At 67.5% G+C, this 57,671-nt stretch carries 41 protein-coding genes (2 of these 41 running past the window's edge); 18 read left to right on the forward strand and 23 right to left on the reverse strand.

Annotation, left to right across the window (positions count from 1 at the left end; all coding sequences use genetic code 11):
- Both IPK85_23900 and IPK85_23905 read left to right on the forward strand, forming a co-directional pair.
- Positions 1-1,366, forward strand: the 3' portion of a protein-coding gene (locus IPK85_23900; GenBank protein ID MBK8250412.1) for a DUF839 domain-containing protein. It extends 77 nt beyond the left edge of the window; only the last 1,366 of its 1,443 coding nucleotides appear in the window; its start codon lies off the left edge, out of view; its stop codon occupies positions 1,364-1,366.
- A 37-nt stretch (positions 1,367-1,403) separates the two neighbouring features.
- Positions 1,404-2,198 (forward strand): carbon-nitrogen hydrolase family protein, encoded by a 795-nt coding sequence (locus IPK85_23905; GenBank protein ID MBK8250413.1) that lies wholly within the window; start codon positions 1,404-1,406, stop codon positions 2,196-2,198.
- 49 nt (positions 2,199-2,247) lie between these two features.
- Here the strand turns inward: IPK85_23905 and IPK85_23910 are convergent, their stop codons facing one another.
- A complete protein-coding gene (locus IPK85_23910; protein ID MBK8250414.1) occupies positions 2,248-5,295 on the reverse strand; it encodes a hypothetical protein in 3,048 nt (1,015 codons plus the stop codon).
- A gap of 223 nt (positions 5,296-5,518) precedes the next feature.
- Between IPK85_23910 and IPK85_23915 the strand changes: the two genes are divergently transcribed.
- Complete coding sequence (locus IPK85_23915; GenBank protein ID MBK8250415.1) at positions 5,519-5,914, forward strand: VOC family protein; 396 nt, start codon at positions 5,519-5,521, stop codon at positions 5,912-5,914.
- Complete coding sequence (locus tag IPK85_23920) at positions 5,911-6,375, forward strand: MarR family transcriptional regulator (GenBank protein ID MBK8250416.1); 465 nt, start codon at positions 5,911-5,913, stop codon at positions 6,373-6,375. The genes IPK85_23915 and IPK85_23920 overlap by 4 nt, the downstream gene beginning before the upstream one ends.
- On the opposite strand, the gene IPK85_23925 is transcribed toward IPK85_23920, so the two are convergent.
- Positions 6,372-6,941 carry a hypothetical protein gene (locus IPK85_23925; GenBank protein MBK8250417.1) on the reverse strand — a complete coding sequence of 190 codons (570 nt, stop codon included), beginning with the start codon at positions 6,939-6,941 and terminating at the stop codon, positions 6,372-6,374. The genes IPK85_23920 and IPK85_23925 overlap by 4 nt on opposite strands.
- 125 nt (positions 6,942-7,066) lie before the next feature.
- Here IPK85_23925 and IPK85_23930 point away from each other — a divergent pair, with 125 nt between their 5' ends.
- Together IPK85_23930 and IPK85_23935 are read left to right on the forward strand one after the other, a co-directional pair.
- The gene (locus IPK85_23930; GenBank protein ID MBK8250418.1) at positions 7,067-7,588 is read left to right on the forward strand and encodes a sigma-70 family RNA polymerase sigma factor; all 522 of its coding nucleotides are present in this window, start codon (positions 7,067-7,069) and stop codon (positions 7,586-7,588) included.
- On the forward strand, positions 7,585-8,205 hold the full coding sequence (locus tag IPK85_23935) for a hypothetical protein (protein ID MBK8250419.1): 621 nt from the start codon (positions 7,585-7,587) through the stop codon (positions 8,203-8,205). Before IPK85_23930 ends, IPK85_23935 begins: the two co-directional genes overlap by 4 nt.
- Here the strand turns inward: IPK85_23935 and IPK85_23940 are convergent.
- Both IPK85_23940 and IPK85_23945 read right to left on the reverse strand, forming a co-directional pair.
- Entirely contained in the window at positions 8,202-10,895 is a 2,694-nt protein-coding gene (locus IPK85_23940) for a CHAT domain-containing protein (protein MBK8250420.1), read from the reverse strand. The two genes, IPK85_23935 and IPK85_23940, sit on opposite strands and share 4 nt — an antisense overlap.
- Positions 10,896-10,925: 30 nt before the next feature.
- Entirely contained in the window at positions 10,926-13,952 is a 3,027-nt protein-coding gene (locus IPK85_23945; protein MBK8250421.1) for a hypothetical protein, read from the reverse strand.
- A gap of 98 nt (positions 13,953-14,050) precedes the next feature.
- Here IPK85_23945 and IPK85_23950 point away from each other — a divergent pair, with 98 nt between their 5' ends.
- Positions 14,051-15,241 (forward strand): cytochrome P450, encoded by a 1,191-nt coding sequence (locus IPK85_23950; protein MBK8250422.1) that lies wholly within the window; start codon positions 14,051-14,053, stop codon positions 15,239-15,241.
- Here the strand turns inward: IPK85_23950 and IPK85_23955 are convergent.
- Together IPK85_23955 and IPK85_23960 are read right to left on the reverse strand one after the other, a co-directional pair.
- Positions 15,230-17,932: an ABC transporter permease gene (locus IPK85_23955; protein MBK8250423.1), complete on the reverse strand. Its 2,703-nt coding sequence runs from the start codon at positions 17,930-17,932 to the stop codon at positions 15,230-15,232. The genes IPK85_23950 and IPK85_23955 overlap by 12 nt on opposite strands.
- Positions 17,929-18,264, reverse strand: a complete 336-nt coding sequence (locus tag IPK85_23960) for a PadR family transcriptional regulator (GenBank protein MBK8250424.1) — start codon at positions 18,262-18,264, stop codon at positions 17,929-17,931. Before IPK85_23960 ends, IPK85_23955 begins: the two co-directional genes overlap by 4 nt.
- Positions 18,265-18,626: 362 nt before the next feature.
- Between IPK85_23960 and IPK85_23965 the strand changes: the two genes are divergently transcribed.
- Both IPK85_23965 and IPK85_23970 read left to right on the forward strand, forming a co-directional pair.
- Positions 18,627-18,992, forward strand: a complete 366-nt coding sequence (locus IPK85_23965) for a YciI family protein (protein MBK8250425.1) — start codon at positions 18,627-18,629, stop codon at positions 18,990-18,992.
- Positions 18,993-19,082: 90 nt separating this feature from the next.
- Positions 19,083-20,312, forward strand: coding sequence for an RNA polymerase sigma factor (locus IPK85_23970; GenBank protein ID MBK8250426.1), 1,230 nt, complete (start codon positions 19,083-19,085; stop codon positions 20,310-20,312).
- Between the two features lie 114 nt (positions 20,313-20,426).
- Here IPK85_23970 and IPK85_23975 read toward each other — a convergent pair whose 3' ends face one another.
- Together IPK85_23975 and IPK85_23980 are read right to left on the reverse strand one after the other, a co-directional pair.
- Positions 20,427-21,791 carry a hypothetical protein gene (locus tag IPK85_23975; protein MBK8250427.1) on the reverse strand — a complete coding sequence of 455 codons (1,365 nt, stop codon included), beginning with the start codon at positions 21,789-21,791 and terminating at the stop codon, positions 20,427-20,429.
- A gap of 21 nt (positions 21,792-21,812) precedes the next feature.
- Entirely contained in the window at positions 21,813-24,929 is a 3,117-nt protein-coding gene (locus tag IPK85_23980; protein ID MBK8250428.1) for a SusC/RagA family TonB-linked outer membrane protein, read from the reverse strand.
- Positions 24,930-25,128: 199 nt separating this feature from the next.
- Between IPK85_23980 and IPK85_23985 the strand changes: the two genes are divergently transcribed.
- From IPK85_23985 to IPK85_24000, 4 genes are all read left to right on the forward strand, one after another.
- Entirely contained in the window at positions 25,129-26,094 is a 966-nt protein-coding gene (locus IPK85_23985; GenBank protein ID MBK8250429.1) for a pyridoxal-phosphate dependent enzyme, read from the forward strand.
- Positions 26,087-27,559 carry a diguanylate cyclase gene (locus IPK85_23990; protein ID MBK8250430.1) on the forward strand — a complete coding sequence of 491 codons (1,473 nt, stop codon included), beginning with the start codon at positions 26,087-26,089 and terminating at the stop codon, positions 27,557-27,559. Before IPK85_23985 ends, IPK85_23990 begins: the two co-directional genes overlap by 8 nt.
- A 66-nt stretch (positions 27,560-27,625) precedes the next feature.
- Positions 27,626-29,269, forward strand: a complete 1,644-nt coding sequence (locus tag IPK85_23995) for a M1 family metallopeptidase (protein ID MBK8250431.1) — start codon at positions 27,626-27,628, stop codon at positions 29,267-29,269.
- 163 nt (positions 29,270-29,432) lie between these two features.
- Positions 29,433-30,581, forward strand: coding sequence for a saccharopine dehydrogenase NADP-binding domain-containing protein (locus IPK85_24000; protein MBK8250432.1), 1,149 nt, complete (start codon positions 29,433-29,435; stop codon positions 30,579-30,581).
- Positions 30,582-30,688: 107 nt separating this feature from the next.
- On the opposite strand, the gene IPK85_24005 is transcribed toward IPK85_24000, so the two are convergent.
- The 3 genes from IPK85_24005 to IPK85_24015 form a co-directional block, all read right to left on the reverse strand.
- Positions 30,689-32,119 (reverse strand): S8 family serine peptidase, encoded by a 1,431-nt coding sequence (locus IPK85_24005; protein ID MBK8250433.1) that lies wholly within the window; start codon positions 32,117-32,119, stop codon positions 30,689-30,691.
- A gap of 255 nt (positions 32,120-32,374) precedes the next feature.
- Complete coding sequence (gene dacB, locus IPK85_24010; GenBank protein MBK8250434.1) at positions 32,375-33,973, reverse strand: D-alanyl-D-alanine carboxypeptidase/D-alanyl-D-alanine-endopeptidase; 1,599 nt, start codon at positions 33,971-33,973, stop codon at positions 32,375-32,377.
- A gap of 35 nt (positions 33,974-34,008) precedes the next feature.
- The gene (locus IPK85_24015; GenBank protein MBK8250435.1) at positions 34,009-35,148 is read right to left on the reverse strand and encodes a DUF5009 domain-containing protein; all 1,140 of its coding nucleotides are present in this window, start codon (positions 35,146-35,148) and stop codon (positions 34,009-34,011) included.
- Positions 35,149-35,321: 173 nt separating this feature from the next.
- Here IPK85_24015 and IPK85_24020 point away from each other — a divergent pair, with 173 nt between their 5' ends.
- Positions 35,322-38,351: a SusC/RagA family TonB-linked outer membrane protein gene (locus tag IPK85_24020; protein ID MBK8250436.1), complete on the forward strand. Its 3,030-nt coding sequence runs from the start codon at positions 35,322-35,324 to the stop codon at positions 38,349-38,351.
- 20 nt (positions 38,352-38,371) lie between these two features.
- The gene (locus IPK85_24025; GenBank protein ID MBK8250437.1) at positions 38,372-39,703 is read left to right on the forward strand and encodes a hypothetical protein; all 1,332 of its coding nucleotides are present in this window, start codon (positions 38,372-38,374) and stop codon (positions 39,701-39,703) included.
- 241 nt (positions 39,704-39,944) lie between these two features.
- Here the strand turns inward: IPK85_24025 and IPK85_24030 are convergent, their stop codons facing one another.
- Together IPK85_24030 and IPK85_24035 are read right to left on the reverse strand one after the other, a co-directional pair.
- Positions 39,945-40,736: a hypothetical protein gene (locus tag IPK85_24030; protein MBK8250438.1), complete on the reverse strand. Its 792-nt coding sequence runs from the start codon at positions 40,734-40,736 to the stop codon at positions 39,945-39,947.
- Positions 40,726-42,843, reverse strand: coding sequence for a PAS domain S-box protein (locus IPK85_24035; GenBank protein ID MBK8250439.1), 2,118 nt, complete (start codon positions 42,841-42,843; stop codon positions 40,726-40,728). The genes IPK85_24030 and IPK85_24035 overlap by 11 nt, the downstream gene beginning before the upstream one ends.
- Positions 42,844-43,202: 359 nt before the next feature.
- Between IPK85_24035 and IPK85_24040 the strand changes: the two genes are divergently transcribed.
- Positions 43,203-44,225, forward strand: coding sequence for a hypothetical protein (locus IPK85_24040; protein MBK8250440.1), 1,023 nt, complete (start codon positions 43,203-43,205; stop codon positions 44,223-44,225).
- Positions 44,226-44,319: 94 nt separating this feature from the next.
- On the opposite strand, the gene IPK85_24045 is transcribed toward IPK85_24040, so the two are convergent.
- The 8 genes from IPK85_24045 to IPK85_24080 all read right to left on the reverse strand — a co-directional run bounded on the left by IPK85_24045 (position 44,320) and on the right by IPK85_24080 (position 53,145).
- Positions 44,320-45,729 carry a DEAD/DEAH box helicase gene (locus tag IPK85_24045; GenBank protein MBK8250441.1) on the reverse strand — a complete coding sequence of 470 codons (1,410 nt, stop codon included), beginning with the start codon at positions 45,727-45,729 and terminating at the stop codon, positions 44,320-44,322.
- Positions 45,730-45,884: 155 nt separating this feature from the next.
- Positions 45,885-46,295, reverse strand: coding sequence for a RidA family protein (locus IPK85_24050; protein MBK8250442.1), 411 nt, complete (start codon positions 46,293-46,295; stop codon positions 45,885-45,887).
- Positions 46,296-46,457: 162 nt separating this feature from the next.
- Positions 46,458-46,766, reverse strand: a complete 309-nt coding sequence (locus tag IPK85_24055) for a cytochrome C oxidase subunit IV family protein (GenBank protein MBK8250443.1) — start codon at positions 46,764-46,766, stop codon at positions 46,458-46,460.
- An 8-nt stretch (positions 46,767-46,774) separates the two neighbouring features.
- Positions 46,775-47,542, reverse strand: coding sequence for a cytochrome c oxidase subunit 3 (locus IPK85_24060; protein MBK8250444.1), 768 nt, complete (start codon positions 47,540-47,542; stop codon positions 46,775-46,777).
- Entirely contained in the window at positions 47,543-49,462 is a 1,920-nt protein-coding gene (gene ctaD / locus IPK85_24065) for a cytochrome c oxidase subunit I (GenBank protein MBK8250445.1), read from the reverse strand.
- Positions 49,463-49,534: 72 nt separating this feature from the next.
- On the reverse strand, positions 49,535-50,794 hold the full coding sequence (gene coxB, locus IPK85_24070; protein MBK8250446.1) for a cytochrome c oxidase subunit II: 1,260 nt from the start codon (positions 50,792-50,794) through the stop codon (positions 49,535-49,537).
- A gap of 255 nt (positions 50,795-51,049) precedes the next feature.
- Positions 51,050-51,433, reverse strand: a complete 384-nt coding sequence (locus tag IPK85_24075; GenBank protein ID MBK8250447.1) for a hypothetical protein — start codon at positions 51,431-51,433, stop codon at positions 51,050-51,052.
- Entirely contained in the window at positions 51,430-53,145 is a 1,716-nt protein-coding gene (locus tag IPK85_24080; GenBank protein ID MBK8250448.1) for an aspartate ammonia-lyase, read from the reverse strand. The genes IPK85_24075 and IPK85_24080 overlap by 4 nt, the downstream gene beginning before the upstream one ends.
- A gap of 415 nt (positions 53,146-53,560) precedes the next feature.
- Between IPK85_24080 and IPK85_24085 the strand changes: the two genes are divergently transcribed.
- Both IPK85_24085 and IPK85_24090 read left to right on the forward strand, forming a co-directional pair.
- Positions 53,561-53,890: a PadR family transcriptional regulator gene (locus tag IPK85_24085; protein MBK8250449.1), complete on the forward strand. Its 330-nt coding sequence runs from the start codon at positions 53,561-53,563 to the stop codon at positions 53,888-53,890.
- A 20-nt stretch (positions 53,891-53,910) separates the two neighbouring features.
- On the forward strand, positions 53,911-56,583 hold the full coding sequence (locus IPK85_24090; GenBank protein ID MBK8250450.1) for an ABC transporter permease: 2,673 nt from the start codon (positions 53,911-53,913) through the stop codon (positions 56,581-56,583).
- 10 nt (positions 56,584-56,593) lie between these two features.
- Here IPK85_24090 and IPK85_24095 read toward each other — a convergent pair whose 3' ends face one another.
- Together IPK85_24095 and IPK85_24100 are read right to left on the reverse strand one after the other, a co-directional pair.
- Positions 56,594-56,962 carry a hypothetical protein gene (locus IPK85_24095; GenBank protein MBK8250451.1) on the reverse strand — a complete coding sequence of 123 codons (369 nt, stop codon included), beginning with the start codon at positions 56,960-56,962 and terminating at the stop codon, positions 56,594-56,596.
- Between the two features lie 119 nt (positions 56,963-57,081).
- A protein-coding gene (locus IPK85_24100) for a S9 family peptidase (GenBank protein MBK8250452.1) crosses the window boundary here: on the reverse strand, positions 57,082-57,671 show its end. It continues 1,471 nt past the right edge of the window; only the last 590 of its 2,061 coding nucleotides appear in the window; the start codon falls outside the window, past its right edge — the gene reads right to left on this strand; its stop codon occupies positions 57,082-57,084.

Here is a 57,671-nt window from a genome sequence, read left to right on the forward strand (position 1 = left end):
CCTGGCCGGGTTGGCTCGGTGGAGCTGGGCCGCGCCCGATGACCGGCGCCGCGCTCTGGATGACTGGAAGGCCTACGGGTATGGACCGCTGGTCCGGAGTCCCGATTGCCCGGAATTCGAGATCCCCGAGCGGTTCAAGGTCGTGCGCATCTCGCAGGCACTTCGGCCGGCTACCGGTCACCCCGACCTGACCGTGCCGAACGCGTTTGACGGCATGGCGGCCTTTCCCCTGGAGAATGGCAACGTCCGGCTGATTCGGAACCATGAGATGACTGACGCCGCCGCTGACGGACGGGCAATCGGATCCCCCGCTTACGATCCGCGCGCGAGTGGAGGAACCAGTTCGCTCGAACTCCGCATGTCGGGAGGCGGCATGAACCGGACCGTGGAAGTCGTCGATGAGTTCATCAGCCTGGCTGGGACGCGGGTCAACTGCGCTGGGGGGCCGACCCCCTGGGGGAGCTGGCTCAGCGCGGAGGAGAACTGCAACGGGATATCCCAGGGCTTCGCACGGCCCCATGGCTACGTATTTGAGGTACCCGCGGAGGCGCGCGCGACGGTATCGCCCGTCGCGCTCACGGCGATGGGGCGCTTCGTTCACGAGGCCGTAGCCGTCGACCCCCGCACGGGGATGGTGTACGAGACGGAGGACGCCTGGTACGACCCGGAGAATCCCGCCAGGCCTGGGGCTGGCTTCTACCGCTTCATCCCGAAGCGGCGGGACCACCTCGCCGAAGGGGGACGGTTGCAGATCCTGGCCATCGACGGGCGGCCAGGGTTCGTGACGGCGCGCGACCTGTTGCCCGGAACGACGCTCTCCGCGCACTGGATCGACATCGAAGCGCCCGATCCCGCGGCCGCTGAGAGTGACCCCGCGGCGGTTTTCCGCGAGGGACTGGCCAAGGGGGCGGCGGTGTTCGCGCGCCTCGAGGGGGCCTGGGCCGGCGACGGCGGCATCTACATCGTCTCGACGAACGGCGGCAACGCGAAGGCAGGTCAGGTGTTCTTTTACGAACCCGTGGACGCCGCGAAGGGTCGTCTTACGCTCGTGTTTGAATCACCCTCAGCGGCGGTGTTGGATGCGCCGGACAACATTGTTCGCACCCCGCGGGGGGGGCTCGTGATCTGTGAGGACGGCTCCGACGACCAATTCGTGCGAGGGCTGGACCGATCGGGACGCATCCTCGACCTCGTGCGGCACCCCGTGGTGGAAGGGCGCCCTGGCCCCCGGGAGTTTGCCGGCGCCTGCTTCAGCCCGGACGGCGAGGTGCTCTTCTTCAACGTGCAGGGCTCGGCGACCGTGACGGGGACCAACGCCAGCGTCACCTACGCCATGTGGGGGCCGTGGGCGGACGGGCCGTTGTGAGTTCACGGCGGTAGTTTGTGCGGTAACCCGCCCGCCGATGCGCATCGCCCTCGCCTCTCCCCCGATTCCGTCGTCGATTGCCGACGGCCTCGATCACGTCCGCGCGTACACGGCGGACGCGGCCAGGCGCGGGGCGGCGATCGTCTGCTTTCCCGAGGCGTACCTGCCGGGGCTGCGCGGCCAGGATTTCGATGTGCCCGATTGGTCCGCGGCGGACGAGGAACGGGCGACGATCGCGGTGCGTGCCATCGCGCGAGCGTCACGAATCGCGATGATCGTCGGGGTCGAGCATGTGACGCCCGCTGGAAGCCAGATCGCGTCGCTGGTGGTGGATGCGCACGGGGCGGTGCTTGGCCTGCAGACCAAGAACCAGCTCGACCCCAGCGAGGACGCCCCCTACATACCCGGAGATACGCGACGGGTGTTTGAGTTCGAGGGGCTGCGCTTCGGGATCGCGATCTGCCACGAAGGGTGGCGGTATCCGGAAACGGTGCGGTGGGCGGCGGCGCGGGGCGCGCACATCGTCTTTCATCCGCAGTTGACCGGGAGCGATCGCACGGGGCCGCGACTGACCACGTGGGGCGACGTGGCGAATCCGTATTACGAAAAGGCCATGCTGATGCGCAGCCGCGAGAACACCATTTGGTTTGCCAGCGTCAACTACGGCGTGCGGTTTCAGGAGTCGGCCACGACGGTCATCAACCCGCTGGGAGAGTTGCACGCCCACCTGCCGTACGGTGAGCCCGGGGTGTTGATCGTTGACATCGATCGGTCGGCCGCCACCGGACTGCTCGCGCGTCGTTATGCGCCGGAGCGCTATCGCGAGGGCTGAGCTGGCGGCACCGGGCTCGGTGCCGCCAGGCCCCGTGTGGTTTGCCCTCCTACCGTGTAGCGAGCGCGCGTTGCAGCTCAACCAGCAGGGCCTTGGCGTCGGCGAGCACCTTGCGGTGCGTCCCCGTCGGTGCCTGGAGCCCACCGTGACGTGCCCCGTTGCCATTCCATGCGCCCGGCAGGGCCGCGAGCGCGGCGATCGGGCCGCGCGGACGCCCGAAACCACCACCGCCCCCGCGAGGGCCGCCGGCCGCGGGCGCCAATCCCAGCCGTTGCACGAGTGGGGCATAACGAGCGGAGTCCGCCGCCGTGGCGCTGCCCAGCTTCGCGCGGAACTTCGCGATGCCGTCAGTCAACTTCGCCTGCACATCCTGCGCCTCAAGCAGGAAGGCCTCACGCGCCTGGTGTTCCGCGACCGTAATCATGGACGTCGGATCACCGCGCACCGTGAAGGTCTGGCGGCTCTTCGCCCCATCGACATCCATCGTCACCGTGTAGGTGCCCGGTGAGACGTAGAACCCGCGCGGTCCGATGTTGTGCACCGGGATGGGAAGTGCCTGGCGCCCGGTGGTGCGTCCGCCCTGCATGCCAGGTGGCACCCCCTCCTCCCCACCTCCTCCGCCACCGCCCGGCCCGCTCGCCGGCGCGTACCGAAGATCCCAGTTGATCCGGTGTGCCGCACCACCGGCACTCGGGCCGGGGAGTTCGCGGATCACGCGGCCCGCCGCGTTGGTGATCGTGAACTTCACCGACTGTGCGGCCCGCCCGAGGTGGTAGGTGAACATGGCGCCTTCCATCGGGTTCTCCGCGGCATAAATGCCGTGGGCAGCGGTGGAGACGTCGGCCCAGTAGTTGATGATGGTGGCCTGTCGCACCGGGAACAGGTGCGCGCCCTTCGCGGCAACCGCCGGGGTCCAGTCGGCGATCGGCGACACGTCATCGAGAATCCAGATCGCCCGACCGTGGGTGCCCAGGACGAGGTCCTTCGTCCGCGGGTGAACGATCAGCTCATCGTACCGCGTGGTGGGCAGTCCCGCGCCGAGTCGCTGCCACGTGTCCCCGCCATCTACGGTGAAGTAGACAAACCGCTCGGTGCCGGCAAACAACACGTGCCCCTTGCCGGGGTACTCGGCGATCGAGCGCACCGGGGCGTCGGCGGCCAGGCCGGACGTGACGTGGGTCCACGTGCGCCCGAAGTCCGTCGTGCGAAATACGTGCGGCGCGAAGTCCCCGACGCGGTGGTTGTCGATCGTGACATAGGCGGCGCCTCGCCCGCTGCTTGACGCGACAATCCGGTCGACAAACGAGCCGCTGGGGACACTGCGGATCCCCGCGCTGAGTTCGGTCCAGGTCAGGCCGCCGTCCCGGGAGAGCTGTACGTTGCCGTCATCCGTTCCCGCCCAGAGGATGCGTGGGTCGAGGGGCGACTCGGCGACGGTCGTGATCTCCGAGAAGTTGGACTCGCCGTCATTGCGCGAGATGCGAATCTCCGTGTTGAGAACGCCTCCGATGCGTAGCGTGTCGCGATTCACCTGGCGCGTGAGGTCCTTCGTCGCGGTCCAGGTGGAGCCGAAGTCGCGCGAGATGAGCAGCTTGTTGGCTCCGAGGTAGACGGTGCCGGCCGTGTGCTGCGAGGCGACGATGGGTGCGGTCCAGTCGAACCGGTATGACTCGCCGGACGGTGCCTGCGGCTGGATGTCGTAACGATCTCCCGTCTCCGCATCCACGCGCGTCAGGTTGCCACCACTCGAGGTCGAGTACACGTACCGATGTCCGCGCTTGTCCACGGAGTGACCCGTGCCATCGGAGAACCCGATCTGCCGCCAGTCGCTGTTCAGGATGCCTAACCAGTGGTTGGTCTGGCTGGGCCCCATGAACGAATGTGCATCCTGCAACCCGCCGTAGATCCAGTAGGGATCGCGGTTGTCCACGGCAATGCGATAGAACTGGGCGATCGCAAAGTTGTTGATGCGGGTATAGGTGTAGCCCAGGTCCCAGGACTCGTGCAGCCCTCCGTCGCCGCCGAGCAGCAGGTGGCGCGGGTTCCGTGGATCGATCCAGAGCGCGTGGTGGTCGTCCTTGAGGCCAAGGTCATAGGTTGGGGAGTTGGGCATCCCCTCGAACGTGGTGCCGCCGTCCTCACTCTTGGAGGGCTGCACCCCCATCAGCCACACGCGCTTGTCCGTGGTTGGGTCGATGTAGGGCTTGGAGTAGTACATGGGCCGTGGGTTCTGGCGGCTCACCATCTTCCACGTGGCGCCAGCGTCCTCGGTGCGGTAGAGGCCACCCTGGCCGGGATGCTCGACCGTGGCGACGAGCACGCTCGGATTGGAGAGGGCGATGGACAGCCCGATGCGCCCCTTGTCACCGGTGGGCAAACCGAGCTCGATCTTGTTCCAGGTCGTGCCGCCGTCCAGGCTCTTGTACAGTCCGGCCCCCGGGCCGCCACCGTTGAACCCGAAGGTGGAACGCAGGCGCTGGTAGGTCGCGGCGTAGAGGACGTTCGGGTCGCGGGGGTCGATCACCAGCTCGGTGGCACCGGTGAGCGAGTCGACAAACAATACCTTGCTCCACGTCCGGCCCGCGTCCGTGGTCTTGAAGACGCCACGCTCCATGCTCGGCTTCCACAAGTTGCCGACGGCGGCCACCCATGCGGTGTTCGCGTCGGTCGGGTGCGGAACAACCCGGCCGATGCTCGCCGTCTCCTTGAGGCCGAGGAAGGTCCAGGTGGCACCGGCATCGGTGGACCGGTAAATGCCACCACCCCACGAGGAGCTCTGGCGGTTGTTCTGTTCCCCGGTCCCGGCCCAGATCACGCGCGAGTCGCCGGGAAAGATCGCGATGTCGCCGAACGTATTGTCCGGCTGCCCCTCGAAGACCGGGGCCCAGGTGGTCCCCTTGTTAGTCGTCTTCCACATGCCGCCAGCTGCTGCGCCAATGTAGATCGTGGCCGGCTCGCGAGGATCAACCTCGACGTCGTGAATGCGCCCGCCCATCACGGCCGGGCCGATCGACCGCGCGCGGAGGCCATCGAAGGGGGTCTGGGCCACGGCCGGCACGGCGGCCACGGAGGCAAGGAGAACGGCGAAGGTGCGCACAGGGGGCGGGGCGAAGGTTTCGAGCCGGAATCTGCGCTCCGGTACGGGTGTCGGGAACGGCTACGGTACCGGGAGTATCGCGGGGTTGACGCATATTGTTAGCGAGGCTAAGTATCTGGCCAGACGCCAGACGCCAGACGCCAGACGCCAGACGCCAGACGCCAGGCGGCAGTCCGGCAGACGGCCGGGCCGGCGGTGCGCATCCCCTGAACCCACAACTCCCATGTCCTCCAACGCAGATCTCTCGACCGCGACCGTTGGGCAGCTGTTAGTCCCCGTCTCCGACCTCGACCGGGCCACGGCGTACTACCGCGATACCCTCGGCCTGCAGCATCTCTTCACGGCGCCGCCGCAGATGTCCTTCTTCATGGCTGGGAATGTGCGACTGCTCGTTGGGGTGCGCGAAGACGGCGCGAAGGACCAGCGGGGATCGGCGATCTACTTCAAGGTCGCTGACATCCAGGCGACCTACGACACGCTCAAGACGCGGGGCGCCCTGGTAAAGGACGCGCCGCACATCGCGCACAAGGCGCCGAACTACACCCTCTGGCTTTGCGAGTTCGCCGACCCGGACGGGAACACCTTGCTGCTCATGAGTGAGGTCCCGGTCGCGAGCTGACGGTGTCCGAGCTCCTGGCGACCGCGGACCGGCTGCACTCCATTGCCATCCACCTGTTGCGTCGCCTGCGGAAGGTGGATGAAGCGACCGGACTCAGCGGGCCGCGGCTCTCTGCCCTCTCGGTCGTTGTGTTCGCCGGTCCGGTGACCATCACGGAACTGGCGGCGGCCGAACAGGTGAAGCCGCCCACCATGACCCGCCTGGTGCAGGGCCTGGAAGCCGAAGGTCTCGTCAAGCGACGCGCCGACGCCGCAGACGGGAGGGTGAGTCGCATCGAGGCGACGACGCGGGGACGAAAGATCCTGCTCGATGGTCGCGCGCGACGGGTGGCCATGCTGGCCGAGTTACTCGAGACCCTCGATGATCCTTCCCGGGATGAGCTCAGCCGGGCCCTGACGGGGCTGGAGGTGGTGATCGGGGGACGCCGGGTCCGATCCCCGTCCCCCGAACCCGCAGCCTAACGAGCGCCGATCCGGACCCCGACCGTGATCGGCAGGTGGCTGTGGTCACTCCCGGTGACGATCGCATACCGCGCCTCGGCGAAGAACCCCGTGCGCCCGCGCTGTGCGATAACGCCGCCGCCGGCGCCCACCGTCATCCCGTTGTCTCGCTCCGAATACGAGCTTCCGCCGCCGCCCGGCTCGTACGAGTACTCGGACGAGTAACCCACCGAGGAAAGACCGGCGCCGCCAACCAGGTAGGGACGCAGCTGGGCGTCCGCCTTCCCGATGCGATAGAGGAGGTCGGCGGTCATGGCGAACGGCGTGCTGGTCCCCGAGCCGCCGCCGAGTTCACTGGAGACGCCGAACGAGCCATAGGTCGCCGTGCCCCGGAGCTCGACATTCCTGTTCGCGAGGGCGCGTCCGACGCCGGCCGAGACGGACCACCCCGCGCCGAAATCATCGGCAAACGTTCCCATGGGGAGGGCTGGCCCGACGGAGAACATCCCGAAGAGTTCGCGGCCCTGGGTCTGGGCTTCCGTCGCGAGCCCAGCCGTGGTGGCCAAGAGGAGCAGTGAACGATGCATGGTGCGCATGGAGGAATCCGGGGTATGGGTGAGCGGAGGCCACTGGGGGGACCGCGGCGCTCCCACCATGTCTCACGTCGCCAATGCGCATCCGTCTCAGCCCGGGTCGAGGTTAGGTTCCGTCCATGACTGCCCCTGGCGACCTCTCCCAGGCGCTCGAAAGTGTGCTCGGGCGGTTTCGCACCATGGTGCGCAGCATTGCGGCCCGACACGCGCTCCACGACGCCGACCTGGAGGAGCTGATCCAGGACCTCCGGATCCGGCTGTGGCGTGGCCGAAGCTCGAGTGAGGAGATCACGGCCCTCCCGACGTCATACGTATATCAGGCAGCGACGACGGCGGCGCTGGACATGCTCCGGCGCCGGCGGCGCGAGGCCGGACGGTCGGTGGAGGCGTCGGCGGAGGTGCTGGAGGGGGTGGCGCAACGCGGTGGCGCGGATGACGGGGTACAGGCCGACGACCTCGCACGTCGCGTCGAGGTGGCGCTCGGCCAACTCGTCCCGTCGCGCCGGATGGTGGTACGGATGTCGCTGGCCGGGTATGACCGTCGTGAAATCGTGGAGCGGTTGGGGTGGAGCGAGGGGAAGGTGCGAAACCTGCTGTCGCGCGGGATGGACGACTTGCGCTCGAACCTCAACGACCAATGACCAACGACGAACTGCAGGTCGCCTACCAGCAACTGTTGGCGCGCCGCCGCGCGGCGACGCGCGTGGGGTGCGCACACCTCGAGGACGTGCAGCGTGTGGCGACCGCCCGGCTGCAGCACGAGCGCGATGCCGGGGTTTTCGACCATGTCATGGCGTGTGCGGCCTGTCGCTCCGAGTACGAGCTGCTCCGGGCCACGAGCCAGGCCGCGCGCGCCGTGGCGCCCTCGGCCCTGCGTCGTGTGTGGATGCCCCTCGCCGCCGCGGCCACGGCGCTCCTCGCGGTCACGCTCTATTTTCGGGCACCGGCCGCCGGGACCTCCGGCGTCCGGGCCGACGACACCACGGCGGTGCGCGTCGTGGCGCCGTCGTCCGTCGCGACCGGGACCGCCATCACGGTGGCGTGGCATCCGGTCGCCGGGGCAGACGCCTATCGCGTGGAGCTCCTGGACACCCTGGGCACCGCACTGCACTCAAGTGTGACCAGTGACTCCTCCCTCACCGTGCCGGCTGCGGTGCTCCCGTTAGGCACGGAAGCTGTTGATTGGCTGGTGGTGGCCCGGCGTGCCGACGGCAACGAAACGCGCTCGCCGCTGGTGCGCGTCCGAGTCGTTCCCTAACGCAGCGACACCGTCAGGTACGGATCGCCGACGAGACGAAAGGCGGCCCACACGGAGGCCGGCGCCCCCCGCCGGCGGGCGTCCACCTGGGCCGCCTGCAGCGCCGCACCGGCCGTCAGGCCGGCGCCAAGGCCATCGTAGAATCGCTCCACCAGCGGGACGATCTCGCGGTCAGGAATGCGCCACGCCGTCGCCAGCACGGTCCGGGCCCCCGCCTGCAGGAACGCGCTGGTGAGGCCGGTCACCCCCTCGCCTGCGATCAGGTCGCCGAGGTTGGTGCGACAGGCGGAGAGGACGACCAGCGTGTCGTCAAAGGGGAGGGTGGCGATCTCCCCGGCGAACCACCGGCCGTCGTTGGTGGCGTCTGCTGACAACAAGAGTGCTGCCTGTCGCCCATCCCAGTCGTCCACCTCGCCATGGGCGGCGACATGGAGCAGGCGCGGCGTGGTGGGCAACGCCTTGAGGTATGATTCGCTGGCACCGCCGTCGACGCGGACCATCGCGCCGGCACTCCTGCGTTGGAGTGCGCGCACTTCGTCCCTGGCTCCCGGGAGCGGTCGTGTGCGTCCCCCTGGCGTGCGGACCACGGGATCGCCGAGGGCTACGATAGGCCCCGACGGCACGCGCGTCGGGCGCGTCCATCCGTCCATGGCCACCGCCACCGATGGCGCCTCGGACATGGTCCAACGCCCCACGGCGGGCACTCCGCCAACCTCAAGTAGTACAAACGGAATGAGGTGCATCGCGCCGTCGGCCACGATGATCACGCGGCGAATGCCAGCGCGTTCGAACGGCACACGCAGCGGCTCAAACAGGACCCGCCCCAGCGCGCGGGAACTCGTGGTCGTGCTACGTCCCTGCTCGGCCGCGGCGAGGAGTCGCTGGATCTCCGGCCGAAGGTCCACGGCGGACGGAAGGTCGAAGGACCACGCGCCCCGACGCGTGATGACCAGCGCCACCGACGGCATGCGAAACTCCCCCAGCACGTATTCAACGACGGCCGTGCTGTCATCCGGGAGGCGCTGCTGCACCTCCGCAAGTTCGACTGGGGCGGCCTCAGGTCGTGAACGCGCATTCCCGGTGGCCCAGGCGGAGGCATCGAGCAACTGTTCACGGAGGCGTAGCGCGCGCTGGGACTCCGCCAGGCGGAGTGCCTCGCGGTGTCGTCCTCCCCCAGCGAGGAGTCGCACCAGCTCGGTGTGGTAGGTCAACCCGCCGCGTTCGGTGGCCGTGGCAAATCGACGCAGGGCACTGTCGGCGATCGACGCGCGCCATCGCCGATGTTCGTCCTCGGCGATTTGCGCTGCTGCGGCCCCCTCGGCCAGGCGTCCATCGCGCACCAGGGCTATCGCCCGCATCGTCTCCACCGCGTGGCGGAACGCGTACTGGGAAGCGTGCAGGGAGCCCAGGACGGCATCGAACTCGCGCCGGGCGGTGCTCCATTGTTCGTCGAGCAGCGCTGCTTCCCCGGCGATGGCACGCAACGAAGGTTCAAAGCCCTGCATGCCTCGCCCGCGGATCAAGGTGGCCAGGGAGTCGAGGTAGGCGCGGGTCCGCGGGCGGTCACCGGCGATCAGGGCGTGACGGACCAGGGTGAACAGGCCGTCGCGTTGCGCGGTCACGTCACCAGCGCGTACTGCCTGCTGCTGGAACTCGAGGGCCAGGGGCCATCCTCGCGAGGTGTCACCGGCCGCGAAGGCGGTGATGGCCCGCATGCGCAACACGGTGCGGAGCCCTTCGGCGTCGCCAGAGAGCCGCATCAGCGAGTCCGCCGTGGCCAGCCATCGCCGAGCGGCGCGTGTGTTGTTCAGCGTGGTACTCGCTGACGCGCGCGACAAGGCCGTCCACGCCAGCACGTCCACGCTCCGGGACGCCGTGGCGGCGGTCCACGCCTCGGCGAGGTACCGTTCGCCTCCCTGTACGTTACCTAACGATACTGCGTAGAATCCGGCCCACTGTTGGGCGGCGCCAAAGGCGATGAGGTCACCGCTGCGCCGTTGCAGGGCGACCGTCGTGTCCATCGCCCGACTGACAGAGTCACTCAGGCCCATGCGGGCGAAGGTTGTGGCGCGCACGAAGTGGCAGGCGGCCTCCAGGCGGAGGCTCCGGGCGGTCTGGGCAGCAGCAATGCCGAGTTGGGCCAGGCGTCGCATGGCGGCATAGTCGCCGGTGAGGGCGGCGTTGCCGGCCCGACGACAGTGCATCGACGCCGCGAGGTTCGGGCGTCGGCTGGCGCCGAGCGCCTCGACGGTGTCGAGGATCGCGTTCGCCGCGGCCGCGGAGCGCACCCGGCGCCCGATGCCGGCGCGCAGGAGCAGCGACTCGATGGCCGTCGCGGTGTCTGCCGCGGCGCGAGACTGCGCGTCGACTCGGATCAGGAGTGAGTCGGCCGCGAGGTATCGCCCCTGCTGGACCAGAATGCGGCCGAGGCCGAGTTGGGCCAGCCGGGCAATGTCGTCGGCTGAACCCGCGTCCGCGCGCCTCAGCCGGGACGCGGCCTCAGCGAACTGGTAGAGATGGAAGGCGGCGGAGCCCCGTGCGAGATTCGCCGCACGATCGCTGGTGGGCCGGCGCTGCCAGGGGGCCAGCCACTGGGCGATCGTCCCGCGCTCGGCGGCCATCGTCGCACCGTCGACGATGGCCCGCGGTTCGTTGGTGGTGACCTGGAGCAGGAGGAGCGCAGCCAGCATCCCCCAAGATATGGGGAACGCTGCTGCCCGTCAGGGAATGGGCACCGCGGTGAGGCTTGTTGAGCTGCCGGCGTCCCGGCGTCGCAGCTCGGCCATGGAGCCGGCGAGGAGGGCGTTCAAGGAGCGCAAATCGTCCCGCAATCGAGAAGCGAGCTGGTCCATGGCCCGCTGCTGCGCCACCGTGGGGGGCGTGCTGGACGCCTGGAGTGAGCCGTCCAGGTCCAGGTAGCCGAACTTGGACCCACCGAACCCGGCACCGAAACGACGAGCCAGTGAATCCAGCTGGGTTCCTGTCTCACGGAGCAACGTGGCGAGGGAATCGCGGCGCGGCGTTCCCGCCGCGGCATCCTCGATGCGCTTTCGCTCGGCGACCAGTGCCTTGTGCAGCTGCACGCCGCGGTCGAATGCGGCGAGGAGTTCAGCGAGGCGTCGCGAAGCGGCGTGGCGCGCCGTGACGGCGCCTTCCGCCACGGCGAGGCGGTTGTCGGCGAGGACCTCCACGACCTGCGAGACCTGGGTTCCCCTCGCGGCGAGTGTCACGGTGTAGCGTCCGGGGAGGGCCCAGCTCCCTGCCGGCGCGCCGAACCAGCCCTCGTCCGCGGCGGTCACTCCGGGGGCGCGCTCGTGATGCAGGTCCCAGTTGGTGCGGTGCAGTCCGGCGGTGGCCGGAACCGACAGCGTTCGGACCACGGCGCCGGAGGCGTCGGCCACGGTCAGTCGGGCCACGGTGTCCGCGCGACTCATGGGTGTGCCTAACGCGAATGTGATCAGCACCCCCTCGGCCGGGTTGGGTGCCTGAAAGTTGCGGGCGCCGGGTGTGGGCAACACGCGGGTGATGAATCGCTGCCGCGCGGGCAACATGGGATACAGTGTGGCCCGTTCGGCCACCGGAGCGCCCGCCGCGAGCATGCCGATGTCATCCAGCACGATGATGCTGCGGCCATGCGTGCCAAGCAGCAGGTCTCCCCGCGTGGGGTGGATGGCGATGTCGTCGACGCGGACCCGTGGCACCCCGCCGGAGGTTGCGTGCCATTTGGTACCGCCGTCCCAGGTGACAAACAACCCGAACTCCGTCCCGGCGAACAACACGTTGCGGTTCCGGGGGTGTTCATCGACGACCTTGATGGAGTGGCCGGCGGGGAGGTCGCCCATGCTCGGGCGCCAGGTGCTGCCGCCGTCCGTGGTGCGGAAGAGCCAGGGGCTCTGGTCGTCGTCGTGGTGGCCGTCAAAGGCGACGTACGCGGTGCGAGCGTCGTGGGCCGACCACAGCACCCGGCTCACCCATCGCGCCCCGGGCAGGGTGAAGCGACTGGTGATGTCAGACCAGGTGCGACCTCCGTCGGTGGTAAGCTGCACGTTTCCGTCGTCGGTGCCGACCAGGAGTGTGCCGGCGGCTTTCGGTGACTCGCTGATCGTGGTGATGGTGCCGTAGTCGCTGACGCCGTCGTCGCGCGACAAGGTCGTGGAGTCGCGCACGATCCCCATGATCGGGAGCTTTTTCCAGTCGAGTTTGCGGGTGAGGTCCGGCGAGACCTCATCCCAACTCTGTCCCCCATCACGCGTTCGGAACAGCTTGTTGCCACCGTAGTAGATGGTCTTCGCGTCATGCGGTGATCGGAGCATCGGCGAGCTCCAGTTGAAGCGATACTCCTCCTTCGCGTCCGTGGGAACCGGGCGGATCCCGCGTTCTTCGCGGGTGCCGAGGTGGACGCGATAGGCGCGCCCGCCCTGCGAGTTGGCGTAGATGTATGCCGGGTCGGCGGGGTCGGTGACGGTGTAGAAGCCGTCGCCATACGCGATGTTGATGACGTCGCTGTTCATGATCCCGACGCCGTTGTACGTGCGCACCGGGACGCCCCAGGTGCCGTTGTCCTGCGTGCCGCCGTAGACGTAGTACGGATCGCGCCCGTCCACGTCGATGTCATAGAACTGACCGATCGGCAGGTTGTCGACAAAGTCCCAGTTGCGTGCGCCGTCGTAGGTGAAGTACAACCCGCCGTCGTTGCCGAGCATCATGTGTTGCCCGTCCGCGGGGTTGAGCCACAGGGCGTGATGGTCCACATGGATGCGGTCGCCGGTGTTCTCCGTCGTGAAGGTCTTGCCGCCGTCCACCGAGAGGTGCACGTTGGTGCCCAGCACCCAGACCTTATCCGGGTGTTGCGGATCGACGCGCACCTGCGAGTAGTACATCGGGCGCGGGTTGAGGCTGTTGACCTTGCGCCACGTGGCGCCGCGATCGTCCGAGCGAAAGACGCCACCCTGGCGGCTTTCCACGATGGCGTACACGGTCGACGGCTGGCTCGGCGCAATGGCCACGCCAATGCGACCGATGTCGCCCTTCGGGAGGCCATTCGAAACGCGCTCCCATGAATCTCCGCCGTCGAGAGAGCGATAGAGCCCGCTTCCCGGCCCCCCGCCGACAAAGCCATGTCCGCGGCGCATGCGTTGATACATGGCGACGTACAACGTGCGACCGTCGGGGTCGAGGGCGACGTCGACGGCTCCCGTGACGTCGTTCACGTTCAGGACCTTTTGCCAGCTTCGTCCCGCGTCGCGCGTGCGGTAGAGCCCGCGATCCGCGTTCGGGCCCCACAGGCGGCCGAGGGCGGCGACAAAGACGGTGGACGGATCACGCGGATGGACAACCACTCGGCCGATGTGTTGAGTGGCGGCGAGCCCCATGTGTGTCCAGGTCGTGCCCCCATCGAGCGACCGATAGACACCGTCGCCCCAGGTGGAACTCTGCCTGTTGTTTGGCTCACCGGTGCCGGCCCACACGATGTTCGGGTCGCTCGGCGCAATCGCAATATCGCCGATGGAAGTCGACCGACCGTCGCGATCGAAGACCGGAACCCAGGTCGTCCCGTTGTTGGTGGAACGGAAGATCCCGCCGCCCGCCGTGCCGACGAAGATGGTCGATGGGCGTGTGGCGACGGCTTCGATGTCGTCGATGCGACCGCCGAACGATGCCGGGCCGATGTGGCGCCAGGGGAGGGAGCCGAGGTCCTGGGCGGCGGCGAGGGACGCGCTGCAGGCGAGGAGGAGGAACGGGCGCATGGAGTGGGTCAGCTGGGGACGTGGCAAAGAGACGCCCGCGGGCCGGATTGGGGCAAGGGTGCTCGTCGCACCGCGTTTCGACCCGTATTCTTGGTTATATGGCCGATTCCCGTGACAGATTCCCCCTGGGGGCGCAGCTCACCCAGGCCGACCTCGAAGGCGATCCCTATCCGCACTTTCATCGGCTGCGCGCGTCTGAGCCGGTGACCTGGGTGCCTGCGATCGACCAGTGGCTCGTCACGAGTCGGGACCTGGTCATGGAGGTCCTCCGCGATCCCGAGCACTTTCGCACCGACGGCGAGCAATCGCCGATCCGGCGGACGTTTGGCGCGCAGATGCTGTCGACCGAGGGCGACCAACAGCGCCGGTACAAGTCGGCTTGTGCCCCGCCGTTCAATGCGCGCGCGGCAGAGGACGCGCGTCCACTGATCGAGCAGATCGTTGGTTCGAGGGTTGCTGCGCTTCGCATGAGCGCCACGGTCGAGGTGCGGCGGGAGTACGCCGCACCGATTGCCCTGGAGGTCGTGGCGCGCGTGATCGGGCTGGACCCCGCGCACGATGGCATGCTGCGGGAGTGGTATGACACCTTCGCGGACGCCCTGATGAACTACGCGGGCGCCCCCGCGACGCGAGCGCGCGCGCTGGGGGCCGTCCAGGCCTTCCGGGCGTCGATCACCCCCATACTCCGTGCCCCATCGCCGAACGAGCACTCGCTGCTCGTCCAGCTCGCGCGGGTGCACCCGCGCCTTCTCGATGACGAGGAGATCGGCTCCAATGCTCTGATCGTGCTCTTTGGCGGGATCGAGACGACCGAAGCGATGATTGCGAACGCGTTGTGGGCGATGCTGAGCCATCCGTCGACCCTCGCGCGCGCCCGCTCGTCCACGGCCGACCTGATGGCCTGCGTCGAGGAATCGCTGCGATGGGATGCGGCGGTGCAGACGGCCACGCGTTATGCGGCGGCCGGCGCGACGGTCAACGGCGTCGCGATCCCCGAGGGGGAGCTGGTGCAATGCATGCTTGGGGCGGCGAATCGCGACCCTGCGCACTATGTCGATCCCGATCGGTTTGACCCGTGGCGTCCCGCGACGGTGCCGCACCTGGCGTTTGCCTTCGGCAGGCATTTCTGCCTTGGGGCCGCGGTGGCCCGCGTCGAGGCAGAGGTGGCGCTGAGCCAACTCCTGGCGACATGGCCGGAGATGACGCGCGACGACACCCTATCCACGCCGCCGCGCGGCCATGAGTTCCGCAAGCCGCCGGCCCTCGTGATTCGCCGATCAGTGGCGTAGCACCCCCGCCGGGTGGATGCGCGAGGCGCGGCGCGCGGGGAGCCAACCTGCCAGCAGCGCCGTTCCCAACAGCACGACACCCATGACGACGAAGGTGAGCGGATCGTTCGTCGACACCTGGTACAACAGTGCGCCCAGGGTTCGGGTGAGAGCGAGTGCCCCGAGCGTCCCCACCGCGAGCCCGATGACGGCGAGGCGCGCGGATTCGAAGAGGACCAACTGCTGGACCTGGGAACGACCGGCGCCTAACGCCATCCGGATCCCCAGTTCGCGAGCGCGTTGCGTGACGGCAAACGAGGTCACGCCGTAGATGCCGATCACGGCCAGCACCAGCGCGGCCAGGGCGAAGGCACCGAGCAGGACGGCACTCATGCGCGTTTGCGCGCCTGCCCTCGACACCCGTTCCTCCAGCGTCCTGACGTCGTACACCGGCGCCATCGGGGCGACGCGGCGCAGCGCCTCGCGCACCGCGCCAATCACGGCGCGCGGATCGCCCACGGTGCGCGCAAAGACCATCATCCGCGGGATCCGCGCCTGGCCATAGGAGATGTAGGTATCCGGGCGGGCCGTGGAGTCGATCGTGCCGAATCGCACATCCCCCACGATGCCGATCACCTCCGCCCCCTCGTGGAACCCGCCCTGCCAGACCGCGACGCGACGTCCGATCGGATCCTCGCCGGCGAAGTACGTCCGGGCCGCCGATTCATTGATCACCACCACCTTCGGCCCCCCAAGACGATCAGCCTCCGTGAACCCGCGCCCGCGGATGAGCGGGACGCGCAGCGTGCGGTACCACTCCGGCGAGACCCAGTGCACCCCAACCATGGCATTGCCGGCTGCTTGCTGCGGGCGGTCAGGGAAGGTCATGACGGTGCCGTTACACCCGTTGTTCAACGGCGGGCAGTCGGCCAACGCCACCCGCTCGACGCCAGGGACTGCGGCAATCGCCTGCTGCACTTCGTCGTAGAAGCCAGGCATGGAGTCCGGCGCAAAGGTCCCTGGAGGCAAGGAGAGCCGCAGGGTGAGCACGTTCGCCGCGTCGAATCCGGGATCGACGGCCAGGAGCTTTCCCAGGCTCCGAATCATCAGGCCAGACCCCGCGAGGAGGATCACGGCCAACGCGACTTCGGTGATCACCAGCAACCGCCGACCGACGCCGGCGCGCCGACTGGCACCGCTCCCTGCGCCGCCATCCCGCAAGTCGCTCGTGAGGTTCGTCCGCGTGGCGCGCCACGCCGGTACCAGGCCGAAAAGCAGGGTGACCAGCAGCGTGATGGCCGCAGCGAAGACGAGGGCGCGCCCATCCAGCCGAACGCTCTCGAAGCCGATCGCGCCGATCCCACCCTGCAGCCCCTGCACGGCGAGCGTCTCCTGAGGGTTGGCCGCGGCGAGCGCGCGTGAACCGAGCCAGGCGAACCCCAACCCCACGGTCCCCCCGAGGATCGCAATCACGAGACTCTCCGCCATGAGGAGGCGGATGATCCGTCCGCGCCGGGCGCCGATCGCGAGGCGAACTGCCATCTCCTGCCGACGAGCCAGCGCGCGAGCCAACAGCAGGTTGGCGAGGTTCACGCACGCAATCAGCAGCACAAGGGCCACCGCCCCAAACAACACCAGCAGGGAACGCTGCAGCAACTCCGGCGCGCGGATCGCGTCGAGCGCGCGCGCCGTCGCTCCCCACTGCCGGGGGTTCGCACTGGTGCTCACCATCCCCTCCCGCATCGGATACGCCTCATAGATGCGCGGCCCCAGGCGCTCGGCTTCCGAGGTGCCGCCCGATGGTGGGACGCCATCCCGGAGCCGCCCGATCATCCCGAACTCCAGCGACCACTCCTGCTGCAGGTCATCCGCAGTACGCGCCGAGACGTTCAGGAGGACATCTGCCCGGCCAGACAAACCACGAAAACCAGCCGGAAGGACCCCGACCACCTCCCAGGGCGCATTGTCCAGGGTGACCGTGGAGCCGACGATGTTGGGATCCGCGTTGAAGCGTCGCTGCCACAGCGCCTCACTGAGCATCGCCAAGCGCGGCGCCCCCGGGGCGGCGTCGATCGTCGCGGGGAAGTCGCGACCCATGGCGACCGGGACGCGAAGGGTCGACAGGTAGGTGGCAGACACCTCTTCGATCTCGATGCGTTCCGGCTCGCCGCCCCCCAAAATGGCCGGTCCATTCGCATGCAGCGCGACCGAGGCAAAGGCCTGCTGGTTGTCGCGGAAGACCGTGAACTTGGGCCACGACCACTGGGACTGTCCGGCGTCCGGGGAAGTCTGGATGATGTCCATCAGGCGCCCGGGCTCCGGGAACGGCAGCGACCGCCAAAGGATGGCATCCACCGCGGTATAGATGGCGGTGTTGGCCCCGATGCCGATACCGATGGTCAGGATTGCGACGGCAGCAAAGAGCGGCTGCCGGACGAGCCCGCGCCAGGCGTACCGGGTATCGTCCACGAGGTCCGTCGCCCACTCGCGCCAGGCGAGCCGCCGCACCTTTTGCGCGGCAGACGCCTCCAGGTCGGCACGCGGTCCTCCGAGTCGGCGCAACGCCTCGGCGCGAGCCGCAGCTGGATCCCACCCCTGAGCGATGAGCCGCTCGGCCCTTGCGTCGACATGAAGGGCCAGCTCCTCGCGCATCTCCGCCGCCGCATCCGTGTGGCGCGGCCCGAGGTCGACGATCCGTGGACGCTGGGTCATGCGGACCTCGCGGTGAGGATCGCCGTGAGGGCGCGGGCATAACGCTCGAGGTTCGCCCCCTCGGTCTTGAGGTGTGCGCGCCCAGCCGGGAGGAGCTTGTAGTAGCGCGCGCGCCGGTTGTTCTGCGTCAGCCGCCACTCGGAGGCGATGAAGCCGCGCTCCTCCAGGCGGTGCAGCGCGTGGTAGAGGGCGCCCTCGTCTGCGGCGACGAGTCCGCTCGATCGTTCCTCGAGCCAGGTCGTGATCTCGAACCCGTGCATGGCGTCCCAGGCGAGGGCCTTGAGGACGAGCACGTCGAGGGTGCCCTTGAGGAGCGGTGGGGCGTCGGGCATGGTGACCTCCCAGAGTCTTTCCCTTAGACACTGGGGGAAGGGGGATGGTTGCTTTGGTTCAGAGAGTCAACGACATGACGGGCAGCACGGGCAGCACGGGCAGCACGAGGCGGTAGGGGTGGGCCCGACGCCTCCCGTGCCGGCCGGGCTGCTCGTGCCCCTCGTGCCCCCCGTGCTGCGCGGGCTGCTCGTGCCTCTCGTGCCGCGTCCGTGCCGTTCCGAGGCCATCCAGGCCGCCCCAGGATCAGAACCGCGAGGTACGTGCAGCACGAGTCCGGGCCAGCCCGTGCAGCACGGGCGGGTGTCGAATTCGCCCGCTCCCGTTCGACTACTTGCCGAACTCACTCACCGGAGCTTGACCCATGCGCTACGCCTGCCTGATCTACGACAACGAGACCGAGATGAACGCCGCCATGCAAAAGGAAGGCGACAAGATCATGGGCGAGTACTTCGCCTTCACCCAGGACGTCCAGAAGACCGGGCACTATCACGCGGGTGAGGCGCTGCAGCCCGTGGCCACGGCTACGACCCTGCGGATTCGCAACGGCAAGTTGCAGACGACCGATGGGCCGTTCGCCGAGACCAAGGAGCAGCTGGGCGGGCTGTACCTGATCGATGCCAAGGACCTGAACGAGGCCATCCAGATCGCGTCACGGATTCCCAGCTGCCGGTATGGCTCTGTGGAGGTCCGGCCGGTCATCGACTTCTCGCAGGGTGGCACCATGTGAGTCCCGGCGCGGGGTCCCGGCGTTCACCGGGATCCCGTGCGCCCTGTGGGCAATGTGGGATCGACGGGATATCCTCCAGCCGTGACAGAGATCGCTGCGGCACTTGACCGAGTCTATCGCGAGGATTCCCGACGCATCCTCGCGACGCTCATTCGGCTCCTCCGCGACTTCGACCTCGCGGAGGAGGCGCTGCACGACGCCTTTCTCGCGGCCGCCGAGCAGTGGCCGGCGGACGGTGCGCCCGGCAACCCGGTGGCGTGGCTGGTCTCAACCGGGCGGTTCCGCGCGCTGGACCGAGTGCGACGGCGCGCCGTGTATGACCAGAAGTTGGGGCTGCTCGCGGCGGAGCTGGAACGCGTCGCCGAGCCTGTGAGCGACAGCGATGGCACGTGGCCCGATGACCGGTTGCGATTGATCTTCACCTGCTGCCACCCCGCGCTGGCCCCAGAGGCGCGCGTGGCGCTGACGCTGCGGACGGTTTGTGGCCTGAATACCGAGGAAATCGCGCGGGCCTTCCTCGTGCCGGCCCCAACCCTCGCCCAGCGGATCGTTCGCGCCAAGGCCAAGATCCGGGACGCGGGAATCCCCTATGTCGTACCCGAGCCGCATGAAATCCACGACCGGCTGGAGGGCGTGCTCCAGGTCGTGTACCTCGTCTTCAATGAAGGGTATTCGCCGGCCGCCGGCGCCTCGGTCACCCGCGCGGACCTTGCGCGCGAGGCCATCCGTCTGGGGCGCCTGCTGGTCGAGCTTACCGGCGACATCGAGGCGCGTGGATTGCTGGCCCTGATGTTGTTGCAGGACGCACGGCGTGCTGCACGCGCGGATTCCGCCGGGGCGCTGGTCTTGCTGGAGGACCAGGATCGAACTCGGTGGGGCCAGGATCAGCTGGCCGAGGGCCTGGGGCTGGTGAGCCGCTTGTTAGGCGAGGGCGAGGTAGGGCCGTATGGCATCCAGGCCGCGATTGCCGCGGTGCACGCCCGGGCGCGGCGCGTGAGCGACACGGACTGGCCCGAGGTCGTTCGGTGGTACGAACTGTTGATGACGTCATCGCCCACGCCGGTCGTGGCGCTGAACCATGCAGTGGCGGTGGCCATGGCGCGGGGGCCGGCGGAGGGTCTTCAGCTGGTCGAGGCGATCATCGCGCGCGGGGAGTTGCGTGGTTATGTGCACCTGCACTCGGCGCGCGCGGAACTGCTGCACCGTGTCGGGCGTGATGCGGACGCGTGGCTCGCGTTCCAGGAGGCGCACCGCCTCGCGACCAATGACGCCGAGCGCGCGCACCTCGGCCGCCGGATGGCCGTCCTGCGGCCGGGTTAGGCATGGTCCCACCCGCATGCGTTCCCGCATCGTGTGGGGAACAAAAAGAACGAGGGTAGAGAGGCCGAAGCCCTCTACCCTCGTCCCGTTGTGCGTACTGCGTTGTGGTGCGTCCTACGCGTTGCGGTTGGTGCAGCCCGCAGCGAGCTGGTTGTTCTGCTCGTCCACGGTGACCGGGAAGTTCACGTTGTTCCCGTAAGTGCCCGCCTTGAAGAACTGGCCGTTCGGGAAGACGCGGTCCTGCGTCCGAGTGTACTGACGAACCAGGCGGCGGAGGTCGCCCAACCGATACCCACGCGAGAACTGCCAGAACGCCTTCTCGCGGAAGAACAGGTCAATCGCCGCATCCCGCGTGGTGGGTGTGGCCAACGCCGCCATCGCGGGCGTCGTGATGGCACCCAGGCTCTGAGGTGCGGCACGCAAGGCGTTGAGGATCGTCATCATCCCCGCAAAGTCGTTGGCTTGCAGCCGGGCCTCGGCCTCAATCAAACGCGCATCGATGCCGGAAAGCACGGTGGCCGGCGTGCTGCGATCATACAGCCGCTGATACACGAAGTTTGTAGACCCGTCGAAGCTCTTCGCGGCAGTCGAATTGCTCGCGCCGGTGACCGGAATACGAGGATCGCCAGCCGACGCAAACGGTATGGCGTTCTGGATGATGCCGCCGACGTCGAAGGAGTCACCCACCACCCAACGCCGGGCGCTGAAGTTCAGCGACCAGATCTGGTTGTCGCCCGAGGTGAGGGCGAAGGTGTTGTTGTATCGATACGACGTGGGAACAGACGCCACCGCACTGGCCGCCGCGGCAAACTGGCCGAGGTGGACCTGCGTACGTGCGCGGGCGATGGTCGCGGCGTTACGCACAGCTACCGACGCGGCGTCCGAGCCGTTGGCTAGCGCGAGGGCCGTGTCGTAGTGCGCCAGGGCCATGGTGAACACTTCCTGGTTCGACTTGGGGCCACCGTAAACGATCTCTCCCGTCGATGCGTCGCTGATTGGCGTGCCATTGCAGAAGTTCTCGGCGAGCATCATTTCGGCCATCCCGATGACGAACCAGAGTTCGCCGCGGTCCGCCGCAGGGTTGGGCTTGAGCTTCTCCAGGAAGCCAATGGCCTCACGGGCGTTGTTGCGCGCACGGTAGATCTCGCGCAGCATGTTCTGGACGTTGCCGTTGTTCTCCTGCACGAGGCGCTGGTCGGTCTCGTTGCGCTGCAGGAAGGTGTCGCCGGACTTCCATTCGTCGGCCAGGAGGCCGCCGAGCATCCAGGCGCCCTCGCCGCCGGCGGTGATGTTGCGGAAACGCCCGAGGGCGCCAAGCCGGGTGGCATTGGCGGCCTCAGGGGTGCTGACCGTCGAAGGCTGGATGATATCCGGGTCCTCGGCCTCCAGGAGCGTGTCGGTCACGCTCGAGCAGGCGAGAAGGATCGCGGCGGCACCAGCGGCGAGCGGTCCGCGCAGGATCGGAGTATTCCGAAGCATGTGGGTTCTCACTGTTGGTGTTTAGTAACGGAGGTTGACACGGAACGTGACGTACTTCGGGGGGCCTGCGGTGAGCAGCGTGGCCTGCGTGTCACCCTGGCTGTAGTTCTGTTCCGGATCCACGCCCGTCCAATCGGTCCAGACGGCGAGGTTGCGGGCGGCGCCGACGATGGTGGCGCCCTTGGCGCGGGCAAAGGTGCGCGCCCAGCGATCGGGAAGGGTGAACGTCGCCGACAACTCGCGGAAACGGATGAAGGAGTTGTCTTCGATGTATCCGTCCAGCGTGGTCACCGGCGTCTTGAAGCGCTGCGCGACCGCACGGGCCTGGCGATAGAGCGGCGGGTTCAACGTCGACGTCTCGAGGCACGACACGGCCTGCTGGCAGAGGAACTGCTGCTCCGAGTTCAGGACCTTGAAGCCACTCTTGTGGTCGACGAGCCCCTGAATGCGGAGTCGGCGATTGAAGAGGTCGATCCCGTTGATGATCGACAGCTCGAGCCGGGGCTGCGAGTACCCGCGGAAGATGGCGCTATCCGCGACCGTGATTTCCGACGGGACGATGATGCCGTCATTGTTCGCATCCGCATACGTGTAGGGCCGCTGCCAGTAGCCGTTCAGCGGATAGCCCGGGCGTTGCTGGATCGTGGTGCCGATGATCGGCGGGATCGGCTTGCCCTGCGCGTCATTGCCAAGGGTCACCAGCTCATTGGAGTTGTGTGACCCGTTGAACGTGACGTCCCAGGAAATGTTGCGGAGGTTAAGGACCTGTGCCGTGATGAGCGCTTCGTAGCCCCAGTTGCGCACGGAGCCGAGGTTCCGCAGGACGGTCGCGGAGGACGATCCGGCCGACGGGGCGATGACCTGGTTGATCAGGGCGTCCTGGGAGGTCTTGCGATAGTACGTGAACTCGAAGTTCACGCGCTCGGAGAAGAGGCGCGAATCGAACCCGGCCTCGATTTCCTGCGACCGTTCCGGCTTGAGGTCGAAGTTGCCGAGGGCCGCCGAACGGAGGCCGGCGACTTCGGCCGACGCGACGTTGGTCGATACGACACCAAAGGTGCGCAGCGCGTCATTCGGGCCCGGCTGCACGCCCGACGAACCGACGGCGCCACGGACGCGGAACTGGTTGAGCCAGCTCATCTTCGGGAAGAAGCTCTCGTCCGACATCACCCAGGAGACCGCGCCCTTGGGGTAGAACACGCGCTGGAAGTTGGTGCCGAAAGCGGAGTTCTGGTCGGTGCGCACCGCCGCCGTAAGGAACAAGCGGTCGTTGATAGCGACCTGCTCTTCGACAAAGAGGCCGAGCGTCTTTTGGAGGGTTGTGCCCGACCCAACGCTCGGGATGGAGCCCGACGACGGGGTCTGCGCGCCAGGCGGCAACGTAGAGCCCTGCGCGGTAGACGTCTCGAACGAGAAGTAGACGTACTGTGCGCCCGCCGTGGTCTTGGCCCCGAGCCAAGGCTTCGGCTGCCAGGTCACGGTGGAGCCCAGGTTCGTGGTCACGTTGCGGATGTTGCCGCGGAGGTCAATGGCCCGGCCGAGGCGGTTCGTGCCGAAGTCCGCGCAGTTGGCGAACATGCACAGCTGGAACTCGGCGCGGTCCGAGAGGTCGATGCCGACGTCGGCCCGGTTCTGCATCCAGGTGAACGGACGCCAGTTCGCGGTGCCGGAGTTGATGAAGCGCTGCGTGTTCTGCGTCGTCTTGTGCTGGAAGATGTCGCCCGGGGTGAACTGGCGCCATCCGTACAGGTTCTGGCCTAACGAGCCAATCGGGTTGTAGCCCGGTCCGGCGCCGCGGAACCCGGGGCCGGTCGTTCCGTTGTACCAGAAGGAGTTGACGTTGTTGTCGACCTGCGGAATCCGCTGGTCCAGCTTGATGAAGTTGGACGTGATGCCGATGTCCAGCGTGGGGGAGATCGCGCTGTTCAGGTTGGTGCGGAACGACGACTTGCGCAGCGTGTTCGGGCGCTCCATCGCGTCGGTGATCGGGACGTTGAGCGAGTCAAAGCGGCGCCGCTCGAAGTCCGGCAGGCCGAAGGTGCCGACCTCGTTCTCGTATTCGCCGGCGACGAAGTACCGCACCGCCTCCGTTCCGCCCTGGATCTGCAGGCCACCCTGGCCGCGGAAGCCATCCTTGATCGGTGTCAGGTCGGGGTCCGAGAAGACGTTGACCGACGTCGTGCTGTCCTTGATGCAGGTGCCCAGGCCGACTTCATGCAGGTAGCAGCGACGCACGGTCGAGGAGTTCGGTGCCTTCCCGAGGATCGCGTGCATCGTCGGGTAGGTGTTGTCGTCCCGGATCAGCCCGGTCTCACCGTAGGCGCTCCATTGCGCGCTCCCGGCGCGGCCCTTCTTGGTCGTGATCACGATGACGCCGTTCGCGGCGTCCGTGCCGTAGAGCGTCGCTGCCGAGGGACCCTTCACGACCTCGATGTTCTCGATTTCCTCGGGGTTCAGGTCGTTCACGCGGCTCGCGCTCGTGCCGCCGACGCCGATCCCCTGGCCACCCGTCGACGTCATGCGAATGCCGTCGATGATGTAGATGGGGTCGTTGGTCAGCGACAGTGACGCCGTGCCGCGAATGCGGACGCGGCTACCACCACCGGTCATGTTCGCCGGCAGCACTTGGACGCCCGGCGCCGTCGTGGTCAGAAGATCGCCCATGTTCTTGATGGGCGAGGCTTCCACGCGCTTCACCGCGTCGATGGCTGACACCGAGTTGCCGATCTCTACCCGGCGCTGGTCGCCGGTCGCGGTCGTGACAACTTCCTGCAGCTGAATGACGGCGCGCGTTAGGGAGAAGTCCAACGTCGCGGCCTGACCGGCGGCGACCGACACTGCCTTCTTTTGCTCCGTGTAGCCGACGCGCAGCACACGGACTTCCTGGTTGCCGGCCGGCACGTTGCGTAGCGTGTACCGACCTTCCTGGTTGGTGATCGCGAACACCGTCGTGCCGACCACTAGCACGCGAACGTCGCTCAATGGCTCGTTCGATTCCTGTGCGGTGACGCGGCCCGTGACGGTCGTCGCGGTTTGGGCGGGCAACACAGCGGCACTTGCAAACAACGCGAGCGCGGCGAGTGATGCTCTGGCGCCCTGCCTCATGCTGACGGCGAAGGACATGGTGAGCCTCCTCATGCGGGGAACGGGGAAAGCGGCGCCCGGGGGGGCGTCGCCCAAAGGGATTCCGTAATCAAACGGTCACATCTATAACCGTCGCCGTCAAGGACTACGGCCGTGTTTCCCCGCACGATGATAGATTGGGCGTCCCTGATGCATGGTGGCCCGGAAGATCAGGCGCCACATTGCCTTGGCTCACTTCGTTACAGCCGCCGATATGCCGACTTCTGACGCTTCGTCCCTCATCTCCCGTCTGGATCTGGAGGCTGCGGCCGCACGATTGGCCGACGTGGCGATTCGCACCCCCCTTCTGCCGCTCGCCACCCCCGCGGGGGAGGTGATCCTGAAGCCGGAAATGCTGCAACGTGGTGGGGCCTTCAAGTTCCGCGGGGCATACAACTTCCTCTCCCGGCTCACCCCGGACGAACGGGGCCGGGGGGTTATCGCGCCGTCGTCGGGGAACCACGCGCAGGCGGTCGCCCTCGCAGCCCGGATGTTCGGGGTTCCGGCGACCGTCGTCATGCCCACGACGGTCACTGCGGCCAAGCGCGGCGGGGCCGAACGGCTCGGTGCCACCATCGAATTGGCCGGCACCACTACCCAGCACCGGATGGACCGTGCCGTGGAGCTGATGAACGCCCAAGGCCTCACCATGGTCCCCCCCTACGACCATCCCTGGATCATCGAGGGACAGGGGACGGTCGGCCTCGAGGTGGTGCAGGACATGCCGAACGTCAGGCAGGTGCTCGTCCCGGTCGGTGGCGGTGGGCTGTCGAGCGGGGTCGCGGCGGCCGTCAAACTGTTGAGCCCTTCCACACGAGTCGTCGGGGTTGAGCCCGGGGGCGCTCCCAAGCTGACCCGCGCGCGCGCCGCCGGTGAACCGGTCACGCTGGAGTCGACGCACAGCATCGCGGACGGGCTGATGGCCGTGCGGATCGGGACGCTGCCGTTTGCCCATCATCAGGCGTACCTCGACGAGGTCGTCACAGTAGACGAGAGCGCCATCGTGCGCGCGGTTCGCTACCTGCTCGACAGGGCCAAGCTGGTCGCCGAGCCTAGCGGCGCGATCACCCTCGCGGCCGTGCTCGATGGCCGCGTCACCGTGGAGCCCGGGACGGTCTGCATCCTCTCAGGGGGCAACATTGAATGGGAGGGGCTCTCGCAGCTCCTCGGCCATGCCTAACGCGCGCATCCTCGTCGCCGATGGCGATGGGGCCGTGCTGCAGACCATCACCTGGCTGCTGCGCGAGCACGGGTATGACGTCCGCACGGCGGCCTCGGGGGCCGATGTGCCCGCCGTGCTGCTCGAGTACACCCCGGACCTGGTGCTGCTGGATGTGACCCTGCCAGGGATCGACGGGTACCAGCTGCTAGAGCGCATCAAGTCCGATCCACGCTGGCGCGAACTCCCGGTGCTCATCATGTCCGGGTTGCCCCCTGAGGAGGCCGCCGTGCGGGCCCTCGGGCTCGGCGCTGCGGATTTCGTCAAGAAGCCGTTCCGGGTCAAGGAACTCCTCGCCCGCATCCAGGCGCAATTGCGCATGCGGACGATCCTGCGTTCGGCGTCGGAGGCGTTGTCGCAGGCCAATCGTGAGCTGGAACGCGTGCGTGGGGAGGCCGAGCATCGGCGCCAGCTGGTCGACATCCTGCATGAGGTCAGCGAGGATCTGTCGACCGGCGAGATCTATCACTTGTTGGCGCGGCGCGTCGCGCGCGCGCTGGAGCTGACCCATTGCTCCGTCATCCTGGCGAAGGCCGGCGAACGCCCGCGGGTGGTGGCGACGGCCTTCGAGCAGGGCAGCGAGACGATCCTCGAGCTCGAGCTGGAGCGATACCCGGAAATCCAGATCGCCCTGGAATCGGGGCGCGCGGTGCTCGTCGAGGACGTGGCGACGAGTCCCATCTACGAGGGCGCCCGGGCCCGATGGGCGGCCGCGGGGATGAAGGTCACCGTGCGATCCGTGATCGCCCTGCCGTTCGCCCTGCAGCCCAACCAGGCCGGCGTCTTCTTTCTCCGGCGGAGCGTCCACGAACCCCCACTCACCCGGGACGACCTCGAGTTCGCGGATACGGTGGTACGTGCGGCAGTCACGGCGATCCAGCGGGCCCAGGCACTGGAGAGCACCAAGGCGGACAACCGACGCCTCGAGCAGCTTGCCCGGACCGATCCGCTGACCCGCGTGTTGAACCGACGCGCGTTGACCGAGCGATTGGCGGCCGAAACCGAGCGCGTCAAGCGCTACGAATCGGAGGTGTCGTTGTTGCTGATCGACCTGGACCACTTCAAGAAGGTCAACGACAACTACGGGCACCTGGTGGGCGATGACGTGCTCGCCGAGATGGCGGCCTACCTGCAGGGGGCGGTGCGCGCGGTGGACGTGGTCGCGCGGTACGGGGGCGAGGAGTTTGTCGTTGTGCTGCCCGAGACGGGTTCGCAGGGGGCGCAGGCCTTCGCCGAGCGGTTGCGGGAGGGGGTGGAAGCACGCGCGTTCACGCGCGGAAGTGGTGGGACGTTGCAGCTCACGGCGAGTATCGGAGTCGCCACCTTTCCGTCGCCAGGGATTGACTCACCGGAAGACCTGCTCGCCGCGGCCGACCAGGCGTTGTATCGGGCGAAGGCGGAGGGGCGGAATCGGGTCCGGGGCTAGGCGGCAGACGGCAGACGGCAGACGGCAGACGGCAGACGGCAACGCCTGCACTGGAGACTTTGACCTGTGATGTCATTTCGAGTGATGGGGTACCTCGGCCTGGTGTGCCTGCCGGCGCTGGTGGTTGCACAGGCGCCGTCGCGCACGGGCTCGAGCCGCGCGGGGTTCGACGTGCTGCACTACGACTTTACGGTGGACTTCCGTCGGCCGGCGCGTCCTGACACGCTGGATATTGTTAGCGAGGTCACGGTGATGCGCACGGGCGCGGCCCGATCGATTGCGCTCGACCTCGTGCCCGCGTTCGCGGTGCGTGACGCGTCGGTGAATGGCGCGGCGGTGACTGCGACCCGCGAAGGCGACCAGGTCACCGTCCCGCTCCCCGCGGGACAGCGGGACACGTTGCGCCTCCGATTGCGCTACGCCGGTCGGCCCACGGACGGACTCATTCTCTCAGCCGACTCGTCCGGCGGCTGGACCGCCTTTGGCGACAACTTCCCGCACCGCGCCCGGCAGTGGCTTGCGACGGTCGACCACCCCAGTGACAAGGCGACTGTTGCATGGACGGTCCGGGCGCCGTCTACGCATCGCGTCATCGCCAATGGTGCGCTGCTCGAGGAAACCCCCGAACCCGGTCGCTCGGGGATGACCGTGACCCGATACGCCACCGCGCGGCCGCTCTACACGTCGGTCATGGTGATCGGCGTGGCGCCGTTTGCGGTGTACGAACTCGGCGACACCGCGTGCGGACTGGGTGAGCTGCCGGGATGCGTGCGCCAATCCGTCTGGATCACCCCCGACGTGCGCGACTACATGCCCGGACCGTTCCGCCTCGCGGGCGAGATGGTGGCGTGGATGTCGCGCGTGATCGGCCCGTTCCCATACGAGAAACTGGCGCACGTGCAGTCGACGACCCGCTACGGCGGCATGGAAAACGCCTCGGCCATCTTCTATGCCGACGCGATCTACAAGCGGCGCAGCATGGATGAGGGGCTCATCGCCCACGAGACCGCGCACCAGTGGTTTGGGGACGCGGTGACGACTCGTGAGTGGCCGCACGTCTGGTTGTCGGAGGGGTTCGCGACCTACTTCGCCGCGTTGTGGACCGAACATGCGCACGGCGACAGCACCTTCCGCGGCGACATGGAACGCATGCGTACCTCGGTCCTCGGGCTCACCATGGCTGCGACCACCCCGGTCGTGAACACACAACTCGCGAACGTGGCGAACGTGCTCAACGGGCTGGTCTACCAGAAGGCCGGGTTCGTACTCCACATGCTGCGACGCGAAGTTGGCGACAGTGCGTTCTTCCGCGGCATCCGCAGCTACTACCAGAAGTACCGCCACGGGAACGCCCTGACCGATGATTTCCGTCGTGAGGTCGAGTCGGCGGCCGGCCGTCCCCTCGACTGGTTCTTCGACCAATGGCTGCACCGCCCCGGCACGGCAGAGTTGGATGTCGCGTGGCAGTGGGATGCCTCGCGCCGAACCCTTGAGGTGACGGCGACCCAGGCCGGCACCGCGGCCCCGTACCGCCTCAACCTCGCCCTCGACGTGACCGATCCGACCGGCCGCACCGAGCGGGTCCGGGTGACCTTGCCGGCAACCCGCGTGGCGACCGTCCCGGTGGCGGTCAAGTTGACCGGGGCCCCGCGTTCCGTCGCGGTGGATCCTGATGTCACGATCCTTGGGCGTGTGACCGTGCGAAAGTAGGGGGAACGCCGACCCAGCCGCGGCGCGGCAGCGTTTCTCGGCTTGCAGCGCGCGTGAGTGATCTGCCGCGCCGACGTCCCGGGACATAACGGCCGGAGGTGAAGGGAGCCGCTTCCCGGCGCGGTTAGATTGCCGTTCCCTTATCACCACAGCCGTAGCACCAATGCGTATGCTCGTTTTGGGCGCGGGCCTTCAGGGCTCTGCCTGCGCCTTTGATCTGTTGCAAGACCCGGACGTGACCGAAGTCCGGATTGCCGACCTCCGGGTCGACTCCCTCCCCGCCTTCCTCGCGCCCTACGTCGGGTCGCGCCTGGTGCCGGTGCAGCTCGACGTTCGTGATCGCGCCGCTGTCGTCCCTCATATGGAAGCGTGCGACGCGGTGATGAGTGCCGCGCCCTACTATTTCAACCGCGATCTCGCGGAGTGGGCGATTGCATCGAAGGCCCACTTCTCCGACCTCGGTGGAAACACCGAGATCGTCGCCGAGCAGAAGAAGCTGCACGCGACGGCCCTGGCCGCCGGGCTCTCGGTCATCCCGGATTGTGGGGTCGCACCCGGGATGGTGAACATCCTCGCCCAGCACGGGATCGAGCAACTTGATGCGACGGACGCCGTCCGCATCTACGTCGGCGGACTGCCCCAGGCGCCGGAGCCGCCGCTCAACTACCAGATCGTCTATTCGCTGGAAGGGGTGCTCGACTACTACACCACCCTGTCCTGGATCATTCGCGACGGCAAGCGCCAGCAGGTGAAGGCGCTCAGTGAGATCGTCCCGGTGGAGTTTCCGTCGCCGTTAGGCACCCTGGAGGCGTTCCACACCGCTGGCGGGCTCTCCACCCTCGGCTTTCGCTACGAAGGGAAGATCCCGACGATGGAATACAAGACGCTGCGGTACCCCGGCCACGCGAAGCTCATGGAGGCCATTCGCGACCTCGGGCTGCTGGACCTGGAGCCCGTGGACGTGAAGGGCGTGCAGGTGCGCCCGCGCGACGTGGCCGTCGCCGTCATGAACCCGCGGCTGAACAAGCCGAAGGGGAAGGACCTCGTCGCGCTGCGCGTGACCGTCAGTGGCACCAAGGGCGGAGTGCCGCAGACGATCGAGTGGAACCTCGTGGATCGCTACGACGCGGCGCACGGCATCTCGGCCATGATGCGGTGCACCGGCTACTCACTGGCCATCACGGGCCTGATGCAGGTCCGCGGCCAGGTGACGCAGCGCGGGGTCTGCACCCCGGATGAAGCGATGCCGGGGGCCGCGTACATCGCAGCCCTGGCGGCTCGCGGCGTGCACCTGGAGGAGCGCCGCAGCTAGCGAGTCCATGGCTGCTGGGATGCGGCCTCTGGCAGGAAAAACAAACGCCCGGCAGCTTCACGCTGTCGGGCGCTTGCATACGCTGGTGTGTCGTCAGCCCTCGCGCATCAGAACGCCGCGCATTGCGAGGCCTTGAGCACGTTCAACCGTCCGCGGCCGTAGCGCGCGCGGGGCGTGCCCACCGCGTCCGTGTTGGAGAGAATGCACGACTCCAGCGCTGGCGTCGGCACGCTCCCGATGGTCGATTCGACCACGGCGGCCGCGCCGGCGACGAGCGGGGCGGCGAAGCTTGTCCCGTTGCCGAACAGGTAGGTCAATCCGCTGGCGCACGCACCACCGAAAGCGAAGCGGGAGCAGGCCGAAATGATGTAGTCCTCGCGCACCCCCTCGGGGAGCCCACCATTGCCGCCCGGGGCCACGAGGTCGAGTGCGTCCAGTGCCCCAAAGTTGGAGTAGCTGGTGAGGAGGTCGAAGTTCTTCTGCCGGTACGGGCCGGTCGCGCCAACACTGATCACCCCGCGCATTTGGGCGGGGATGTTGATGACCCTGAGCGCCTCGCGGACGGCGCCCATGTTGAAGCCGTCGTTGCCGGACGCAGCGACGACCATCGTGCCCGACTGGCGCGCCAGGTCGATGACGCCCTGGAGGGCGGAGAGGAGCGGGGCGTTGGCCGGGTTGGTCTCCTGCACGTAACCGCCGAGGCTCATGTTGATCACGTCGGCGTTAAACTGGGTGGCGAGGTAGATCCCGTAGATGATGTCGCCGAAGGTCCCGTTGCCGTCTTCGCTGAGCACCTTGATCGAACAGAGCGTGGCATTCGGAGCGACCGAGGCCATGCCAAGGCCGTTGCTGCGAATCTGCGCCGAAACGAAGGTGCCGTGGAAGTTGTAGTCGTCCGAGGTGAGGTCGGAGGCAAAGCGCGGGGTGAAGATCTCCGTGACATTGCGTGTCGGATCCACGGTGCCCGCCAGGTCCAGGTGGCCGGGATCAACGCCGGTATCGAGGACGCAGACGGTTTCACCCGCGCCGCCGTTGCTCGGCGTCCATGCCTGGTTGGCCCTGGTCACCTTGAGTGACCACTGGAACTGGTTGAAGAACTGCGCACCGCTCTGGTCCGTTCCGGTAGCCGCCGGCCCGCCCACCGCCGTCACGAGCTGCGGCTGCACCAGCGTGGGCTCCGGCAGCCAGCGCATCAAGCGGTCCCTGACAATGGACACATTCGGGTCCGCGGCGAGTGTTGCGGCATTGGCGTCCGAGAGTTCCTGGACGTACAGGAGGCCTAACGCATCGATCTGGCGCACGACCCTCGCGCCCATCGCGGCGATCGACGCACTTGCCGTGGACATGCCCGACGCGGATCCGAGCCTCACCAGATAGGTCCCGGTTTCTGTCGATGCGGTGATCGTCGACAATGCGGGTTGGTCCAGTGTCCGGGGACTCACCGTCGGCTCCGTGGCACCGTCGGAGCAGGCGGCGGCGAGGGCGGCGAGCACAAGGTACGAGGTGCGTCTGGTGGTCGACTTCAACTGCGTTCCCATGAAGATCCTCCGAGTGAGTACCGCGGCTGGAATACGGGCGGTTGTTGGAGAGACGCAGTGCCCGGGTGCCAGCGTCGCTGAGTGGTGGCTCACACTGTGCCGGATCCCTACGCGCTGTCAACCTGAGGCGCACTCGCCACAGGTTCGCGCTCGGTCGGGCGGTGCTGGCGCCCTCCCGGGCAGCGATCGCAGGGTCGTGTTAGTGCACGTACTTCATGGGACGCGTAAAGCGGGCCGCACCTTGCCCCCTGGTGTCTACCTCGAGAAACCCGCGAGCGTCGCGCCCATTGCGTCGATGGTCTCGCGCGCGTTCCAGCGCTCCTGGCCGTTGTACAGGAAGGCAAAGGCCAGGCGTTCCCCTGAGCGCGAGGTCACGTAGCCACCCAGTGACACCACATCACCGGTGGTGCCGGTCTTGGCGTGCAGGTTGCCCTGCGCCGGGGTGTTTATCATCCGGGAGCGGAGGGTCTCCGAGGTGCCCGCGATGGGAAGCGACTGCTCGAACTCCCGCGACCACGGGGCACGGCTGGCATAGGCCAGTAGGTTCGTGAGTGCGCGCGGGGTCACCCGGTTGAGCGACGAAAGTCCGCTGCCGTCCTTGATCTGAATGGCGTGCGGGGCGATACCGGCGCGCTCACGGAGCAGCATGTCGAGCTGCTCGTCGGCCAGTTGCGCGCTCCCGACCGCGGCGCCGTCCGGGCCCCTCGCGGCCGCGCGCAGCAGCAGCTCGGCGAAGTGGTTGTCGCTCTCGCCGTTCATCACGCGGGCAAGCTGGGTCAGCGGCGGCGACGACAAGGTCGCCACGCGGGCCGCGCCATCGGGAGTAGGATCGCTCCGCACGACACCGTCCACGTTGATCCCTGCCGCGATCAGCGCAGACCGGAAGGCGCTGGCGGCGAACTGGGAGGGGTCTTCAACGACCACCGTGTAGACTCGGGCTTGGGAGCGTCCACCGATCCACCCCTTGGCCACGACCGTCCCGTCCTTCGTTCGGCTGATGGAGAGCCGGGCGCTGCGACCGGTCCCGCGAATCTTCGTTTGGTTGACCACCTTCACCCCGGCCAGCGCGGGCCGCAAGGTGATGGACGGGGTCGCACGGCCGCGGACCGGTGTGACGGCGACGTGCAACAGGTTGGCATTCAGGGACAGCGCCGAGACACGCGCCGCGTAGCTGTCGTTCAGGTAGCGGGCGAGCCATCCGTCAGGGATCCGGCGGGCCTCAAAGGCGCTGGCGTCGGCGATGATGTCTCCGGTGACGCGCTTGACCCCGGCGTTCACGACCATCTGAGCGAGGACGGCCATCGGCGACTCGGGGGTTCCGCCGAGGAAGCGTCCGGCGAGGGCGGGGTCGCCGCCGCCGCGAAGGACCAGGGAGCCCCGGAGGGTGCCATCAGGCTCAAGGGTCCCGACGCGCAGCACGTCGGTGTTGAGCTGGTGCCAGGGGCCGAGTCGATCGAAGGCGAGGACGGTGGTGAAGAGCTTCTGGGTGGAGGCCGGCATGAGCGGCGTGTCGGCCTGCCGGGCGAAGAGGGTGTCCCCGCGCGTGAGTGAGGTGACCAGGACGCCCCAGGTACCCGTCTTGACGCGTTGATCCAGGAGGGCGTTCAGGTCCGATGCCAACGAGGCGGCCCCCCACGGGGTCGTGGGGACCAGCGGAGGGGGTGGCGGCGGCCGACGCCGCCCTCGCGATGCCGCAGGGACCACCTTCTTTTTGGGGGGCGCGGATTTCGTCCGAGTCGACGCGGTGGAGCGACGTGGGGTCTCCCTGGACTGGGCGCCCGCCGCCATGGCGTCACCGACCACCAGGGCGGCGACCGCGAAGCAGGATCGGAGATAGCGGCGGGCGAGGCGCATACGGGGACCGGTAATGCCCCGCTGCGAGCCGGGGATCAGACCTTGAAGTACACCTTGCGACGATCCAGGGCGAACAGGATCGCCGCCCAACAAGCGACGAAGGTGAGCGCGTAGAGCAACGAAGCGTTCCGCGGGGCCAGCCAGCTGGCGAAGGCCTGGTCGTAGATCACACGCTGCAGGGGCGCTCGCGCACCGTCGACGGGCACCGTAATGATGCTGCCCATGAGGCGTGCCATCGCCCCCGACCCGAGGAACGCGATCATCGGGTTGCGACCAAACCAGTGGAAGGGCGCCGCCCAACTCGTTATGCCTAACACATCCACCAGCCAGGTGCAAGTCGCGAGGGCGACCGCTCCCATCCCGGCGGTGAACACCACGTAGGAACTGGTCCAGAGGCTCTTGTTGATCGGGAAGGTCCAATGCCACATGAGACCCACGACCATGGCCAGGGATCCCACGCAGGCGAGGGCGAGGAGCCGGTCGGGGAGCGGTCGGCTGGACCCGAGCCACCGCCCGACAAACGAACCGCAGAGCACCGTGCCGACGGCCGGGAGGGTGCTGAGGAGCCCCTCAGGATCCCAGGTCTTCGACGTCCGCCAGAGGTGGGACCCGAACACGGACCGGTCGATCCAGGCGGCGAGCGAGGCGGAGGGATCGTCGAGGTTGAAGGCGCCCAGCCCGTATCCCGGGACGGGAACGAGGGTCATGAGCGCCCAGTACCCCAGAAGGATCGCGACAAGCACCGCCAGTTGTTGGCGCCACGACGTGCGGAGGATGACCAGTCCGGCGACGAGGTAGGCGAGCCCGATGCGCTGAAGGACGCCGGGGATGCGTACCTCGGTGATCCGCGTCAACGGGATCCAGGGAAAGGAAGCCAGCAGGAGCCCGCACGCGACGATGAGCGCCCCACGCCGGACCACCTGCCTGACGAGCGCGGCATCGCTGCTCCCGCGTTGGCGTCGGGCCTCGAGCGAGAGGTGGGTGGTCACTCCGACGATGAACAGGAAGAAGGGGAAGATGAGGTCCGTCGGGGTCCAACCATGCCAGGTGGCATGGGCGAGTGGCGGGTAGATGGCGGACCAACTTCCCGGGTTGTTGACGAGCAGCATGCCGGCGACGGTGAGTCCGCGGAAGACGTCGAGGGCCGGGAGGCGCGTGCGGGTGGAGTCGGTCATGGTCGGACGATACGGTCCGAGGTGCCGGGATGGCGAGGGGGCACGGTCCGTCCCACGGGCTGCTTGCGCACCGCCGACACCGGTCGTATCGTCTCGCCCGCCGATTGTATCCAATATCGGACTGGTGGTCCCCAACCACCACGAGATCGGCACCACACACCCCAGGAGGCTCCATGCAGCACAGGCTCGGTCAGCGACGTTGGTCGACGCTGGCGTTCCTGCTCGTCGCGAGCGTCTCGTCCCTGCACGCCCAGGCCACCGGCCGGGTCACGGGACGGGTCACGGATCGCGATGGCGGAGCGCCCGTCGACGGCGCACAAATTCGCGTGGACGGCACCAACGTCGGCGCCATCACGGGCGCGGACGGACGGTACACGATCGCACGCCTCACGGCAGGCACGTATCAGGTGCGCGTGATCCGGATCGGCTACCTCTCGGCGATCCAGTCAGTCACGGTCAGCGCCGGTGGTGCGGCGACCTCCGACTTCACCATCGTCAAGGCACCCTACCAGCTCGAAGCAGTCGTCACGACGGCCACGGGGCAGCAGCTGACCCGCGAACTCGGCAACTCGATCGCCAAGATCGACGCGGCCAAGCTGACGGCCGATGCGCCGATCACCGCGATGCAGGATGTCCTCAACGGTCGTACCGCGGGCGTGACGATGATTGCGTCCAATGGGAGCGTGGGCGGTGGGTCGCGCGTGCGCATTCGCGGGATCAGCTCGGCGTCGCTCTCCAATGATCCCCTGATCCTTGTGGACGGCGTCCGCATGGAGTCTGGGTCGTTGGCCCTCGGGACGTTCATCGGAGGAGCACGGCCGAATTTCCTGAACAACCTGAATCCCGAGGAGATCGAGAGCATCGAGGTGGTGAAAGGCCCCTCGGCGGCGACCCTCTACGGGACGCAGGCGGCCAACGGCGTGATCGTCGTGACCACCAAGAAGGGGAAGGCCGGTCCGGCGAAGTGGAGCCTCTTCGGTGAGGGCGGCCGGTCGTATGACCCGGCCGAGTACCCTGGCATCTATTACACAGAGGGACGTACGTCGGCCGGTGCGGCGACCAACTGTCTCCAGTGGCAGGCGGCACAGGGGTCGTGCACGGTGACCAAGGTGCATACGCGCAACCTCCTTGAGGACAAGGAAACGACGCCGCTCGGCGTTGGGCAGCGTCAGCAGTATGGCGCCCAGGTGACCGGTGGTACGGAAACGGTCCGGTACTTCGTCTCCGGCGACTGGGAAAATGATCTCGGTGTCCTCAAGATGCCGGATGCGGAAATCGACTCGCTGCTCCTGGAGCGTGGCATCACGACCTTGTCGCGTGATCAGCGCATCCCGAACCAGCTGACCAAGGCGAACCTGCGCACGAATCTGAACATCGCCCTGTCGCAGGAAGCCGACCTGAACATCAACGCGGGGTACGTCAACAACTGGACGCAGTTCCCGCAGACGGGCGACAACCTGCAGGGCGCGATCACGTCCGGGATGTTCGGCATCCCGGCTCCCGGGTTCCGCAGCCACTGGGGCTTTGCCCCGCCAAGCCAGGGCTTCTCCAAGCAGGTCTCGCGATACAACAACCAGTTCCTGAACAGCGCGACGATGAACTACCGTCCCTCGTCGTGGCTCTCGACGCGCGCGACGGCCGGCGTGGATTGGCTCGCGTTCAATGACGAAGCCTTCATCGCGAACGGACAGGGCTGCGCCAGCTGCGGCATCGACCGGCAGGGCTTGCGGCAGATCAACAAGTGGAACAACGCGAAGTGGTCGGTGGACCTCAACGCGACCTCCACTTTCCAGCTGACGTCGTCGATCCAGTCGAAGACGGCGGTGGGCATCCAGTGGAACCGCGATCGGCTGACGGGCTCGCTCAGCCAGGCCGCGATTCTCCCGCCGGGCGGCCGCACGATCGACGCCGGCTCGCAGAAGACGTCGGCCGAGCAGACCATCGAGACCGTCATCTTCGGGGCGTACGTGGAGCAGCAGTTAGGGTGGAAGGACAAGTTGTTCGTCACGGGGGCACTCCGCCGCGACCAGAACTCCGCGTTCGGCGGCGACTTCGGCGCTATCGTCTACCCGAAGGCCACCGTGTCGTACGTGGCGATCGAGCGCCCGGATGCGAAGTGGCTCAACCAGGTCCGTCCGCGCCTGGCCTACGGCGTGTCGGGCCAGCAGCCGACCGCCTCGGCTGCGGTGACGTTCCTGAACCCGACGACGACGTCGATCTTCGGCGGCGGCGACGTGCCGTCAGTGACATTCGGTGCGCTGGGTAACTCGGGGATCAAGCCCGAGCGCTCGCGCGAGATCGAGGGCGGGTTCGACGCGAACTTCTACAACAACCGCGTCTCGCTGCAGGTCACGTACTACAACAAGGAAACGTCCGACGCCCTCGTGAACCGTCCGCTGCCGGGTTCGCTCGGTGCCGGTGCGTCGCGCATCGAGAACATCGGTGTCGTGACGAACAAGGGGATCGAGATCTCGACCAACGCTCGTATGTGGGATAGCGACAACCTGCGCTGGGACCTCGGCGTCGAGTACTCCCAGAACAAGAACAAGCTGGTCTCCCTGGCGCCGGGCATCCCGCCGCTTACCGGGTTCGGATTCCAGAACCGGCCTGGCTACCCGTTGTTCGGGTTGTGGTGGCCGCGCCTGACGAGCTACAAGGACGCGAACAACAACCAGCAGATCGAGCCGAGCGAAGTCGTCGTGACGGACACGGCGGTCTTCAATGGCTACACGGTGCCGGTCAACACGATCGGGATTAACAACTCGTTCGGCTTGCTCAAGGACCGGCTGCGCATCTCCGGCCTCCTCGACATCCGCACCGGGTTCGTCTCGCACAACGTGAACGGCCTCTTCCAGTGCGCGTTCGTGCAGAACTGCGCGGCGCTGCATGTGAAGGGCTTTGACCTCGAGGAGCAGGCGAAGGCCGTCGCCGGTCCGCGTGCCTTCGGCGCGTATGGCGAGAAGGCGGACTTCATGCGGCTGCGCGAGGCCTCGGTCTCGTACACCCTGACCCCGCGCCTCGCGAGCCTGCTCAAGGCGAGCGGCGCGACCGTCACGTTGACTGGGCGCAACCTGTGGCTCCAGACCGACTTCACCAGCTGGGATCCCGAAAACACGACGCAGGGCGGCGATGCGGCGAGCTACAACTTCGTGCAGCAGGCGCAGCCGCGTCAGTTCCTCGTCCGCATCAACCTCAACTACTGATAGCCACCACCATGCATCCCATGAAGAACACGGCGATGTTTGCGCGTGGCGCGCGCCTCACCGGCGCCACGCTTGCGGCGGTTAGCCTCGCCGCCTGCTCGACGGAACGGTTGCTCAAGGCAGACCGTCCCGACCAGATCTCTCCCGGGGCCCTATCCGGTTCGCTCCAGGGCGCGGCGGCACTCTACGCCGGCGCCATGGGTGACCTGACCGTCGCTATCTCCGGCGGTGGTGGGGGTGGTGCCGGGATCGGCATCATCACGGCCACGGGGTACCTGAGTGATGAATTCGCCTTCGGTGCAACACCGCCGGAGCTGCGCGAGATGGACTTGCGTGCGGTCCGCGAACAGAACGGTGCCTGGTTGCAGACCTACATCGACCAGCACCGTGCGCGTACCGCGGCAGATCGCGCGGCCGCCGGCTTGAAGGCCGCCGGTGCCGCCGATGGACGCCAGGCGGAAATGCTGGCCCTGTCGGGGCTGATCAACCTGGTGCTGGCCGAGAGCTATTGCTCGGGGGCACCGGTCTCCACGGCGGAGCCGGATATCGTCTACGGAGATCCGCAGACGACGACCCAGCTCCTCCAGGGGGCGTCAGCGAAGATGGACGCCGCCTTGGCGGCAACCGGGATCGATGCCAAGTCGCGCAACCTTGCGAACCTGCTCAAGGGCCGATCACTCTTGAACCAGGGTCAGTTCGCGGCAGCGGCAGCAGCGGTGGCGAGTGTGCCAACCACCTTTGACTACCGGTTCCAGCACGGCACGGCGACCCCGCGCCAGCAGAGCTTCACGTTCAACTACTCGTACAACGTGCAAGGGCTACTGGTCGCGAACCTGGAAGGCACCAACGGCCTCAACTTCGGAACGGCGGGCGACCCCCGGGTTCCGGTGGATGGGACCGGCGCGCCGTCGGTGTTCGACCAGCGCACGCCGGCCTGGTTCTTCAAGGCCTACAACGCGTTCAACCACTCCGTGAAGATCGCCTCGGGGGTGGAAGCACGCTTGATCGAGGCCGAGGCCGCACTCCAGGCCGGGAACACGGCGCTCTGGCTCTCCAAGCTCGCCGAAGCCCGCGCGCCCTACAGCATGGCAGCCCCGACGGATCCAGGCGCGCAGGCCGCGCGCGTCGACCTCATGTTCCGGGAGCGTGCGTTTGCGCTCTTCGGTCAGGGGCGCCGCGTGGGTGACCTCCGTCGCATGATCCGCCAGTATCAGCGTGGGGCGGAGACCGTCTTCCCGACGGGGCCGTACCACAAGGACAACCTGACGCGCGGCGGGGACGTGAACATCATCATCCCGATCTCCGAGAAGAACAACGCCAAGTTCACGGGTTGCCTGAACCGGAACGCATAAGGCACGATCGGCGAACCGATTCAAGGAGTGAAAGGAGGGGCAGGGAGGCGTTACGCCTTCCTGCCCCTTTCTCATGCCCGTCGCCCTCGCGGACGCACGACGTCCGGCCGCGTGAGCTCCTTTTCGCGCGAATTGCGCCTTTCCTGATGGGTGGGGTGGGGCAGGTCAGCGCAATTGACCTGGCGGCCGCGGGCGCGTGTTCTCCTCCCAGCGCGTCCCGCGCGCCGTGCCCGAGTGCCAGCTAACGGGCGGGCTGCATTGAATCGACGCGCCAGGGCACGAAGCCGGTCGGGCGCGTCAGGTACACACGGGCCGCGACACTCGTGTCCGCCGGCGTGCGAAGCCAAACGATGGCGGTCCTCCCGATCCCTGCCTGCCCGGTCAGGCGCGATCGCTTGAGGATGAGCGACCCGGTGTCGCCATTGACCGCAGCCAGCGCTCGTGGTTCCGGGCCGTCGGTGGACCCCTCGACCACCATGTTTGCCACCCATAGGAGGAAGAGGGTGGACAGTGTGCCCACGAACCAACGCACAGCGGCGGGGCGCGTCGGCGCGGCGGGGACCTGAACCGTGGCGGTCGCTGCGAGAGCGGCACGCGCACGCGCGTGGGGAACGAACATCATCCACACCTTCTCGCGCTCGACCCAGAGCAGGAGGGCGAGCAATGCCGTGTAGATCGCGACCAGGTACTTCACTCCGGGAAAGCCGTAGGCGAAGTCCATCACCGTGATGTTGAGCGCCACCGGAAAGAGGGCGGCGGCGCCGACGAATGCCGTCCGGGGAAACAGGAGGAGGATCCCCGGGATCAGCTCGCACATCGCGATGAACTTCGCGTAGGCGGGCGAGAAGCCGTAAAACGCCCACACCAGGAAGGGGCCACTTGCCGTGCTGCGCGTAATGGTCCATTCGCCGTAGACGAACTGGCCACCGAAGAGCTTGACCAGGCCGTAGGCGATGAAGACCACGCCGAGGAACCGGCGAATCAGGACAAGGGGAAGGGCATCGGGGCGCATGCGATGAACATCATGCGCCATGCGGGCGGTTGTCGAGGGTCGCGCGGATCGCGCGGAGGAGGGCCTGCGGTGTCACCGGTTTGTGGAGGAGCGTGCAGCCGTTGTCCTTGAGCCACTGGTCGGTGACCTCGGAGGCGCTGTAGCCCGACAGGAACAGGCAGGGGAGCTCCGGCCGCTGCCGACGCATCTCCTCGAGGGCGCCGCGACCGCTCAATCGGGGCATGACCATGTCGAGGATGACCATGTCGATCGCGTCTGGATTCTCCGTCAGGCGTGCACAGGCCTCCCGCCCGTCGCGAGCGGTGATCACGCGGTAGCCCACGGCGGTGGCGGCCCGTGACACCAGCTCTCGGATCGCATCCGCGTCCTCGGCGACCAGGATCGTCTCGGTGCCTCCCGGCGCCGCTTCAGCATCTCGCGTGGGCCGCGGTGTCGGGGCGTCGCCAGACACGGGCCAGTACACGCGGAACGAGGTGCCCTCGCCGGGGACGGTGTCGACACGGATGAAGCCGCGATGCTGTTCGACGATCCCGTAGACCACCGCGAGCCCCAGGCCAGTGCCGCCGCGGAGTCCCTTGGTTGTGAAGAAGGGCTCGAAGATGTGCGCGGCGACCTCCGGCTGCATCCCACTCCCCGTGTCCGCCACGACCATCGCGACGTAGGTGCCAGGCTGGGCCCAGGGATGGTCGGCGACAAACGACTCGGGCACGTCCACCACGGTCTCGAGGATGAGTCGGCCCCCGTCAGGCATGGCGTCGCGGGCGTTCAGGCAGAGGTTGAGCACGACCTGCTCAAGCTGGGAGCGGTCGAGGCGTACCGTGGGAAGGCGCGAGCCCGGATGGTACTCCACCTCGACCTGTTCACCCAACGTGCGTCGGATGAGGGTGAGGCTTGCCGAGAGCGCCTCGTTGAACTCGACCACTTCGAGGTTGAGGACCTGTCGACGGGAAAAGGCGAGGAGTCGTCGCGTGAGGTCGCTCGCGCGCATCGCCGCCTCGGTGGCATGCGTCAGGTCGCTGACGGCCTCGGGCGCCTTGGTCTTCAAGTCGTCCACGGCCATCGAGAGAAATCCCGTGATCACCTGAAGCATGTTGTTGAACTCATGCGCCACGCCACCGGCAAGCTGCCCGATGGCCTGCATCTTCTGCGACTCGCGCAACTGCTCCTCGAGCGCGGCGGAGCGTGCCTTGGCGGCCTCACGCTCGCTCAGGTCCCGGACGAAGCCGGTGAACATGGTCCCCGTCGACAGCTGGGCGACGGCGATGGTGAGCTCGCAGGGGAAGGTCGTGCCGTCCGCGCGGCACGCACGGAGCTCGAGTCGCTGGCCGACCAGTCCACTCGATCCCGTCGCCGCAACGCGGGCGAGGCCGGCGCGGTGCTGCGCGCGCTGCGCGGCGGGAATGATCAAGTCGGCCATGTCGTGCCCGATCATCGCCTCGCGGGCGTAGCCAAAGATGCGCACCGCGGCCGGGTTCACGTTGTCGATGCGCCCGCGGGCATCGAGGGAGATCACGGCGTCCATGGCCGACTCGAGCATCACGGACATGCGCGTGTTGCTCTCGACCAGTGCCGCATCACGCTCGGCTTCCAGCCGGGCGCGGACCCGCAGGCCGAACACGAGGAGCACGGTCGTGATGACAAACAACAGGAGGATGATGTCCACCACGCCGCTGGCCCGCATCACCGGGCTGGCGATGTCCAGCACCAGCAGCAACGCGATATTGAGCACACCGAGGGTGATCGTCGCCGCGCTGCCTAGCAGGATGCTGCCGAGAATCAGGTCGATGAGGAGGTAGACCACGGCAACTGGCGGGCGCTGTGGGTCGGCGCCGAGGAACGTGGCCGCGAGGAAGGCGGGTGGGAGGAGCACCGTGAGTATGCTCGCCAGCGTCACGTAACCACGCCGGTTGAGCAGCAGTGCCACCAGCAGCACGGCGTACCCGGGCCAGGGGATGCGGTATCCCGGGTCCGCCGTGTACCGCACGATCGCGTTGAGCGAGAAGAGGATGAGCAGGGACATGAGCACCTGCTGCAAGACCCGGCGTCGGTGGCGGCTACCGATCGGGTCGTCGGCCCAGCGGGGCATCCGGCGGTGCGGTGTGACGGTCACGCCAAACGGATAGCGCATCACCGCGTCCCGGGCAACCGGCACCGGCGCGCCGCTGGGTGAGTGTACCCTAACGAACGAAGGCGGGCTCGGGTCAACCACTCCCGCCAGCGGGGTGCCTTTGGCAGGCCGCCGTACCGTCGAGCTCGGGGTATCGGGGAGCCCCAGTGTCCTGCGCCGTCGAGGATGCGCAGTATGCAGGTGCACGGAACCGTCCGTGCCGATCAACCAGACGGGAGGGGACGATGGGAACGAGCGCACACACCCATGGCGCCGCAGGCGCCGGGGATTGCACCGGATGTGGCGGCGGATGCATGGGGGACGTACCAGGTGGTTGCCAGGGGCCCGCACATGTCCCGTGGCTGCCACACGACCGGTGCATGAGCTTCTTCGAATCGCGCGTGTTCGGCGATGAGCGATTGCACGTGCGGGTCACCTACGAACACTGCCTCAAGCTGAAGGGACGCCAGCAGGGGCCGCTCCTCTACTCCACCACCCTGATCCCCGGTGAGGAGGTGCGGATCTACGAGTTCGACCGCTATCGGCGCACGCGCTCGGAGACGCAGCGGCTTTCCGTGCACGCGTCGTTCCGGCAAACGGTCAGCGCGTTGTCGCAGAACCGCCGGTCGTCCAGCACGTCGTCGTACGCGAACAGCCTGCTGGAGACGCGGTCCGCCTCCGATTCGTCGCTGTCGGTGGGCGGTGGCCTCGCCGGATTCTTTGGCGCTCCCTCAGGTTCCATCGATCGGTCGAGTGCGGCCGAGACGCGCTTCGCGACCGGGGCCACGGCCAGCGCGACGGCCGAGACCTTCTCCCAGTACGCCGTGACCGCGTCACAGGCGATGGAGGCGGAGCGCTCGATCGTCGTCAGCACCTTCGAGGACGCGGAACACCGCGAAAGCACGCAGCGTGTCCTGAAGAACGAGAACCCGTGTTACGCCGTCACGTACTTCGTGCGTCGCGTGCTCGAGGTGTACCAGCTGGTGACGCGGGTGGTCCTGATCGAGTGGCGGCTGGGTTCCCAGGGCGAGTGGCGTCGCCTGGATGACATGGGCGACCTCAGCGCCAGCCTCAAGAAGGTGGTCGAGGCCACCTTGAAGGGCGGGCCGAAAGTTGGCCAGGAAGCGCGTGATACGCGGGAGATCACGGTCCCCACGGACGGAACGCTGTATGAGGCCGAGTTGGCCCACTGCTCGTCGTGCGATCCCATGCGCGAAGCGCAGCTCAACGTCGCGATCGAGGCCTCGCGCCTCGAGGCCCGACGGAAGTGCCTGGAGGCGGAGTTGCTGTCACTGGAGGTGGAGCGCCGGCGAGGTCTGCTGGCGGCGGGCACGGGGGTCGAGTTGGGGCTGGTGCCCGTTTCGCTCAACCCCGGCTTCATCTTCAACGACGCGCCGGCCTGAGTGAAGAGCGGCCGGGCGCCCCGTGGGGGATGCCCGGCCGCTGCTGGAGCTGTGTGGGGTGCGGCTTCGGGCGACAGGCCCGGGCCGTGCCTGGTCAAGCTTCGCGATACGGCCCACCACCTTGGGGGCCGCGCCCTCGGCCTCCACGACGCCGGCGTCGCTTGCTGGCACTGCCCGGTGCCGATGGAGTCCCTGCGACGTGGTCCGGCCGGTCGGCGCGCGCGGCGGGTGCTGCTGCCGGTCGGGAAGGCCCGGACCGCGCGGCCTCACGTGACGGCCGCTGCTCGCGCGGGTTTGCCTTGTCGCGTCCCTTCGCGCGCTGCGCGCGGTGGGCGGCGAGCCGGTCCTTGAGCGGGACCTCCAGCTTCTGGTCGGTCCGGGCGTTGTAGTCGAAGTCGGGCAGGGTCACGCGCGGCAGTCCCTTGCCGACGGCCCGCTCGATCGCCCGCAGGTCGTCCTCTTCGCCCGGTGAGACAAAGGTGTAGGCCTCGCCGGTGAGTTCTGCGCGCGCCGTGCGTCCGACGCGATGGATGTAGTCCTCGGAGGCGAGCGGGACGTCGAAGTTCACCACATGCCCAAGCGCCTCCACGTCGATGCCACGCGCGGCGATGTCGGTCGCCACGAGGACGCGGAAGGTCCCGTCCTTGAAGCCGGAGAGCGCCTGAGTACGCTGTGCTTGCGAGCGATTGCCGTGAATCCGGGCGGCTGAAACGCCGCGTTTGTCCAGGAACTCCCACAGGCGGTTGGCCCGGTGCTTGGTGCGCGTGAAGACCAGGGCCTGTTCCATGAGATCCCGGTTGAGGAGCTCGAGCAGCAGGGCCGACTTGAGCTCCTGCTGGACCGGATAGACCGCCTGGGTGATCCCCACGGCCGGCGCCGCCTTGCGCGCCAGGTTGATCGTGAGCGGGCTCTTCAGCATCTCGCGCGTCAGCTCGAGGATTGGCCCGGGCATCGTGGCGCTGAAGAACAGCGTCTGCCGCTTGGCGGGCAGCTGCTTGAGGACCTTGCGGATGTCGGGGAGGAACCCCATGTCGAGCATGCGATCCGCTTCATCGAGCACGAGGTGCTCGATGTGGCCGAGGGATGCGTACGGGTGGCGCAGGTGGTCGAGGAGGCGCCCCGGCGTCGCGACGAGCACATCGACGCCGGTTCGGAAGGCGTGTTCCTGCGGCCCCATCCCGACGCCGCCGAAGATCGCCGCGCCGCGAATCGGGGTGTGCAGGGCGATGGTATTGAACTCCTCGAGGATCTGGGCGGCCAACTCGCGCGTGGGGGTCAGCACGAGGACCCGCGTGCCCTTCCCCTTGCGGGTGAGCAGCTGGTGCACGACGGGGAGTAGGAAGGCGAGCGTCTTGCCGCTTCCGGTCATGGCGCACGCCAGGACATCACGTCCCTCGATAGCCCCCGGGATCGCGTCGGACTGGATGGGGGTCGGCTTGGCGAAGCCGAGTTCCTTGACCGCCTTGAGCAGGGCGGGGTCGAGATGGAGCGTGGAGAAAGACAGGAGGCGGACCGGTAGGGGGCGAGGCGGCAGACGGCAGACGGCAGACGAAAGCTAGCGGGCTCGGGGCCTGCGGGGGGCGTTGAATGCCGAACGGCGCCCTGAAAAGCAGAGCGCCCCGGCTTTGAGGGCCGGGGCGCTTCGAGAAGTCGGCGACCTCAGGGGAGGTGCGCGATGCACTCGATCTCGATCTTCGCGTTGGGGACCACCAGCGCGGCCACCACTACCGTGGAGCGAGCCGGTGGTGCCGAGGGGAAGAAGGTGCGATACACGGCGTTCATCCCGGCGAAATCCTTCACGTCGGTCATGAAGACCGTGCACTTGTCGACCCGATCCATGGTCGTTCCCGCCTGCTCAAAGACGCGCTTGATATTCTCGAGCGTCGCCTTGGTCTGGCCGGCGATGGATGTATCAGGATTGTCGCGGCTCATGCCGAGCTGGCCCGATCCGTAGACCGTCTTTCCGACGATGATCGCCGGGGTCAGCGTCGGGGACGACGTGCCGACCGGCTTGCGGTCCTGCGCGCCAACAGTGGTGGCGGCGAGGGCGAGGAGAGCGAGGTAGCGCATGGGTTGGGATCGAGACGGTGGACGGGGGCGGCAGACGGCAGACGGCAAAGCTGCGGGGTGGGTGTCGCGAAGGCTAGTGCCCCCCTTTGACTGCCAGACGCAACGAGGGCCGGGAGCGGCAACTGCGCTCCCGGCCCTCGCTACGTCTGGTCGGGTGAGCCGCTACTTCTTCAGCGCACCCATGACCGCGAGCAGCGCCATCAACGTGGCAATCGCGATGATCAGCGGCCCGGTGAACAGGGCCCGGAACAACTTGTGGTCGTACTTGAGGTGCATGTAGAACATCACGACGATCGCGAACTTCACGGCCGACATGATGAGCAATGCGGGGACGAATATCGAGGACGCAACAAAGCTGGGGATGTAGTAGGCCCAGACCTCGACGATCGTGATGACCGTGAGGATCAGGGCGACCCACTTGTACTCCTTCCAGCTTGGGTGGTAATGCTCGGCGTGGGAATCGTTCGCCATGTCGGGCCTCAATCCGGAATGAGGTAGAGGAGAGTGAAGATCGCGATCCAGACGACGTCGACGAAGTGCCAGTACAGGGCGGCAAGGTCAACGTTCAGGGCATCCTTTGGTCCGAGCCCGCGCTGGTAATCAATCGCGAGCAGGGTACCGAGCCAGATCACTCCGGCGGTCACGTGCGCGCCGTGGAAGCCGGTGAGGGTGAAGAAGGTGGAGCCGAAGAGGTTGGTCTTGATGGTCAGCCCTTCGTGGACGAACGAGGTGAACTCGTAGGCCTGGAAGGCGAGGAAGCCGGCGCCGAGAAGGCACGTCATCCAGAGCCAGAGCTTGGACGAAGCGAGCATCCGGTCACCGAGGCCGGCTCCGGAGGGCAACGGCTTGTCCTTGTTCTCGACCGCGGACAGCGCGAGCACCATCGCCAACGACGACATCAGCAGCACGAAGGTCGATGCCGAGGTGACCGGGATGTTCAGGATCGGCGCGAACACCTTGCCCGTCTGCGGGTGCGTCCAGGACGAATGCGGGAACGGCCCGACGACGGAGCGGCCCTTGTAGATCAGGTACGTGGAGATCAGTGAGGCGAAGAGCATGCACTCCGACCCGATGAACGCCCAGATGGCGATCTTCCGGCTGTCGAGGCCGGTGGTCGTGTAGTGGTGGTGCTCCTCGTGGCTCCCGTGGGCGGGAGCCGCATGGGCGTTGGCGGACACGAGTGGTTGGGCTCCGAGGGAAAGGACGGAGGAAGGAATTGGCCGGCCGGCAGAATCGGCGGCGCGCATTTAGTGGTGCTCCTCGAGCGGGGTGGTGAGCCACGCATAGAGGAACCCGACGAGCATGGAGGCGCCAAGGCCGATGCCGGCGAACCCTGCGGACTTGTTGTGGGGCAGGATCAGCAGGCCGGTGAACATGATGACCAGGCCGAGGGCGGTCCACAGCGGCTTGATCGTGGAGGACGGCATCGGGATGCCGAGCTGCTTCGCGGTGAAGGTCTCGGTCTCGATGTGCATGTCGACCACGTCGTGCTCACCGGTGTGTACGAGGCCGGCGTCCGTGTGGGGCACGTCCTTCGTCCGCTCGGGGTGGGTGAGGTCCCACAGCGGATACCGCGAGTGGACCACCGGGATCTTGGCGAAGTTGTACTCGGGCGGCGGCGACGGGATCGACCATTCGAGGGTCGCGGCGTCCCACGCATTCCCCGGGGCCGGGGCCCCGCCCTTCTTGGAGGCGAAGAAGTTCCAGATGAAGATCAGCGTCGCCGGCATCAGCAGGAGGGCGCCGATCGTCGAGATCATGTTCAGGGTGTCCCAGCCTTGGTTCGCATCGTACGTGTAGATGCGGCGTGGCATGCCGAGCATGCCGCTGAAGTGCATCGGGAAGAACGTCAGGTTCATCGCGATGAAGTTCAGCCAGAAGTGCCAGGTGCCGGCCGTCTCGTTCATGTAGCGGCCGTACATCTTCGGGAAGTAGTGGTAGATCCCGGAGAAGATGCCCATGATCGCGCCACCGAAGAGCACGTAGTGGAAGTGCGCGACGATGTAGTAGGTGTCGGTCTGCTGCAGGTCGGACGGCGGCGACGAGTGGGTGATCCCGGAGATGCCGCCGATGGTGAACAGGGCGATGAGGCCGATGGCGAACTTCATCGCTGCCGTAAAGCGGATCGAGCCGCCCCACATCGTGAAGATCCAGTTGAAGATCTTCACGCCCGTGGGAATGGCGATGAGCATCGTGGTGAGCGAGAACACCGTGTCCCCGATCGGGCCCATGCCGACGGCGAACATGTGGTGGGCCCACACGCCAAAGCCGAGGAAGCCGATCAGGATCCCGGAGTAGGCCATCACGCCATACCCGAAGAGTGGCTTCTTGGAGTTGGTCGGCAGGACCTCACTGACCAGGCCGAAGGCCGGGAGGATGAGGATGTAGACCTCGGGGTGACCGAAGACCCAGAACAGGTGCTGCCAGAGGAGCGGGTCGGCGCCGGCCGAGACCTGGTAGAAGTTGGTGCCGAAGAAGCGGTCGAACTGGAGGAAGACGAGCGCGATCGTGATCACCGGGAAGGCGAGGATGATCAGGAACTGCGTCACGAACGACATCCAGGTGAACATCGGCATGCGCATCAGGTTCATCCCGGGCGCCCGCAGGTTGATCACCGTGGTCGCAAAGTTGAACGCCGCCGCCAGCGAGGAGATACCGAGGATCTGGATGCCGAGGACCCAGAAATCCATGTTGATCCCGGGCGAGTAGGTACGTCCCGAGAGTGGGGCGTAGGCAAACCAGCCACCGTTCGGCGCCATCCAGCCGAAGATCGGGATGGTGATGAACAACCCGCCGAACAGGTACACCCAGTAGCTGAACGCGTTAAGTCGCGGGAAGGCGACGTCACGGGCCCCCAGCTGCAGGGGGATGAGGTAATTGAAGAACGCGGCGGAGAGCGGCATGATGGCCAGGAAGACCATCGTGGTGCCGTGCATCGTGAAGAGCTGGTTGAACTGGTCGGCCGTTACGATGGTCTGGTTCGGCTTCATCAATTGCCAGCGCATCAGGACGGCCTCGAGGCCGCCAAAGACGAAGAAGAAGAGGGAGGTGTGGAGGTAGAGCGTGCCGATCTTCTTGTGATCGGTCGTCGTCAACCACGCCATGATCCCTGCCTTCTCGCCGCTCGCATACGACGTGTAGGTGGGAGATGCTGCGACGGTAGCCATGGGGATGTGGATTCGGTGTCGGAGGTCGGTCGTGCCGGGGTGCGTGGGGCGGCGCCCCGGCCCATCAGCCGTCTACTTCAGCGTTCGCAGGTAGGCCACGATGTCGGCGATCTGTTCGTCCGTCAGGCCGCCGGTCGAGACCGGCCGCTTGAGGATGGGATCCATCTCGCCCTTGCCGACCACCTGCATCTTGGCGCCGGGCTTCATGGCCACCGCGTTCTTGATCCAGTAGGCCATATGCTTCGCATCGTTGGGAAACAGTCCCCCGGCGATGGTATGCCGCGAGGCGACGTGGGTCAGGTCGGGCCCGATCGGGCTCTGCGAGGCCGGGTTGCCGCGGATCTTGTGGCAGCCGATGCACAGCGACCGCGAGTAGGTCTGGAAGCCGCGGGTCGCATCGCCGTTGGCCAGCGCCGCCTCGTTGAACGTGAGCGACGCAGGAATCGGTGTGCGCGGCACGATGTGGGCACCCAACTGGTCGACGGGGAACTCGTATCCGCTGCTCGGTGCGGCGGCGGGCGCTGGAGGCGGTGCTGGGGCCCTGTTGGCGGCCGGGACCGCCGTTGCCGGTGCGACGGCGGGCGGCGCGGGCGGCGGGAACACCGCGTTCGCCGCCTGGTGCGTCGCCCAGCTCTCGAAGTTCGCCGCATTCACCGTGTAGGCCCGGAACCGCATGTTCGCATGCGAGTCCCCGCAATACTCGTTGCAGCTCCCGATGAAGGCTTGCTCACCCGTGGAATCCGGGGTGAACCAGATCCGATTCGTGTGGTTGTTGATCAAGTCGCGCTTCCCGCCAAGCGCCGGGATCCAGAACGAGTGGATCACGTCGACGGTCTGCAGCTCGAACTCGACGGCGCGCCCGGTCTGCAGGTACACCTCGTTGGCGGTGGAGACGTTGTACTGCGGATACTTGAACTCCCACCACCACTGGTGGCCGATCACCTGGATCTTGAGCGCGTCCGCCGGAGCGGCGCCCTGATACTTCCAGATGTAGCGCACGGTCGGCACGGCAATGATCGCCAGGACGAACAGCGGGAGGACCGTCCAGGTGATTTCCATGACGGTGTTCCCGTGCACGTGCTTCGGATCGGGGGAGTTGGGTCGCCGCCGATACCGCACGATCGCGTAGAGCAGGATCGCCTCGACGATGACGAAGACGATCGTGCCCCACCACATCATCGTGTTCCACAGCGACGTGACGTCGCGGTTGAACTCCGTCGTGGGGAGAAAGGTGGAGTTGGGGTAGTTGCCGCCGCATGCCGCGATGGCGAGCAACAGGAGCGCCGGCCATGCGGCGCGCACGAGCTGACGCGGGCCAGAATTCCGTGTCATCACTCTGTCCAGAGGGGTGGTGTCGAAATGCGCCGCGCGAGGGTCGCAACGGGCAGGCTAAAGCCGCCGCAAGCTACCGGCCGGGGAGCATGCCGGCAAGCAGTCAGGGAGTTCCGGACCCGTTGCGATTCAAGGACTTAGGTCCGAACGAGGTCGCAGGCGGCAGACGACAGACGGCTGAAGGCAGACGACCGATCCGCGCACGGTCGCGGGGCGCAGTCTCGTCGCCGGACGCAAGCCGTGGTTCAGCCTCTCTCAGCCCTTGGGTGCGGCCTTCTCCTCTCCCCCGGAGGTGTGCAACTCCTTCGTCTTGTTCACGGCGATCTCCAGCGCCGTCCGGATCTGGCCCACGAACTCACGCAGCGAGCGCAGGCGCGTCTGGTCGCTCCCGCCTCGTGACAACACCAGGATCAGCGCAGACACCAGGTCCGAAATCATCCCGAACTGCCCCTTGAGCAGCCCGACCAGCGGCGTCGCCGTCCGCTGGATCTGCTGGCGCATCTGCGAGGTGTTCTTCTGGCCCCGCACCTCGATCGCCATCCGCTCCACGATCGCATGAATACGCGTTAACTGGAGCTGCGCCTGATCCAGCGTCGCCATCTTCGCGATGCCGGCGCCGTCCATCTTGGGGCCGCTCATCCCGTGCCCCCGCCAATCATCGCGCTAGGATTCAGGATCTCATCGAGGCGCTCCCGCGTCAGCAGCCCGCGCGACATCACGATGTCGTAGACGCCGCGACCCGTCGCCGCCGCCTCCTTTGCGACGTCGGTGCACGTCTTGTACCCAAGCACAGGGACCAGGGCGGTCACGATCCCGATGGACTCCTCAACAAACCGCTTCAGGCGATCGGGATTCGCCGTGATGCCCTCGACGCATCGCGACTTCAGCACTGTGCAGGCGTTACGCAGTGACGCAATTCCGCGCAGCAGGTGATAGGCGATCACTGGCTCGAACGCATTCAATTGAAACTGACCCGCCTCCGCCGCCATCGTTACCGTCACGTCCCCGCCGATGATCTCGAAGCACACCTGGTTCACCACTTCGGGAATGACCGGGTTCACCTTCCCCGGCATGATCGAGGAGCCGGGCTGCATGGCCGGCAGGTTGATCTCGCCAAACCCGGCCCGGGGCCCCGAAGAGAGCAGGCGGAGGTCGTTGCAGATCTTGGAGAGCTTGGTCGCGCAGCGCTTGAGCACACCACTCAACTGGACGAACGCCCCGGTGTCCGAGGTGGCCTCCACCAGGTCCGGTGCGGTCACCAGCGCGAGCCCGGTCACCTGGCTCAGGTGGCGACGGACCGACTCAGCGTAGCCCGCCGGGGCGGTAATCCCCGTCCCGATGGCGGTCGCGCCCATGTTGATCTCGCGGATCAGCGACAGCGACTCGCCCAGGCGCTCCACATCCTCGAGGATCGTGTGGCCAAACGCCGAGAACTCCTGGCCGAGGGTCATGGGTACCGCGTCCTGGAGCTGCGTGCGACCCATCTTGAGCAGGGGGGAGAACTCACGCCCCTTGGCCAGGAACGCCTCGGCCAACTCGCGCATTGCCACGCGCAGGGTCTCGATCTCCCCGTGCAGCGACAATCGAACAGCGGTCGGATACACGTCGTTGGTCGACTGGCTCAGGTTGACATGTTCGTTCGGGTGGAGGCGATCGTACTGCCCACGGCGTTCCCCCAGCAGCTCCAGCGCGCGGTTCGCGATGACCTCGTTGGCGTTCATGTTCGTGGAGGTCCCCGCGCCGCCCTGGATCACGTCCACGAGGAAATGCTCGTGATGTCGGCCGGCGCGGATCTCTTGCGCGGCCGTGGTGATGGCGTCGCATCGCTCCTGATCCAGCAGCCCGAGTTCCTGGTTGGCCAGCGCGGCAGCCTCCTTCACGGCGGCGAGTGCCTCGATCAGGGCGGGGAGCTCGCGGATCGGGGTGCCGGTGATCGGGAAGTTCTCGAGGGCGCGCAGGGTCTGGACGCCATACAGGGCGTCGTTCGGGACGGTGCGGACGCCGAGGAGGTCCTTTTCCTCGCGGACGGCCGCGCCACTGAAGCCCATGAGGCGTCCACGGCCGGCGAGGGTGGCGTCGGTCGCCGCCAGTCGCCGCGAAATCGCCCGGGCGGCACGCCCGACCAGCGCCGCGTAAAGCTGCGGAAAGTCCTTCAGGATGTCGGCGACCCGGTCCTTGCTGAGGACGAGGGCTTGCGTGTCCTGCAGGGCGAGGGCCGTGGTGCCATGCGGCGTCTCGTCCAAGAGGATCCCCTCGCCGACGGCCTCGCCGGCCCCAAGGGTGACCAGCCGGATCGGGCGGTCGCCCGCGCTCTTCTCGATGGCGATAGCGCCCGAGACGATGAGGGCCATGAGGACCCTGGGTTGGCCCTGGGCGAACAATTCGTGGTTGGTCTCGAAGGTGCGAGGCTCCACGTGCTTGGCGAGCTGGTGGATCGCCGTGTCAGTGAGTCCGGAGAGGAAGTCGAGGGCCCGGAGTTGTTCGCGAATCAATTGTGGCACGGAGTCCGCGGGGCGGAGGGTTCGCAGGGAAGTCTAGCACGTCCTCAACAGACGACAGGGCCGGCGGGGTCGATACGTCTCGGTCGGTCCGGTCCGGTTCGCACGGATGGCCGGCCGTCTGGTGGCCCGGCTGGGCGCGCTCGGGGTGTTCGGCCGCCGGGGGTGACGCGGTCGGCCCTCGAGGGCCGACGCGGACGACACGCGTGGATTTGACACAGACGAGCTGACCCCATATACCTAGACCGTCAGGCATAGGAGTCTAGGTATGGCACGCAACGACATCCTGCAGGGCACGCTCGACCTCCTGGTCCTCAAGACCCTGGCGCGTCGCGGGCCGCTGCACGGCTACGGGATCACGGCGCACATCCAGCGCGTCTCCGACGAGCAGCTGCGCGTGGAGGAGGGGTCGCTCTACCCGGCGCTGCATCGCATGGAGCAATCCGGGCTGGTGCGCGCGACGTGGGGACTGACCGAGAAGAACCGGCAGGCGCGCTTCTACACCATCACGGCGGCCGGCAAGAAGCAGTTGGGGGAGGCAGAGGAGAGCTGGGCCCGGCTGCGCGATGGCGTGCAGCGTGTGTTGCGGTACGCCTGACCATCACGCGAGAGGCTGACATGTGGTTGCGTCGACTGCTGAATGTGCTGCGCCCGGGGCGCGTCGAGGACGAGATCCGTCGCGAACTCGACTTCCATCTCGCGGAGCGCGAGGACGACCTCGTGGCGGCGGGCGTGCCACGCGACCGGGCGCGGCATGAGGCGCGACGCCGCTTCGGGCACGTCACCACGGTGCGCGAGGCCACCCGGGACGCGGATCTCGCCCCGCGCGCGGAGTCGTGGCTCGCCGATGTGCGGTATGCGACGCGCGCGTTGCGCAGCGCCCCGGCCTTCACCCTGGTGGCCGTGGCCTCACTCGCGCTCGGCATTGGGGCGAACACGGCCATCTTCAGCCTCGTCAACGCCGTCATGCTCCGGTCGCTCCCGGTGCAGGCGCCCGAGCAGCTGGTCGCGCTCAGCATGTCGGCAGACGACGAGCTGGCCAGCTTCACCAACCCACTCTGGGAACAGGTCCGCGACGGGCAGGACGTGTTCGCGGGGGCCCTCGCCTTTGGGGGCGCCCAATTCAACCTCGCCGACACCGGGGTCGAGCGCCCCGTCGACGCGCTGTTTGTCAGCGGATCCTACTTTCCCGTGCTAGGTGTGGGGGCGGCGTCGGGGCGCATCCTCGGCCCGGCAGACGACGTGCGCGGGTGTGCGGCGACCGCGGTGCTCAGTCACGCCTTCTGGCAACGGGAATTCGGCGGCGACGCGGGCGCCGTGGGTCGCCAGGTCACCCTGAGCGGGCACGTGTTCGACATCGTCGGTGTGGCCGAGCCGGGGTTCACAGGCCTCGAGACCGGGACCGCACCCTCGGTCTTCGTCCCCCTCTGCGCGGGCCAGGTCCTCTCGCCCTCCGGTGGCTTCCTCGACCATCGCAGCTGGTGGTTCCTCACGATCCTCGGCCGGATGCGTTCGGACCTCCCGCTCGCGCAGGTCAACGCGCGCCTCGCGCAGCTGTCCCCGGGGTGGTTCGAGCGCACGACGCCGCCAAACTGGTCGGCGGAGAACGTCAAGGACTACCTGGGTCGCCACCTCGTGGCGCACGAGAGCGTCGACGCCTTGTCCGGCGTGCGGACGACCTACGCCGGCGCCCTCCTGGTGCTCATGGGGATCGTCGCGCTCGTGCTGCTGGTGGCGTGTGCCAACGTGGCGAACCTCATGCTCGCCCGGGCCTCCGTGCGGCGCCGTGAGCTGGCCGTGCGGGTGGCGCTGGGTGCCTCGCGCGGGCGCCTCGTCCAGCAGTTGTTCGTCGAAGGGCTCGTGCTTTCCGTTGCTGGGGCAACCATCGGGATCGGACTGGCCTACCAGGGCAGCCACCTCCTCGTGCGGATGATGTCGAGCCGGGACCCGGTCTCGCTGGACCTGTCGATCGATGGGCGCGTCTTGCTCTTCACGATTGGGGTCGCGGTAGCCACTGCGGTGCTCTTCGGCCTCGCCCCGGCGTGGCGCGCGGTGCGCACCGACCCGCAGTCCGCGATGCAGGGTCACGGGGGGCGCGGGGTGATCGAAGGCCACAGTCGCTTCGGGATCGGGAAGGTCCTGGTGAGTGCCCAACTCGCGCTCTCGCTCGTGCTGGTGACGGGGGCGGCGCTGCTCGTCGGAAGTTTCCGGGCCCTGGAACAGGTCGAGGCGGGGTTCGTCCCGGACCAGGTGCTGGTGGTTGAAGCCAACCTGCGCGAGTCGGGTGCGGCGGCGTTGACCACCCAGGCCCGCCTCCTCGAACGGCTGCGGGCGTTGCCAGGGGTGCGCAACGCCACCAGCTCCTTCAATACTCCCCTCGCACGTTCGTCGTGGAATGACCTGGTCGTCATCGAGGGTCTCGCCGCGACGAAGCCCGAGGATCGTGAGATCTACCTCAACGAGGTTTCGTCGGACTACTTCGCCACCCTCGGGATGCGGTTGGTTGCGGGGCGCGACATTGGCCCGCAGGACCAAGTCGGGGCGCCGGCGGTGGCGGTCATCAACCAGTCGGCCGCGATGCGGTACTTCCAGCATCCCAACCCGGTGGGCCGCACCTTCCGGCTCGAGCGTGGACGGGGGACGTCGCCGCCCATCGAGGTGATTGGCGTGGTCACCGACGCGAAGTATCAGAACCTCCGAGATCCTGCGCCTCCGTCGGCGTTCTTTGCCCTCGCCCAGGATTCGTCGTTCAACGGGGGGCCCGCGTTTGTCATCAAGGCCGCAGGCCCTGCGACGGGGCTCCAGGCGGCGGTGACCGCCCTGTTCGCGGAGGTCCACCCACGGGCCACCCTGCGGTTCAAGGCCCTGGAGCAGCAGGTGGCCGACACGATCGTGCGAGAGCGACTCCTCGCCACGTTATCTGGGTTCTTCGGCATCCTCGCGGTGCTGCTCGCGGCGATCGGGTTGTACGGCACGATGGCGTATCACGTGGCGCGTCGCCGCGGGGAGATCGGCATCCGGCTCGCCCTGGGAGCTGCGCCGCGCCGCGTGCTGGGCGGCGTCCTGGGCGAGGTCGGTGTGGTGCTCCTGGTCGGGACCGTGGCCGGGCTCGGCGTCGTGCTGGTGGCTGCGCCGCTCGTGCAGCAGTTCCTCTTTGGGCTGACGCCGCGCGATCCGCTGGCGATGGCGGCGTCCGCCGTGATCCTGGCCGCGGCGGCGGCGATGGCTGGGTACCTGCCGGCGCGGCGCGCGGCCCGGATGGACCCGATGCGCGCGTTGCGCGAGGAGTAGGATGACCGACCTAGCCTGGCGGGAGTCGTTGTCCTCCGTCGCGGGCGCGGCCGACCCGCTCGACTTCCGCGGCGATGGCGTCGATGGCGTGCTCAATGCGCTCGATGCGCGGGTCGGTTTGCCCGGTCGGCAGTGACTGCCCGGGAATCCACCCCGCGTGTCGCCAGGTGCGCGCCAGGGGCGAGTCGCCCGGGATGAGCTGCGCTTGCCCACAAATCGGGCAAAGCATGCGTTTGGACGTCAGGCGCCACGCCTGGTAGACGACGCCGGGAATCACGAAGGGAACGAGCAAGGCGGCGGCGATCCAGCTGCTCCCCGGTCGTTCGGGAAGGTTGGTTTCGGAGCCGCACCAGGTGCAGAGCCAGGAGCGAGGAGCCACGGGGCGAGCAGAAGGGGAGAAAGGGAAAGCCGGTCGCGCCACCCGGTGGCGGCGCGTCCATCACGACCGTGAGCGCGCGTCCATCAGGTGCTCACGGTCGCGGCATGGTGCGGGGCAGCTTACTGGACGGCGTTCCTCAACGTGAAACGCGTGAGCCACTCATGCTCGCGCCGGATCTTGTCCATCTGGTGGTAGTACTCCCCAAGGCCGTGGCCTTCGCGTGGGTAGAAGACCAGCTCCGTCGTCTTGCCGCGATCCTTGAGGTGCCGGAAGTACTCCATCGGCTGCCCGATCGGGACTCGCTCGTCGTTGGATCCGTGCAGCATGAGCAACGGCGTGGTGACCTTGCTCGCGTACTGGACGGCGGAGCGTGAGCGGTAAAACTCGAGCGACTTGTTGTTGATGGTCCCGTCGAGCTGCGGCATGCCGTCGTAGAAGGTGCCGATGTAGCCCGGGATGTCGGTGGTGCCGTACATGCTTTCCATGTTGGAGAGCCCGGCGCCCATCATCGCGGCCTTGAAGCGGCCGGTCTGCGAGACGACCCAGCCCGTCATGAAGCCGCCGTAACTCCATCCGGTCACGGCGAGGCGCGTCGAGTCGGCCACGCCGCGGCGGACCAGTTCATCCACGCCAGTCATGATGTCGCGATAGTCGCCCGCGCCCCAGTCCTTGATGTTGCCGCGCATGAACTTCTCGCCGTAGCCGGTGG

It is taken from the genome of Gemmatimonadota bacterium (assembly GCA_016712265.1).
Classification (GTDB): Bacteria; Gemmatimonadota; Gemmatimonadetes; order Gemmatimonadales; family Gemmatimonadaceae; genus RBC101.

Coding starts and splice junctions, on each gene's coding strand:
- IPK85_23905 (MBK8250413.1), top strand. CDS start 1,404: ATGCGCATCGCCCTCGCCTCTCCCCCGATTCCGTCGTCGATTGCCGAC.
- IPK85_23915 (MBK8250415.1), top strand. CDS start 5,519: ATGTCCTCCAACGCAGATCTCTCGACCGCGACCGTTGGGCAGCTGTTA.
- IPK85_23925 (MBK8250417.1), bottom strand. CDS start 6,941: ATGCATCGTTCACTGCTCCTCTTGGCCACCACGGCTGGGCTCGCGACG.
- IPK85_23930 (MBK8250418.1), top strand. CDS start 7,067: ATGACTGCCCCTGGCGACCTCTCCCAGGCGCTCGAAAGTGTGCTCGGG.
- IPK85_23935 (MBK8250419.1), top strand. CDS start 7,585: ATGACCAACGACGAACTGCAGGTCGCCTACCAGCAACTGTTGGCGCGC.
- IPK85_23940 (MBK8250420.1), bottom strand. CDS start 10,895: ATGCTGGCTGCGCTCCTCCTGCTCCAGGTCACCACCAACGAACCGCGG.
- IPK85_23945 (MBK8250421.1), bottom strand. CDS start 13,952: ATGCGCCCGTTCCTCCTCCTCGCCTGCAGCGCGTCCCTCGCCGCCGCC.
- IPK85_23950 (MBK8250422.1), top strand. CDS start 14,051: ATGGCCGATTCCCGTGACAGATTCCCCCTGGGGGCGCAGCTCACCCAG.
- IPK85_23955 (MBK8250423.1), bottom strand. CDS start 17,932: ATGACCCAGCGTCCACGGATCGTCGACCTCGGGCCGCGCCACACGGAT.
- IPK85_23960 (MBK8250424.1), bottom strand. CDS start 18,264: ATGCCCGACGCCCCACCGCTCCTCAAGGGCACCCTCGACGTGCTCGTC.
- IPK85_23965 (MBK8250425.1), top strand. CDS start 18,627: ATGCGCTACGCCTGCCTGATCTACGACAACGAGACCGAGATGAACGCC.
- IPK85_23975 (MBK8250427.1), bottom strand. CDS start 21,791: ATGCTTCGGAATACTCCGATCCTGCGCGGACCGCTCGCCGCTGGTGCC.
- IPK85_23980 (MBK8250428.1), bottom strand. CDS start 24,929: ATGAGGAGGCTCACCATGTCCTTCGCCGTCAGCATGAGGCAGGGCGCC.
- IPK85_23985 (MBK8250429.1), top strand. CDS start 25,129: ATGCCGACTTCTGACGCTTCGTCCCTCATCTCCCGTCTGGATCTGGAG.
- IPK85_23990 (MBK8250430.1), top strand. CDS start 26,087: ATGCCTAACGCGCGCATCCTCGTCGCCGATGGCGATGGGGCCGTGCTG.
- IPK85_24000 (MBK8250432.1), top strand. CDS start 29,433: ATGCGTATGCTCGTTTTGGGCGCGGGCCTTCAGGGCTCTGCCTGCGCC.
- IPK85_24005 (MBK8250433.1), bottom strand. CDS start 32,119: ATGGGAACGCAGTTGAAGTCGACCACCAGACGCACCTCGTACCTTGTG.
- dacB (MBK8250434.1), bottom strand. CDS start 33,973: ATGCGCCTCGCCCGCCGCTATCTCCGATCCTGCTTCGCGGTCGCCGCC.
- IPK85_24015 (MBK8250435.1), bottom strand. CDS start 35,148: ATGACCGACTCCACCCGCACGCGCCTCCCGGCCCTCGACGTCTTCCGC.
- IPK85_24020 (MBK8250436.1), top strand. CDS start 35,322: ATGCAGCACAGGCTCGGTCAGCGACGTTGGTCGACGCTGGCGTTCCTG.
- IPK85_24025 (MBK8250437.1), top strand. CDS start 38,372: ATGAAGAACACGGCGATGTTTGCGCGTGGCGCGCGCCTCACCGGCGCC.
- IPK85_24030 (MBK8250438.1), bottom strand. CDS start 40,736: ATGGCGCATGATGTTCATCGCATGCGCCCCGATGCCCTTCCCCTTGTC.
- IPK85_24035 (MBK8250439.1), bottom strand. CDS start 42,843: ATGCGCTATCCGTTTGGCGTGACCGTCACACCGCACCGCCGGATGCCC.
- IPK85_24040 (MBK8250440.1), top strand. CDS start 43,203: ATGAGCTTCTTCGAATCGCGCGTGTTCGGCGATGAGCGATTGCACGTG.
- IPK85_24050 (MBK8250442.1), bottom strand. CDS start 46,295: ATGCGCTACCTCGCTCTCCTCGCCCTCGCCGCCACCACTGTTGGCGCG.
- IPK85_24055 (MBK8250443.1), bottom strand. CDS start 46,766: ATGGCGAACGATTCCCACGCCGAGCATTACCACCCAAGCTGGAAGGAG.
- IPK85_24060 (MBK8250444.1), bottom strand. CDS start 47,542: ATGCGCGCCGCCGATTCTGCCGGCCGGCCAATTCCTTCCTCCGTCCTT.
- ctaD (MBK8250445.1), bottom strand. CDS start 49,462: ATGGCTACCGTCGCAGCATCTCCCACCTACACGTCGTATGCGAGCGGC.
- coxB (MBK8250446.1), bottom strand. CDS start 50,794: ATGACACGGAATTCTGGCCCGCGTCAGCTCGTGCGCGCCGCATGGCCG.
- IPK85_24075 (MBK8250447.1), bottom strand. CDS start 51,433: ATGAGCGGCCCCAAGATGGACGGCGCCGGCATCGCGAAGATGGCGACG.
- IPK85_24080 (MBK8250448.1), bottom strand. CDS start 53,145: ATGGCCCTCATCGTCTCGGGCGCTATCGCCATCGAGAAGAGCGCGGGC.
- IPK85_24085 (MBK8250449.1), top strand. CDS start 53,561: ATGGCACGCAACGACATCCTGCAGGGCACGCTCGACCTCCTGGTCCTC.
- IPK85_24090 (MBK8250450.1), top strand. CDS start 53,911: ATGTGGTTGCGTCGACTGCTGAATGTGCTGCGCCCGGGGCGCGTCGAG.